The 47,443-nt window shown below is 40.4% G+C and carries 49 protein-coding genes, 11 tRNA genes, 1 rRNA gene and 1 riboswitch; of the genes, 6 read left to right on the top strand and 55 right to left on the bottom strand.

Annotated elements, in window-relative coordinates; translation table 11 throughout:
• The 6 genes from BT147_RS12565 to BT147_RS12590 all read right to left on the bottom strand — a co-directional run.
• Positions 1-237, bottom strand: a 16S ribosomal RNA gene (locus tag BT147_RS12565); the annotation flags it as partial.
• A 241-nt stretch (positions 238-478) separates the two neighbouring features.
• Positions 479-1,630, bottom strand: a complete 1,152-nt coding sequence (locus BT147_RS12570) for a peptidase MA family metallohydrolase (RefSeq protein ID WP_072335964.1) — start codon at positions 1,628-1,630, stop codon at positions 479-481.
• Positions 1,631-1,650: 20 nt separating this feature from the next.
• Positions 1,651-2,232, bottom strand: coding sequence for a GNAT family N-acetyltransferase (locus BT147_RS12575; RefSeq protein WP_072335967.1), 582 nt, complete (start codon positions 2,230-2,232; stop codon positions 1,651-1,653).
• 83 nt (positions 2,233-2,315) lie between these two features.
• Complete coding sequence (locus BT147_RS12580; protein WP_177239831.1) at positions 2,316-3,620, bottom strand: NCS2 family permease; 1,305 nt, start codon at positions 3,618-3,620, stop codon at positions 2,316-2,318.
• A gap of 93 nt (positions 3,621-3,713) precedes the next feature.
• Positions 3,714-5,252, bottom strand: coding sequence for a glutamine-hydrolyzing GMP synthase (gene guaA, locus BT147_RS12585; RefSeq protein ID WP_072335973.1), 1,539 nt, complete (start codon positions 5,250-5,252; stop codon positions 3,714-3,716).
• A 167-nt stretch (positions 5,253-5,419) separates the two neighbouring features.
• Positions 5,420-5,522: riboswitch (purine riboswitch) on the bottom strand.
• A 96-nt stretch (positions 5,523-5,618) separates the two neighbouring features.
• The gene (locus BT147_RS12590; protein ID WP_177239823.1) at positions 5,619-6,521 is read right to left on the bottom strand and encodes a cation diffusion facilitator family transporter; all 903 of its coding nucleotides are present in this window, start codon (positions 6,519-6,521) and stop codon (positions 5,619-5,621) included.
• Between the two features lie 241 nt (positions 6,522-6,762).
• Between BT147_RS12590 and BT147_RS12595 the strand changes: the two genes are divergently transcribed.
• Complete coding sequence (locus tag BT147_RS12595; protein ID WP_072335979.1) at positions 6,763-7,377, top strand: PH domain-containing protein; 615 nt, start codon at positions 6,763-6,765, stop codon at positions 7,375-7,377.
• A gap of 140 nt (positions 7,378-7,517) precedes the next feature.
• On the opposite strand, the gene groL is transcribed toward BT147_RS12595, so the two are convergent.
• The 5 genes from groL to BT147_RS12620 all read right to left on the bottom strand — a co-directional run bounded on the left by groL (position 7,518) and on the right by BT147_RS12620 (position 11,760).
• Positions 7,518-9,170: a chaperonin GroEL gene (groL, locus tag BT147_RS12600; protein WP_072335982.1), complete on the bottom strand. Its 1,653-nt coding sequence runs from the start codon at positions 9,168-9,170 to the stop codon at positions 7,518-7,520.
• 60 nt (positions 9,171-9,230) lie between these two features.
• Positions 9,231-9,515, bottom strand: a complete 285-nt coding sequence (groES, locus tag BT147_RS12605) for a co-chaperone GroES (protein WP_072335985.1) — start codon at positions 9,513-9,515, stop codon at positions 9,231-9,233.
• 143 nt (positions 9,516-9,658) lie between these two features.
• Positions 9,659-10,435 (bottom strand): twin-arginine translocase subunit TatC, encoded by a 777-nt coding sequence (gene tatC, locus BT147_RS12610; protein ID WP_072335988.1) that lies wholly within the window; start codon positions 10,433-10,435, stop codon positions 9,659-9,661.
• Positions 10,436-10,469: 34 nt separating this feature from the next.
• Positions 10,470-11,102, bottom strand: coding sequence for a redox-sensing transcriptional repressor Rex (locus tag BT147_RS12615; protein WP_072335991.1), 633 nt, complete (start codon positions 11,100-11,102; stop codon positions 10,470-10,472).
• A 79-nt stretch (positions 11,103-11,181) separates the two neighbouring features.
• Positions 11,182-11,760: a 5-formyltetrahydrofolate cyclo-ligase gene (locus BT147_RS12620; protein WP_177239825.1), complete on the bottom strand. Its 579-nt coding sequence runs from the start codon at positions 11,758-11,760 to the stop codon at positions 11,182-11,184.
• A gap of 110 nt (positions 11,761-11,870) precedes the next feature.
• Here BT147_RS12620 and abc-f point away from each other — a divergent pair, with 110 nt between their 5' ends.
• Entirely contained in the window at positions 11,871-13,790 is a 1,920-nt protein-coding gene (gene abc-f / locus BT147_RS12625) for a ribosomal protection-like ABC-F family protein (protein ID WP_286119478.1), read from the top strand.
• Between the two features lie 94 nt (positions 13,791-13,884).
• On the opposite strand, the gene tsaD is transcribed toward abc-f, so the two are convergent.
• The 15 genes from tsaD to BT147_RS12700 all read right to left on the bottom strand — a co-directional run bounded on the left by tsaD (position 13,885) and on the right by BT147_RS12700 (position 17,673).
• Complete coding sequence (gene tsaD, locus BT147_RS12630) at positions 13,885-14,904, bottom strand: tRNA (adenosine(37)-N6)-threonylcarbamoyltransferase complex transferase subunit TsaD (RefSeq protein WP_072335997.1); 1,020 nt, start codon at positions 14,902-14,904, stop codon at positions 13,885-13,887.
• Positions 14,901-15,365, bottom strand: a complete 465-nt coding sequence (rimI, locus tag BT147_RS12635; RefSeq protein ID WP_072335999.1) for a ribosomal protein S18-alanine N-acetyltransferase — start codon at positions 15,363-15,365, stop codon at positions 14,901-14,903. The genes tsaD and rimI overlap by 4 nt, the downstream gene beginning before the upstream one ends.
• Before the next feature lie 13 nt (positions 15,366-15,378).
• A complete protein-coding gene (gene tsaB / locus BT147_RS12640; RefSeq protein ID WP_072336003.1) occupies positions 15,379-16,080 on the bottom strand; it encodes a tRNA (adenosine(37)-N6)-threonylcarbamoyltransferase complex dimerization subunit type 1 TsaB in 702 nt (233 codons plus the stop codon).
• Positions 16,077-16,535: a tRNA (adenosine(37)-N6)-threonylcarbamoyltransferase complex ATPase subunit type 1 TsaE gene (gene tsaE, locus BT147_RS12645; RefSeq protein WP_072336007.1), complete on the bottom strand. Its 459-nt coding sequence runs from the start codon at positions 16,533-16,535 to the stop codon at positions 16,077-16,079. Before tsaE ends, tsaB begins: the two co-directional genes overlap by 4 nt.
• 115 nt (positions 16,536-16,650) lie before the next feature.
• Positions 16,651-16,724 (bottom strand) — tRNA-Gly (locus BT147_RS12650).
• Between the two features lie 20 nt (positions 16,725-16,744).
• Positions 16,745-16,830: transfer RNA gene (locus tag BT147_RS12655), tRNA-Leu, on the bottom strand.
• 30 nt (positions 16,831-16,860) lie between these two features.
• Positions 16,861-16,945, bottom strand: a tRNA-Leu gene (locus BT147_RS12660).
• A 14-nt stretch (positions 16,946-16,959) separates the two neighbouring features.
• Positions 16,960-17,035: transfer RNA gene (locus BT147_RS12665), tRNA-Lys, on the bottom strand.
• 22 nt (positions 17,036-17,057) lie between these two features.
• A tRNA-Gln gene (locus tag BT147_RS12670) sits at positions 17,058-17,132 on the bottom strand.
• 10 nt (positions 17,133-17,142) lie between these two features.
• Positions 17,143-17,218: transfer RNA gene (locus BT147_RS12675), tRNA-His, on the bottom strand.
• A gap of 20 nt (positions 17,219-17,238) precedes the next feature.
• Positions 17,239-17,315: transfer RNA gene (locus tag BT147_RS12680), tRNA-Asp, on the bottom strand.
• Between the two features lie 18 nt (positions 17,316-17,333).
• A tRNA-Val gene (locus BT147_RS12685) sits at positions 17,334-17,409 on the bottom strand.
• Between the two features lie 5 nt (positions 17,410-17,414).
• Positions 17,415-17,491: transfer RNA gene (locus tag BT147_RS12690), tRNA-Glu, on the bottom strand.
• Positions 17,492-17,501: 10 nt separating this feature from the next.
• Positions 17,502-17,594, bottom strand: a tRNA-Ser gene (locus BT147_RS12695).
• Positions 17,595-17,598: 4 nt separating this feature from the next.
• Positions 17,599-17,673, bottom strand: a tRNA-Asn gene (locus tag BT147_RS12700).
• Positions 17,674-18,089: 416 nt separating this feature from the next.
• Here BT147_RS12700 and BT147_RS12705 point away from each other — a divergent pair.
• Positions 18,090-18,866, top strand: a complete 777-nt coding sequence (locus BT147_RS12705; RefSeq protein ID WP_072336010.1) for a hypothetical protein — start codon at positions 18,090-18,092, stop codon at positions 18,864-18,866.
• Positions 18,867-18,921: 55 nt separating this feature from the next.
• Here the strand turns inward: BT147_RS12705 and BT147_RS12710 are convergent, their stop codons facing one another.
• The 3 genes from BT147_RS12710 to BT147_RS12720 all read right to left on the bottom strand — a co-directional run bounded on the left by BT147_RS12710 (position 18,922) and on the right by BT147_RS12720 (position 21,182).
• Complete coding sequence (locus BT147_RS12710) at positions 18,922-19,623, bottom strand: Bax inhibitor-1/YccA family protein (RefSeq protein ID WP_072336012.1); 702 nt, start codon at positions 19,621-19,623, stop codon at positions 18,922-18,924.
• Between the two features lie 77 nt (positions 19,624-19,700).
• Complete coding sequence (locus BT147_RS12715; RefSeq protein WP_072336015.1) at positions 19,701-20,600, bottom strand: NAD(P)-dependent oxidoreductase; 900 nt, start codon at positions 20,598-20,600, stop codon at positions 19,701-19,703.
• An 18-nt stretch (positions 20,601-20,618) separates the two neighbouring features.
• Positions 20,619-21,182, bottom strand: a complete 564-nt coding sequence (locus tag BT147_RS12720) for a thioredoxin family protein (protein ID WP_072336018.1) — start codon at positions 21,180-21,182, stop codon at positions 20,619-20,621.
• 133 nt (positions 21,183-21,315) lie between these two features.
• On the opposite strand from BT147_RS12720, the gene cmpA reads away from it, so the two are divergent.
• The gene (cmpA, locus tag BT147_RS15295) at positions 21,316-21,468 is read left to right on the top strand and encodes a cortex morphogenetic protein CmpA (protein WP_143188005.1); all 153 of its coding nucleotides are present in this window, start codon (positions 21,316-21,318) and stop codon (positions 21,466-21,468) included.
• A 30-nt stretch (positions 21,469-21,498) separates the two neighbouring features.
• Here the strand turns inward: cmpA and BT147_RS12725 are convergent, their stop codons facing one another.
• The 10 genes from BT147_RS12725 to acpS form a co-directional block, all read right to left on the bottom strand.
• On the bottom strand, positions 21,499-23,715 hold the full coding sequence (locus BT147_RS12725) for a Tex family protein (RefSeq protein ID WP_502688573.1): 2,217 nt from the start codon (positions 23,713-23,715) through the stop codon (positions 21,499-21,501).
• A gap of 54 nt (positions 23,716-23,769) precedes the next feature.
• The gene (sigB, locus tag BT147_RS12730; protein ID WP_072336021.1) at positions 23,770-24,555 is read right to left on the bottom strand and encodes an RNA polymerase sigma factor SigB; all 786 of its coding nucleotides are present in this window, start codon (positions 24,553-24,555) and stop codon (positions 23,770-23,772) included.
• On the bottom strand, positions 24,521-25,006 hold the full coding sequence (rsbW, locus tag BT147_RS12735; protein WP_072336024.1) for an anti-sigma B factor RsbW: 486 nt from the start codon (positions 25,004-25,006) through the stop codon (positions 24,521-24,523). The genes sigB and rsbW overlap by 35 nt, the downstream gene beginning before the upstream one ends.
• Entirely contained in the window at positions 25,003-25,338 is a 336-nt protein-coding gene (locus BT147_RS12740; protein WP_072336027.1) for an STAS domain-containing protein, read from the bottom strand. The genes rsbW and BT147_RS12740 overlap by 4 nt, the downstream gene beginning before the upstream one ends.
• 30 nt (positions 25,339-25,368) lie before the next feature.
• Entirely contained in the window at positions 25,369-26,385 is a 1,017-nt protein-coding gene (locus BT147_RS12745) for a SpoIIE family protein phosphatase (RefSeq protein WP_072336030.1), read from the bottom strand.
• A 152-nt stretch (positions 26,386-26,537) separates the two neighbouring features.
• Positions 26,538-26,888: a type II toxin-antitoxin system PemK/MazF family toxin gene (locus tag BT147_RS12750; RefSeq protein WP_072336098.1), complete on the bottom strand. Its 351-nt coding sequence runs from the start codon at positions 26,886-26,888 to the stop codon at positions 26,538-26,540.
• A 5-nt stretch (positions 26,889-26,893) separates the two neighbouring features.
• Positions 26,894-27,145: a CopG family ribbon-helix-helix protein gene (locus tag BT147_RS12755; protein WP_072336101.1), complete on the bottom strand. Its 252-nt coding sequence runs from the start codon at positions 27,143-27,145 to the stop codon at positions 26,894-26,896.
• Positions 27,146-27,401: 256 nt separating this feature from the next.
• Positions 27,402-28,592, bottom strand: coding sequence for an alanine racemase (alr, locus tag BT147_RS12760; protein WP_072336033.1), 1,191 nt, complete (start codon positions 28,590-28,592; stop codon positions 27,402-27,404).
• Between the two features lie 82 nt (positions 28,593-28,674).
• On the bottom strand, positions 28,675-29,688 hold the full coding sequence (locus tag BT147_RS12765) for a LolA family protein (protein WP_072336036.1): 1,014 nt from the start codon (positions 29,686-29,688) through the stop codon (positions 28,675-28,677).
• A 157-nt stretch (positions 29,689-29,845) separates the two neighbouring features.
• The gene (gene acpS, locus BT147_RS12770; protein ID WP_072336039.1) at positions 29,846-30,220 is read right to left on the bottom strand and encodes a holo-ACP synthase; all 375 of its coding nucleotides are present in this window, start codon (positions 30,218-30,220) and stop codon (positions 29,846-29,848) included.
• A gap of 490 nt (positions 30,221-30,710) precedes the next feature.
• On the opposite strand from acpS, the gene BT147_RS12775 reads away from it, so the two are divergent.
• Positions 30,711-32,060, top strand: a complete 1,350-nt coding sequence (locus BT147_RS12775; protein WP_083426561.1) for an alkaline phosphatase — start codon at positions 30,711-30,713, stop codon at positions 32,058-32,060.
• A gap of 54 nt (positions 32,061-32,114) precedes the next feature.
• Here BT147_RS12775 and BT147_RS12780 read toward each other — a convergent pair whose 3' ends face one another.
• The 9 genes from BT147_RS12780 to BT147_RS12825 all read right to left on the bottom strand — a co-directional run bounded on the left by BT147_RS12780 (position 32,115) and on the right by BT147_RS12825 (position 41,891).
• Positions 32,115-33,188, bottom strand: coding sequence for an ABC transporter substrate-binding protein (locus tag BT147_RS12780; protein WP_072336042.1), 1,074 nt, complete (start codon positions 33,186-33,188; stop codon positions 32,115-32,117).
• A complete protein-coding gene (locus BT147_RS12785) occupies positions 33,185-33,991 on the bottom strand; it encodes an ABC transporter permease (protein ID WP_072336045.1) in 807 nt (268 codons plus the stop codon). Before BT147_RS12785 ends, BT147_RS12780 begins: the two co-directional genes overlap by 4 nt.
• 10 nt (positions 33,992-34,001) lie before the next feature.
• Complete coding sequence (locus BT147_RS12790; RefSeq protein ID WP_072336048.1) at positions 34,002-34,793, bottom strand: ABC transporter permease; 792 nt, start codon at positions 34,791-34,793, stop codon at positions 34,002-34,004.
• A complete protein-coding gene (locus BT147_RS12795) occupies positions 34,783-35,889 on the bottom strand; it encodes an ABC transporter ATP-binding protein (protein ID WP_072336051.1) in 1,107 nt (368 codons plus the stop codon). The genes BT147_RS12790 and BT147_RS12795 overlap by 11 nt, the downstream gene beginning before the upstream one ends.
• A gap of 26 nt (positions 35,890-35,915) precedes the next feature.
• Positions 35,916-36,458 carry a helix-turn-helix domain-containing protein gene (locus BT147_RS12800; RefSeq protein ID WP_072336053.1) on the bottom strand — a complete coding sequence of 181 codons (543 nt, stop codon included), beginning with the start codon at positions 36,456-36,458 and terminating at the stop codon, positions 35,916-35,918.
• A gap of 662 nt (positions 36,459-37,120) precedes the next feature.
• Entirely contained in the window at positions 37,121-38,398 is a 1,278-nt protein-coding gene (locus tag BT147_RS12810) for an MFS transporter (RefSeq protein ID WP_072336060.1), read from the bottom strand.
• Between the two features lie 6 nt (positions 38,399-38,404).
• On the bottom strand, positions 38,405-39,205 hold the full coding sequence (locus BT147_RS12815) for an MbnB/TglH/ChrH family RiPP precursor modification enzyme (RefSeq protein WP_072336063.1): 801 nt from the start codon (positions 39,203-39,205) through the stop codon (positions 38,405-38,407).
• 15 nt (positions 39,206-39,220) lie between these two features.
• Positions 39,221-40,003: a hypothetical protein gene (locus BT147_RS12820; protein ID WP_143188006.1), complete on the bottom strand. Its 783-nt coding sequence runs from the start codon at positions 40,001-40,003 to the stop codon at positions 39,221-39,223.
• Positions 40,004-40,568: 565 nt separating this feature from the next.
• Positions 40,569-41,891: a helix-turn-helix domain-containing protein gene (locus BT147_RS12825; protein ID WP_072336070.1), complete on the bottom strand. Its 1,323-nt coding sequence runs from the start codon at positions 41,889-41,891 to the stop codon at positions 40,569-40,571.
• Between the two features lie 416 nt (positions 41,892-42,307).
• Here BT147_RS12825 and BT147_RS12830 point away from each other — a divergent pair, with 416 nt between their 5' ends.
• Positions 42,308-43,573: an MFS transporter gene (locus BT147_RS12830; protein WP_072336073.1), complete on the top strand. Its 1,266-nt coding sequence runs from the start codon at positions 42,308-42,310 to the stop codon at positions 43,571-43,573.
• 63 nt (positions 43,574-43,636) lie between these two features.
• Here the strand turns inward: BT147_RS12830 and BT147_RS12835 are convergent, their stop codons facing one another.
• The 7 genes from BT147_RS12835 to BT147_RS12865 all read right to left on the bottom strand — a co-directional run.
• Complete coding sequence (locus BT147_RS12835) at positions 43,637-44,002, bottom strand: hypothetical protein (protein WP_072336075.1); 366 nt, start codon at positions 44,000-44,002, stop codon at positions 43,637-43,639.
• Positions 44,003-44,124: 122 nt separating this feature from the next.
• Positions 44,125-44,862 carry a hypothetical protein gene (locus BT147_RS12840; RefSeq protein ID WP_072336078.1) on the bottom strand — a complete coding sequence of 246 codons (738 nt, stop codon included), beginning with the start codon at positions 44,860-44,862 and terminating at the stop codon, positions 44,125-44,127.
• A 182-nt stretch (positions 44,863-45,044) separates the two neighbouring features.
• The gene (locus tag BT147_RS12845) at positions 45,045-45,296 is read right to left on the bottom strand and encodes a hypothetical protein (RefSeq protein ID WP_072336082.1); all 252 of its coding nucleotides are present in this window, start codon (positions 45,294-45,296) and stop codon (positions 45,045-45,047) included.
• 437 nt (positions 45,297-45,733) lie between these two features.
• Positions 45,734-46,327 carry an N-acetylmuramoyl-L-alanine amidase gene (locus tag BT147_RS12850; RefSeq protein WP_072336085.1) on the bottom strand — a complete coding sequence of 198 codons (594 nt, stop codon included), beginning with the start codon at positions 46,325-46,327 and terminating at the stop codon, positions 45,734-45,736.
• Positions 46,320-46,556 (bottom strand): phage holin, encoded by a 237-nt coding sequence (locus BT147_RS12855; protein ID WP_072336089.1) that lies wholly within the window; start codon positions 46,554-46,556, stop codon positions 46,320-46,322. Before BT147_RS12855 ends, BT147_RS12850 begins: the two co-directional genes overlap by 8 nt.
• Before the next feature lie 18 nt (positions 46,557-46,574).
• Positions 46,575-46,871: a hemolysin XhlA family protein gene (locus tag BT147_RS12860; RefSeq protein ID WP_083426562.1), complete on the bottom strand. Its 297-nt coding sequence runs from the start codon at positions 46,869-46,871 to the stop codon at positions 46,575-46,577.
• A 38-nt stretch (positions 46,872-46,909) separates the two neighbouring features.
• Positions 46,910-47,443, bottom strand: a 534-nt coding sequence (locus tag BT147_RS12865) for a phage tail spike protein (protein ID WP_177239829.1), incomplete at its 5' end; no start/stop codon positions are given.

Genomic DNA, 47,443 nt, shown 5'->3' on the forward strand with positions numbered 1-47,443 from the left:
AAGCTAATGCACCGCGGGCCCATCCGTAAGTGATAAATCTTTTACTTGTCCTTCATGCGAAGATCAAGATTATCCAGTATTAGCTCCGGTTTCCCGAAGTTATCCCAGTCTTACGGGCAGGTTGCCCACGTGTTACTCACCCGTTCGCCGCTAGGAGCTAAAAGCTCCTCGCTCGACTTGCATGTATTAGGCACGCCGCCAGCGTTCGTCCTGAGCCAGGATCAAACTCTCCATTGAAAGTTTGAGCTAAGCTCAATTTAAAGTAATTAAACAGGTCTTGGTTCATTCACTCTTTAGTTTTCAAGGAACACATTTTTTCTTCTAAAACCTTGTCGTTATCGTTCAGCGACAAAATTTATTCTACCATAATCTTAGAATCAGTGTCAACAATTTTTTATTGTTTTTTCAAAGCATCTAAGTCTCATGTTGTCTGTATTTCCGTGCGCTTCATCAGCGACGTTGATTAATATAACACGGTCTAAATAGCTTGGTCAATACCTTTTTTAAAAATAGTAAACACCTTTTGTAATGATCGATTGGTACGCTGATTACACATTTGTATCTTCTGGCTACTATCTACGTCCATACGATCATATTTCCTTATTTCTTCAAAGAAATATCTCATCCCACCCTCTCCAATATCCTTCAACAATTGACGATATTGCTCACGGCATGACACATAGAATCGTACAGCCTCTTTATTAGATAGATTTTCTAAATTCATCCTCTCGAGTTGCCCACGACTCCATATCTCCTCTGACTTCATCTGTATTTGCGATGTAGGAAACAACAGCTCCTCATAGTACATAGCCGCACCCTCTTGAAACCAATAGGCAGCGTTATCATAGGTTAAATCACTGATAACTTGATGGGTTAACTCGTGCACGATGCCTGATTTCTCCCATTCAGAGGATGTATTAGGCGCAGAAACTAGCTTAATGGCCTGATTGGCCTCATTCCACCCTCCAACCCAATTCGGTAGTGAAGGCTTCACTGATTGAGCCAAGTGATCTGCACGTTGAAAGACCTTGATTTCAATCGGCTTTGGCGTCCATCCAAGTTTTTGCTGAAAGTAGGTTCGTCCCTTTTCTACTGCAACCTGATAATCATGTTCCTTGCGAAGTAGATCAAAATGCTCCACTTTCAATGTACCCCATGTCGTTTTCTTTTGATGAAATGGTTGTTCCACCTCCACCCAGTGCCTCTTCCGTGGATCATACTTTACCACGAGCGAATACTGGTTCTCCGTTTGCTTCCCTTGATGAGTATAGCTTTGTTTTATATGGGCAACGGTACCTAAAGATGTGGTTTCCACTTTATCGAGTTGTAACCGATAGCTCTTTCGATCGATATAATGAAATGCGTCATCAAACCATCTCTTCTGTTCTTGAAAATAACTTTGCGAGGAGTCGGCAATCCATTCTGTCCAATCAAACCATGTGCCCTTTTGTAAAGCTTGCTCTCTCTTATGGACTAGTTGGCGAATCCCTGCTACATCACTTGGTGAAGCGGCATCTGCAAGAATCTGTACAACGCGATTCGATTCTTCCTTCCCAAAATCCATTCCCACTCCTACAGAAGCAATCACTATCCAAGTCATTATAACAACTATTCGCCTGCATTGAATCATCCAAATCCCCCCTCTACAAGCTAGAATCTGCTATTCGTCTCATTTCCATACTTGCTCATCTTTTCCTCATATTCTTCTTTTAATAATCCAAACACCAGATGATCTACGTAGTGATCATACAGCCACTCCGTTTGTCGTATTAACCCTTCTTGAACAAAGCCTAGGCTCCTCGGAATCGCTTGACTTCTTTTGTTCCCAGTTGCCACACGAATCTCTATCCGATTCAGATCCATCTCTTGAAATCCATAGCGAACCATCTGTGTACAGGCACGCCTCACGATCCCCTTTCCTTGCATATCTTCACTCAACCAGTATCCAATCTTCCCATAACGATGATTCAGGTTTACCTCATTAAAGCCAATACACCCTACCAGATCGTCTTTATACCAAATGCCTGCATTAATTAATTGAGCACGCTTAAATTGATTTTCACAAAATGTGAGGAAACTACGTGTATCTTCAATCGATTTTGTACCATCCACCCAAGGTACCCAATTACGCAAATGAAATCGATTTTGATCTACTAACCGAAATAAAATCTCCTCCTCATACGTTTCTAACTGCTTAAGCGTTATATCTTCACTCACTTTCCTATGAAACATGTCTCACAATCCCCCTCGAATAGAAATAAAAGATAATGATACAAAAAAGAGCCCTGTAACCATAACAGAACTCCTCTACTTCACTATTCATTCAGATAAATAAAACGTACAACGAATACAATTCCTAATACATACATGATCCAGTGGACTTTTTTTCCTTCGCCCGCAACAAGCTTCGTAATAGGGTATAGAACAAAGCCTAATGCAATTCCTGTGGCGATACTGAAGGTTAAGGGCATCATGATAATCGTAAAAAAGGCAGGAATGGACTCACTCAGTTCATTCCAGTTAATATCTTTTAAGGAAGAAGCCATGAGCACACCTACGATAATAAGTGCCGGAGCCGTAATCGCTGGAACAGATGCTAATGCTTTTACGATTGGAAAGAAAAACAAAGATGCTAGGAAGCAAAAAGCGGTAACGACAGAAGTAAAACCAGTTCGGCCACCTGTTGCAACGCCCGCACTTGATTCAACATAAGAAGTAACAGTGGAAGTCCCTAAAGATGCCCCCGCCATAGCCGCAATCGAATCCGTAGTAAGTGCACGTCCCGCACGAGGAAGCTTATTATCTTTTAATAGTCCAGCTTGATTCGCCACTCCAACTAATGTACCTGCATTATCAAAGAGATCCACAAACAAGAATGCAAAAATAATCGTAAAAATCCCGACATCCATTGCAGCTACAATGTCCATCTTGAATAAAGTAGGCTCGATACTTGGAGGTAATGAGAAAAAGGCAGTTGGTGCTTTTACTTGATTGGTTATGATTCCTACGATAGCCGTAGACATCATTCCAATAAAAATAGCGCCTTTCACATTGCGGATCATCAAGATAATCGTGACAATGAAACCAAACAGGGTTAGCAAGATCATGGGGTCGCTTGCCAACTTAGGACTTAAACCTACAAAGGTGGCTGGATTAGCTACAACGATTCCAGATTCTTTTAAACCAATAAAAGAAACAAACAATCCAATCCCAGCTGATACTGCGAATTTTAAGCTTGGTGGTATGGAGTTAATAATCATCTCACGTACCTTTGTTACGGTTAATAGCAGAAACACAACCCCCGAAACAAACACCGCACCCAAAGCTGTCTGCCAAGGGATCTTCATCCCTAAGCAAATGGTAAACGTAAAATATGCATTTAATCCCATGCCTGGTGCCAGTGCCAAAGGGTAGTTTGCAATAATCCCCATCAAAAGCGTACCCAGTGCAGATGCAACAGCTGTAGCAACGAAGACAGCTCCAAAGTCCATCCCTGTTTTGGATAACATGTCCGGATTTACCAATAAGATATAAGCCATCGCAAAGAAGGTAGTAATCCCTGCCAGAACTTCCGTACGTCCATTCGTTCCATGTTTGTCAAATTGAAAATATTTGGCGATAAAGGACCGTTTGACTTTCGCCGCTTCCATGGTGTCTTCCTCCTGCTCTTGTCGAACCTCTTTTATCCTCTCGTTTTCAACGAAGTCCCTTTGCTATTCCCACTCAATGGTAGACGGCGGCTTTGAAGTAATATCATAAACAACACGGTTCACTCCATCGACTTCATTTACAATGCGAGTGCTGATTTTCTCTAGGATCTCATAGGGAATCCTAGCCCAGTCAGCAGTCATTCCATCAATCGAAGTAACAGCTCGAATCCCAACCGTGTAGGCATAGGTACGAACATCGCCCATAACACCTACGCTACGGAAATCAGGAAGGGCGGTGAAATACTGCCAAATTTCACGATCTAAGCCCGCTTTCGCAATTTCATTTCGTAAAATTTCATCAGATTCTCTAACAATCGTAAGCTTTGCCTCTGTTACTTCTCCAATCACACGAATCCCGAGACCTGGACCTGGAAACGGTTGTCTCCAGACAATCTCAGCTGAGAGCCCTAACTCTTCCCCAACTTTGCGCACTTCATCTTTAAAGAGTGTGTTTAGTGGCTCGATCAATTGCATGGTCATATCCTCCGGAAGACCACCCACGTTATGATGTGACTTAATCGTATGAGCCGTATCCGTACCTGACTCAACAATATCGGTATATAGAGTGCCTTGTCCTAGAAATTCATGTAATCCAATCTTTGCCGATTCTTCCTCAAAGACACGAATGAATTCATTACCGATCATTTTTCGTTTCTCTTCTGGATCTGTTACACCTTTGAGCTTGGATAAGAATCGCTCTCTTGCATCGATTTTCACCAAGTTCATACGGAAATGCTCTCCAAATGTTTTCATTACGCCTTCTGCTTCGCCTTTTCGCAAAAGACCGTGATCGACAAACATACAGGTTAGTTGGTCTCCAATCGCCCGATGAATCAACGCTGCCACTACAGAAGAGTCAACTCCACCGCTGAGCGCGCACAACACCTTCTTATCTCCAACCATCTGGCGAATATCCTGAATCGTATCTTCAATAAATGTTTCCATCGACCAATTCCCTACGCAACCGCAAACTTCAAACAAGAAGTTACGAATCATCTCAGTTCCATGGATAGAATGGCGCACTTCGGGGTGGAACTGAACAGCGTACACTTTTCTCGTAGCATCACTCATAGCCGCAACAGGAGCAGACTCCGTTTTAGCATCGACTACAAATCCTGTTGGTGGTTTCAGTACCACATCACTGTGGCTCATCCATACCGTTTGTTTTGCTTCCAACTCACGGTATAAAGCACTATCTGACACGACTTCTATCTCTGCTTTTCCATACTCACGTTTATGTGCACGACCTACACTTGCTCCAAAGTGGCTACTGATCATCTGCATCCCATAACAAATCCCAAAGATCGGAATTCCTAGATCAAAAATAGCAGGATCACATTTAGGTGCATGATCCTCATATACACTATTTGGACCGCCAGAGAAAACAATTCCTTTAGGAGCCATCTCTTTTAATTCTTCAGCCGTGATTTTGTGTGAAACAAGCTCGCTATACACTCCTAAATCACGAATTCGTCGAGCAATTAATTGGTTATATTGACCTCCAAAATCAAGTACAACTACACGTTCGATGGATTTGTCCATCTTTTCCATCCCTCTCTACTAATAGAAAAATATATGTATAAACAAAAACCAGGGCACCCCTATCGCCTACGCGACATAAGTACCCCGGTCCCCCCGTATTCTTCATAAAATCCCTTGATTAACCATGTGACAATCAAATGATTTTATAAAGAAGTGAAAAAGAGCATCCCGGTGACCTCATAACACGTAGTCCAGCTATTTTATGGTAGCTGGGTAGAGACTATCAGGCCATATTCCTGAAAATATACGTTAAGTCTACCTCGACTTATCTTACCAAGGGTTCAGGTAATGGTCAATAAGGGTAACAAAATCGGAAATTTCCATAATCCTCTTTTGCTTCCATAGATTCTCCTAAATTTTATATCGTCATACATGATAATGTAGCATAGAAATCTCTTTTTCATCTGGACGGGTCTCTATCCATTCGACAGGCTCTACATGTACATGTACATGCTCGATTTGATTATTTTTTAAAAGTTGTTCTTCTACTTTTTCTGTTACTTCATGGCTTTTCAAAACAGATAAATGAGGATCTACTCCAATCGTCACTTCAATATGGTAATGGGATCCATGTGACCTAGCACGGAAATGGATCACCTTTTGCACCTGATCAATGCGGCTCACTTCATCCATCATTCCTTGAAGTGATGATTGATCTACTCCGTCCGTCAAGCAGAGAATAGCTGGTTTAGCTACCTCCCAACCTGTTCGAATAATGAGAAAACCGATCACAACTGCAGAAACCGCATCGAGCCATGGATACCCAATCCACGTTCCTACAATCCCTACCACAGCTCCCATACTTACCCACGCATCAGAGCGATTATCCTTTGCGGCAGCGGCTAACGCCTGACTACCCGTTTTCTTACTTAATCTCGAATTATAAAATGAAACCATTAACATCACGAGAGCGGAGAGGACCGAAATCCACAAAGCAATAGGATGTATCGCTATGGTTTCTGGGTTCCCAATCGTCGTAATAGCACGAATCCATACTTCCAGCCCAACCAATACCATGAAAGATGCTGCAACAAGGGTAGCTACTGTTTCTGCTTTTTTATGGCCATAATGATGGTCCTCATCAGCTGGTTGAAGCGAGACTTTCAATCCAATCAAGATTGCAACCGACAGCAAAATATCCGTCACATTATTCAATCCATCCGCAGCCACAGCTTCAGAATGAGCCCAAAACCCAACCGCCAATTTCGCTATAGCTAGTAATAGATAGGCTCCAATACTTAGCCATGCCCCCTTCTGCGCTTCTTGCATCTCCCTCATCCTCTCCATTAGATCCTTTTTCATCTTAATGAATGAAAACCGTCTTAGTCTAGAGAAACGTTGTTGACCGAAGATAGATTTCATGTGCAGATTCAGCAATGTTGCATAGGTGAAAAACACTAAGATGTAGGTAGTTCGGCCAAATCCAACCTATTATGGGATTTTGTTTACGGTGATCCTAATAAGGGAAGAGAAAATCAGAATAAACAATTCATGGAGAGGTTGAGTAAATATGTTCGGAAAAATAGCAGCTGATATGTTAGGGATTAGTGATGTAGGTACTGTTATCCGGCCAAAAGACTACGATAAAGTGGATGCCGATGACTATGTGATGCATGAAGATGGCGAGAAAATTTATTTTCTAATTAAGTCGAAGTCGGATGAATATTGCTTTACGAATAAGGCACTTATTCACCTTGATGGTACCAGCGCAGTAAGTAAGAAGCGCACCCTTCGTCGATATGACTATTATGCTTTTCAAATTTCCAATGTATCTTTAGAAACAGCTGGAACGGTGGACCTCGACGTAGAGATTAAGTTTACTATGGGGAACACACATTATTCGATCGATGTTCACAAAAAGCATATCGAAGAAGTAAAAGACCTATATAAGGCACTGCTGAAAATCGCGGAAATCTCTTATGACAACGATCTCTCCTTGAATCACGCAAAACAGAGTTTAGAAGTAGCCTCTAACACTGTTAGCACCATTCGCAGCACAGAAAGCGACATAGTCGACCAGTTTAAACAGATTAATCAATGGTCATTTACTTGGCTTCAAGATACAATCAAACAATTCCATCCAAAAGATTTTGGACATGTGTTCGAACGTTATATCAATAACTAACCAATATCAAAAACGAACTCTTACTCACTAGAGTTCGTTTGTTCATTTCCCCATGTAAAATGTAACATAAAGAAAGAATCCCTCTGAACATAGTTCAGAGGGATTCTTTTGTAAAGGTGAGGCTCCTCTGGGGGACCGAATTACATCATTCCACCCATGCCGCCCATACCGCCCATGCCGCCCATACCGGCTGCCGCATCTGGACCTTTGTTTTCTTCTGGTTTATCTACTACCACTGCTTCTGTTGTAAGTACAATAGCTGCTACAGACGCTGCATTTTGTAGCGCAGAGCGAGTTACTTTAGCAGGATCTACTACGCCCGCTTGGATCATATTTACCCATTCGCCAGAAAGTGCATTGAAGCCAATGCCTACTTCTTCACGTTTGAGGCGTTCTACAATTACAGAGCCTTCTAAACCTGCATTGTCAGCGATTTGACGAATTGGTTCTTCAAGAGCACGTTTGATGATGCTTACACCTGTTTTCTCATCGCCCATAACATAAGAAGCTTCAAGCTCTTCAACCGCACGAATCGCGTTTACAAGGGCAGTACCACCACCTGCTACGATCCCTTCTTCTACTGCTGCACGAGTTGCGTTCAATGCATCCTCGATACGAAGCTTTTTCTCTTTAAGCTCGGTTTCGGTTGCTGCACCTACTTTAATTACTGCAACGCCACCTGCTAGTTTCGCGAGGCGCTCTTGAAGTTTTTCTTTGTCAAACTCAGAAGAGGTGTCTTCGATTTGTTGACGAATTTGGCCAACACGTGCTTTGATTTCACCTTGATCACCAGAACCATCTACGATAATGGTGTCTTCTTTGTTAACCCGTACTTGACGTGCACGACCCAGAACTTCAGGTCCCACTGATTTAAGATCTAGACCGATCTCTTCTGTTACGACTTGAGCACCTGTTAATGCCGCAATGTCTTGTAGCATAGCTTTACGACGGTCACCGAAGCCAGGAGCTTTTACAGCTACAGCAGTGAAAGTTCCGCGTAGTTTGTTTACTACGAGCATTGCCAACGCTTCGCCTTCTACATCTTCCGCGATGATGAGTAGTTGACGGCCTTGTTGTGCTACTTTTTCAAGGATTGGTAGGATGTCTTGAACAGAGCTGATTTTCTTATCTGTAATCAAGATAACTGGCTCTTCGAGTACCGCTTCCATCTTATCTGCATCTGTAACCATGTATGGAGAAATATATCCACGATCAAATTGCATACCTTCTACCACTTCAAGCTCAGTGTTAAAGCCTTTGGATTCTTCCACGGTAATAACGCCGTCTTTACCCACGCGCTCCATGGCTTCTGCAATCAATTGACCTACTTCATCATCGTTTGCAGAAATAGCAGCTACTTGTGCAATAGACTCTTTTCCTTCGATTGGTTGAGAAATACGGCCAATTTCTTCTACCGCTTTACGAACTGCTTTATCAATCCCTTTGCGGACGATCATTGGGTTTGCACCAGAGGTAACGTTTTTCAAACCTTCACGAATGATCGCTTGAGCCAGTACGGTTGCAGTCGTTGTACCATCACCTGCTACATCGTTCGTTTTGGTTGCTACTTCTTTTACAAGTTGTGCACCCAAGTTTTCGGTCGGATCTTCTAATTCGATTTCTTTTGCAATGGTTACGCCGTCATTCGTGATAAGCGGGGAACCAAATTTTCTCTCGAGTACTACGTTACGACCTTTTGGTCCAAGGGTTACTTTCACTGCATCAGCCAATGCATCTACACCACGTAGCATTGCACGGCGAGCATCTTCACTAAATTGAATGTTTTTAGCCATTCTTTTTATCCCCTTTCGTTATGTAAATAAAGAATTTAGTAGTCTTACTTTTATAATCTATTAATCAACGATTGCAAGAATATCACTTTCACGAAGGATCAAGTATTCTTTTTCACCGTACTTCACTTCGGTACCAGCGTACTTGGAGAAAATAACCGTATTACCTACTCCTACTTCTAGTGGAAAACGATTTCCTTTTTCGTCAATACGACCAGAACCTACTGCTACGATGTGGCCCTCTTGTGGCTTCTCTTTTGCAGACTCAGGAAGGACAAGACCACTTACTGTTTTTTCCTCACGAGCTACTGCTTCTAACACGACACGATCACCTAATGGCTTAATCATGGGCAAATAACCTCCTTCAAAATAGATCCTTTTCTTAATTAGCACTCACCCTAAGCGAGTGCTAATAACACTTATAATGATAGTAAGTTTGAACCAATTTTGCAAGCATTTTTGATGAAAAAAATAAGAGCAAATTCCTTAAATTAGGAACTGCTCTCACTATGATCCTCCTCTACCTCTTCACCTTCCCAACTTTTCTCTTCGGTTTCTATACGTTTATATTGCCATATTGAAATAAGAACACTAATTTCATACAGAATAATTAATGGGATTGCAATTACCAAATTGGCGATAATGGTTGGCGGAGCAACTAGGGTAGATATCACCACCATAGCAAAATACGCAACACGGCGAATTTTGTGTAGCAGACTCGGAGTAATGAGCTTCAGTCTAGTTAAAAACAACACGACTACAGGTAGTTCAAACAATAATGCGAGTGGAACAATCACATTGACCATAAAGTCAAAGTATTGATAAACCCCATACATCTCCATGACATTCATTTGTTTGGATAAGTTAGCCATGAATTGATATAACATAGGAAAGACCACATAGTATCCAAATGCAAGTCCACCCAAAAACAGAAAAAAGGACGCAGGTATGTAAAGACCTGCATTTTTCTGCTCATGCGAGCGTAACCCTGGCTTTACAAATTGCCATATATGATACAAAATCACGGGCAGAGTAAAGATCATCGAACAGATCATGGCAATCTGTACATATACCATCAAAGGGTCACTAGGACTAAATGCATGTATAGGCACATTGGCACCAATCGCATCATTTTTAATAAATTCAAATAGGTCCGTGGCATAAATAAAACTTACAATAAGCGATACGAGAAAAGTAAGCAGAACCCAGATAATCCGTCGCCGTAGCTCTGTCAAATGTTCGGTAAGTGGTTGTGTCTCTTCGTTCATATATATTCCCTTCTAACTATAATCTCGAAGGCAATTAGCTTCGTTTATTTGCTACCTCTTCCAAGCTTTCTTCCGCATCTTCATCGGCTGGATATTTCTTCAAGAAGTAAATTAATGTCTGCAATTCAGAGGTTAAATCGATGTGGTGTATGCGAACGGGCGGGGGTGCCGTAATGCGTGCAGGGGTAGTCTGAGCCACATTTACAGGAACTGTAAGAATCGCAACTTCCACATGATGTAAGGAGATGATCTCCGATAACCGATCCATTCCAAAGATAGTAATCCCATCGATATCCTTCCCAATTTTCGCAGCATCTTCATCAAATCCAGCGACAATCTTGGTATTATGGCTTCGATAAAAATTATATCTTAATAGGGCAGTTCCTAAATTTCCTACTCCTACTAATACTACATTGGTTACTTCATCTTGTTTTAAAAAATCTCGTAAAAATTGCAATAGATATGTGACATTATATCCATATCCCTTCTTGCCTAATTCCCCTAGATAAGAAAAATCACGACGAATGGTTGCTGGATCAATCTGCAAAGCTTCGCTGAGATCAGCAGAAGAGATCCGTTGTTTTCCGATGGCATGTAGCTTTTCAAGATACCGATAATAGAGCGGTAACCGTTTCGCCGTCACCTGCGGAATTTTTTGATCTGACATAAGACCCCTCCCGGCTCATTTCGTTACTGATCCTGTATATTTATAACATCTTATTTTAACTATACCAAATTCTGATACATCAAAGTGAAAACAGTTTTGTAAAAGTACAGACATAATTCATCTTACAATCATGCGTCTCGGGATATACCGTTTCTAACAAGTTTTCACTATCCCAAATCCCTAATCGGACAATATGAGGAAACTTCGCAAAGAATCGATCGTAATAACCTGCTCCATATCCGAGGCGATATCCCTTCTGATCAAATCCAACACCCGGGACCAAAGCTAGCTGAATCATTCGCGGATCAACCTCACGACCTAGTTCTTCGACAGGTTCCATAATCCCATAAGCGCCCTTTCTTAACTCACTGCTACATCGAACTTCAAAAAATTTTATATTCTTCGTCTCTGGGTATGACTTCGGAAAAACTACTTTCTTCCTGTTCTCCCATGCATTTTCGATAACCTCATCCACATTTACTTCATTACGAAACGAAGCATATACCGCAATGATATCGCTATTTATATATCCATTCCAGTGTACAATCCGTTCACAAATTTGCTGTGCCATCTGCCTAGAATCCTCTTCAGAACGGTACCTTCTCTTTTCTAATAGTTCAGCTCGTAACGTTTGTTTATTGGAATAAGAGTCCGTCAACATATTCCCCCCACTCTCCTTCTCGTACCCACATTGTACATGAAAAATCGTAAATCGGTTTGCCCTTCGTTTTCTCCTCTATTACACTAAGGAAAGATGAGGTGGAGATCATGTTAATACAAGCAAAGAATATATATAAATCATTCGGCGAAAACGAAGTCTTGCAAGACATTCAACTACAGATTAATCCACAAGAAAAAGTAGGATTAATTGGTGCAAATGGAGCTGGCAAATCAACCTTATTAAAAATCATGATCGGCCAACTACTCCCGGACCAAGGTGAAATGATCGTTGGAAGAAAAGCGCAAATTGGCTATCTAGCACAACAGACAGGCCTTCAGTCCGAGCGGTCTATCTGGGATGAAGTATTACAAGTATTCGCCCCTATACTGGCTATCGAACAAAAAATACGCACACTAGAAGCCGAGATAAGCAAAGAAGAAATCTATTCAAATGAAGATCAATATCAACGATATCTCCGTCAATATGGGAGTTATCAAGAAGAATTTGAACAAGTTGGCGGTTACTCATACGAAGCAAAAATGCGTGGTGCCTTACATGGACTGGGCTTAGGTCATTTAGATGTTCATCACACGAAGATTAGTGAGATTAGTGGCGGACAAAAAACACGGGTTTCCTTAGCTAAAATGCTTTTAGAGGAACCTGATCTATTGATTTTAGACGAGCCAACTAACTATCTCGACCTACAAGCTACTGAATGGCTGGAGCAGGCATTAAAAAATTATCCAGGAGCACTTCTTATCGTCTCCCACGATCGCTTTTTCCTAGACCAACTCGTACAAGTAATCTATGAAATCGAACGGAGCAAAGCGACTCGTTACGTTGGCAACTACTCACAATATGTTGTTAAAAAAGAAGAACGAGCCTTAACCTATGAAAAACTGTATGAACAGCAACAAAAAGAGATCAAGAAACTGGAAGAGTTTGTTCAGAAAAATATTGCTCGAGCAACTACGACAAAGCGTGCACAAAGTCGTAGAAAAACATTAGAGAGGATGGAGAGACTGGATATACCCGAATCCGCCCTCAAGCAAGCATCCATCCGATTTGAAACCTCTGTTACCAGCGGGAAAGAAGTCCTCCTAGCAAAAAATCTCTCTGTTGGATACGAACAGCCGCTCATTCAAGATCTCTCTTTTCGTGTAAGCCGAGGAGAACGGATCGCCCTACTTGGGCCAAATGGGACAGGAAAGTCTACCTTGCTGAAAACGATCGCAAGTCAACTGTCTCCTCTAACCGGAGATCTTCAGTTTGGTACCAATGTAGAAGTTGATTACTATGATCAAGAACAAAAACTGCTTACCTATGATAAAAGCGTGCTAGATGAAATATGGGACGATTACCCTACACTGGATCAAACCATCATCCGTTCCCATCTCGGTCAATTTTTGTTTCAAGGAGATGATGTATACAAGCTTGTTAAAGACCTGAGCGGTGGTGAACGCGCTAGACTCTCCCTAGTTAAATTATTGCTTAATCAGGCCAATTTCCTTCTAATGGATGAGCCGACTAACCATCTAGATCTAGCAACTAAGGAGCGACTCGAATCAGCACTCGAAGAGTATCCTGGAACCATTCTCTTTGTCTCTCATGACCGCTATTTCATCAGGCGACTGTCCAATCGAGTATGGGAATTAGCACCTGATGGAATCACTGCTTATGATGGAGACTACGATTGGTACCTAGAGAAAAAAGCACTCGAACAATTTGAAGAAACTCTTTCACCCAAAAACGAAGAACCCCTACCAAAAGGAGACGCCTACCAACATCGCAAACAGAGCAAAGAAGAACAACGGCGTCTAAAACAGCATCAGCGCGAACTACAAGAACTAGAGCAAACCATTACGATACTAGAGTCAAGAATTACAGATATCCAAGCAGAGATGTGCAAGGAAGAAGTTTTTTCGGATCCTCAAAGAAGTAGCTCTCTGCAGAAAGAACTGCAATCCTTAGAGGAACAACTCCTTGTCAAAACCGATGAATGGACTGAATTAGCTGATCAGACTTAGTTATCCACAAAGTTATCCACAGGTTATTCACTTTATCCACATATATAAAAACAGCGTACAAGCTTAGGGTGTACGCTGTTTTTATAAGATAAACTTATTTTATTAATGGTAATCCTGGATTGGCATTAAGAGTTAAATCTGCAAATTTTCCCTCATAATATAAATAAGTACCTGCCGCAGCGATCATAGCCGCGTTATCTGTGCAGAGCTCAAGCGGCGGGATTCGCAACGTAACCCCTTCTTCCTCTGCACGCTTCATAAGCCTGACACGTAGCCCACTATTCGCAGAGACTCCCCCTGCAAGAAGTAATTGCTTGACACCATTCTGTTTTACAGCGCGGAATGCCTTTTCTACCAGCACGTCTAAAACAGCCGCTTGAAAACTAGCTGATAGATCTTCTTGACGGACCTCCTCCCCTTTTCGCTCGGCCTTCTGCATCAATTGCATTACGGATGATTTTAGACCACTAAAGCTAAAGTCTAATGAATCAGGCTCTAACCATGCACGAGGTAAGTCATAAATAGCCTTCCCTTGTGCTGACAAGCGGTCAATTTGCGGCCCTCCTGGATAAGGCAAACCCATAAACCTGGCCACTTTATCAAACGCTTCCCCTGCGGCATCATCTCGTGTTTGTCCCAATCTTACAAAATGAAGGTGATTCTCCATATAGATTAACTCCGTATGCCCACCTGACACTACAAGCGCCACTAATGGAAATTCAAGCGGCGTTACTAGATGATTAGCGTAAATATGTCCCGCTATATGGTGAACCGGTACAAGTGGTAGTTTTAAAGCATACGCCAATGCCTTCGCACTCGCCACACCAATTAATAAGGCCCCCACTAATCCTGGGCCTTGCGTTACAGCAATTGCATCCAATCTCTCCTTGGTTACATTTGCTTCGGCTAACGCCTGTTCAATAATGATCGTAATTCTCTCCACATGGCGCCTGGAAGCAACTTCAGGAACAACCCCTCCAAAGCGACGATGTACATCCATCTGCGAAGAAATGACATTTGATAGGACTTTCGTCCCATTTTTCACTACAGCCACAGACGTTTCATCACAACTTGTCTCAATTCCTAAAATTAGACTATTTTTTTTATAACTCATTTGTATGTCACCCACATTATCAAGGCATCTTCTTTATTATCGGAATAGTAATTAGGTCGTAACCCCGTTACCTCGAAATCTAACTTTTTGTATAGCTGCTGAGCAATCTGATTAGAGGCTCGTACTTCTAACGTCATTTTCTCCGCCCCATATAGCGTAGAAAACTCCATCGCATACCGAAGCAACAACTCTCCAAATCCCTTCCCACGACATCTAGAGTGAACGGCAATATTCGTAATATGTGCCTCATCAATAATCACCCACATCCCGCAATATCCTACCACAGTCCCTTCTATTTCTAACACGAGATACCGTGCAAATGGATTCGTCGTCAACTCATCTCGAAAAGCTTGTCCTGTCCATGGATGCGGGAAAGCATCTCGTTCCACATCCAACACCTGAGGGATATCGTCCACTACCATCGAACGAAATTGAATCTGGATCTCCTGCTCAATTGACATCGGTTCCTGTCCCCTACTTTTGCTTTTTTAACCAATTTGCCTCTGCTTCCGTTACTTGAAGATAATTGAGTGCAAATTGCTGACCAAGTGGTTCTTCTCCACGAAGGATTCGTTGCAAGCTCATTTCACCTAATTCAGAAGCACGAGGTAGATTCTCGGGTGGACTTCCAAAATAAGCATTCTCATTTAGAGTTTCTTCCATGATACTCCGAAATTTGCTCACATCATCACCTAAGAACAAGATCGGCTCATTCAGTCGCTTACATTGTTCTAGTAGGTCTGTTATCTCCAATACTTGTTGTCCTAGTACTTCGCTAACTCCCGAAGCATTCGAACGATAAACGCCTGTATAAACACGATTTCGGCGTGCATCAAGTAACGGAACGATCAACCCCGGAAACCGTTTCCCATTCATCGCTAGCACCGATAAACTAGACTCTGCATATAGCGGGAGATCGTGAGTCCAAGCCAATGTTTTGGCTGTCGTAACACCAATCCGAATCCCCGTATAAGAGCCCGGTCCTGATGTAACACTAATAGCCGTGATCTCTTGGAGTTCAATGGAGAGGTCTTTCAATAATCCAGCTACCGTAGGCATAAGACGCTCCGAATGGGTTTTATATAGATTGTTTGTTACCTCTCCCAATACCTTTCCTTCTTCAACTACTGCGACACCGAGAACTAACGTGGAGGTATCGATTGCTAAGATTTTCAATCCCACGACACATCCTTCGCCAAACGCTTTGCACGTTCACTATTAATTGGAAACGAAATACTCCTCGTTCCATCCTCTTGCACCTCAAATGAGAACGAAATCGTATCATCGGGCAAAATTTCCTGGATTATGGATGCCCACTCAATAACACAAATCCCGTCCCCATAAAAATATTCTTCTAGACCTAGATCACTCTCAATGCCATCTAAACGATACACATCCATATGATATAGAGGCAAACGCCCTTGATACTCTTTTATCACAGTAAATGTAGGACTATCCACATACCTCTCTATTTCTAAGCCCTTCGCTAATCCCTGACAAAAAGTTGTTTTTCCTGCTCCAAGCCCACCTTCTAGAGCAAAAACATCCCCTTCTTGCACATGAGAAGCGAGGCTCCTTGCAAGAAGCCTCGTCTCTTCTCCAGAGGTAGTATGCCATATCTTCTTTTCCAATTCATCTCACCTACTCATCTATCTGAACTCATTATCCTAGACCTACGATCGAAACGCAAACATCATATTCCAGACAAATAAAAAAGCCCGTAGCATAAGCCACGAACTTCTGAGTTGGAGCGGGTGAAGGGAATCGAACCCTCGCAATCAGCTTGGAAGGCTGATGTTCTACCATTGAACTACACCCGCATATTAAGATGGTCTGTAGATGGTGCGGTCGGCGAGACTCGAACTCGCACGTCCATAGGACACTACCCCCTCAAGATAGCGTGTCTGCCAATTCCACCACGACCGCGTACTCACTTCATTTAATTGTAAAAGTATATGGTGCGGGTGGAGGGACTTGAACCCCCACGCCGTGAAGCGCCAGAACCTAAATCTGGTGCGTCTGCCAATTCCGCCACACCCGCATATACGAAAATCATGGTGAGCCATGAAGGGCTCGAACCTTCGACCCTCTGATTAAAAGTCAGATGCTCTACCAACTGAGCTAATGGCTCTCACTAAGATGTCAAACTACAATGGCTGGGAAGGAAGGGATCGAACCTTCGCATGACGGAGTCAAAGTCCGTTGCCTTACCGCTTGGCTACTTCCCATTAAAAAACATGGGGCGACCGGAGGGAATTGAACCCTCGAATGCCGGAATCACAATCCGGTGCGTTAACCACTTCGCCACGACCGCCAAAAAGTAGACTTTAAATATGGCGGAGCTGACGGGATTCGAACCCGCGATCTCCTGCGTGACAGGCAGGCATGTTAGGCCTCTACACCACAGCTCCGCATTAAAAAAGTAATACTGGTGGACGCTGACGGGATCGAACCGCCGACCCCCTGCTTGTAAGGCAGGTGCTCTCCCAGCTGAGCTAAGCGTCCAAAAATGGTGACCCGTAGGGGATTCGAACCCCTGCATGCCAGCGTGAAAGGCTGGTGTGTTGAACCGCTTCACCAACGGGCCAAAAAATGTCTGGCGGAGAGAGAGGGATTCGAACCCTCGCGACGCGTAATTACGTCCTAAAGCATTAGCAATGCTTCCTCTTCGGCCTCTTGAGTATCTCCCCGAATTGGCTCCTCAAGTAGGACTCGAACCTACAACCTACCGATTAACAGTCGGGCGCTCTACCATTGAGCTATTGAGGAATATCGTAATCCTAATCGTTACTCACAGCAACTTTTACTATTTTATCATACAACTCTCGTTCTCGCAACACTTTTTTAAAAAAATACTGATCCAACAAGATGTTTTGTGTGCTTCGTTTTAGCGACCTCTATAATTTAGCACGATCATATATCTGTAGTCAAGCACTTAATTTCAATTTTCTTTTTGTCTTTTTTTAGGTTATAAAATCTTCTCCGAATGGGTCTTCTAGGCCGCATGTAGTCTGTTTTATACAAATGAACACTACCATTTATATACCCAATTTGAATAGGAACTGTAAGAGGACAAGAATTTATGACTTCTCGAATTTTTTATAGCATGGCACTATCTTCTTTTGTTAAGATAGGAACAAAAACCAATTTATAGAGTATCTCTCTTATAAGCAGGAGGAATCTTCATGAAGCCATTGCAGGCAGGAGCGTATCAATTCTCTCTCCCGTACCTTTCTACTCCTTCTTACATAAAAATGCATGCAGCCAACCATCCCGTTTCGACAGTAGATATCGAACTCCATATCGGACACCAGGATGATCTACTGGTTGGAAAGGAAGCGACGATTATTATATTTTCATCGCATGCTGATCCTAACTACATCGCACCTATGTTTTCTATGGTCCGAAATCTATGGCTCACAAAGCTTCATTGGAAGATCCCTACTGATAAAATTCGATTAATCGAAGTCCATACCAAATCACATGATCAAAATGATTGGCATGAGCTAGAGATGAACTGGGACTATACAGCGCATCGCTACTATGATCCCGTATGGAAGTCTATTCAGGAAACGGCATGGTACTATCAACAATATCAAGAAAAGATAAATTCATATGCTTGGGATGCTTATCAATCCTTTCCTGATATAGGAGAACACCGCCCCATTGCGTTATCACAATTATGGGAAAAATGGTTGCATAAATCAAATACTCCCTTTTGGCTGTTAAAAGCCTTGCGATCCGCAGACATCTACATTCGAACTGAAAAAATCCCGCTTCCCGTAACCGAAGTGGCGCTAACCTCTCTTAAACACTTAACAGGTATGTGTGTAAGAGATCATAACCAAAATTATGTACCTGAGGTGACCACCCTTTTAATCACAGAAATTCACAAACTCCCTACTATTATCACACCAGAAGATTACCAACAAGTGAACCCCATCACCTCTATAGCACCATAAAAAATCCCCTCGCAAATACCATTGCGAAGGGGTTTGATTTTAACAGAACGATCCATTAATCATCGCTTCCGAAAATATTAAGCAAATGCCAGAAAATCATGACGAAATCCATATACAGCATTAATGCACCAAAAATCGCAATTTTGGTTGCGCCTTCTTCACCAAACTGTGATGAATAAGCACCCATTTCTTTGATCTTTTGCATATCATATGCAGTGAGACCACAGAAAATCAGAACTGCGACATAAGAGATAATGAGACCCATTGCCCCACTCTTGATAAAGAATGCATTTGCTAAAGTAGCAATAATCACTCCAATCAACAACATGAACAATAGAGACCCTAGTTTTGTCAGGTCTTTTTTCGTTACGGCACCAAAAATGGCAAAGACACCAAACATAGCTGCTGCAATTCCAAATGCCGATGCAATCGTGCCCACTTCAAATCTTGACATGAAAGCCGCGATGGTTAAACCATTTAACGCTGCATAGAGGAAAAAGCAGAAGGAAGCAGCTGTGGCTGACATTTTCCCAAGGCGTTTAGACAAAAAGATAACCGTAATAATCTCAGCCGCAATAACAGCGTAAAAAATAATAGGTGTTCGGAGCATCGTAATGGCTTCACTATTTTGTAGTAATACACCTGCGATAATAGCCGTCATTAATAAACCAGCAAACATCCATCCAAAAACAGCTGGCATCATGCGTTGTGTAAATCGTTGCGAACTTGTTGCATTGTTTGAGAAACCTTGATTCACAGAGTAATCCTCCCTATAATCATTTAAATTTAGTATATTCTTAGATGTTTTCTAGAGCAATAGTTTTGTAACAAAATTTACTTATTTGGTACAATCTCTACATTCCCCAGTTGTTCCATCACTTGAATAAGAGCATGTGAGCCATCTGGATTCCCACCGTGTGCTTGTAACGAACGAAGGAGTTGTTGTACAAGCGCTGTACCCATCAGTGGAAGTTGCATCTGTTCTGCTTCTTGAAGGACAATCCGTAGATCTTTTTGGATAAACTCTACCGAAAAGCCTGGTTCCAAATCCCCTTGGATAATACGAGGAGCGTAATTCGCTAAGGCCCAAGAACCACCTGCTCCTTGCGTCGTAACCTCAATCATTTTCTCGACATCTACCCCTGCTTTTTTGGCATAACTAAGCGCCTCTACCACAGCAAGCAAATTGAGACCACATAAGATTTGGTTACAAGCCTTCACAGTTTGTCCAGCACCAACCTCCCCACAATGAACAATTCGTTGCCCCATCGCTTCAAGAATGGGTCTAACTTTTTCAAGGGCCTTCGCCTCCCCTCCAACCATAATGGAGAGAGTGCCGTTTTGAGCTCCGATGTCTCCACCGCTTACGGGTGCATCTAAATAATCAATCCCTAGGGTTTTAGCCTGAGATGCTAATTCACGTTCTGCTTCAGCAGCAATCGTACTCATATCGATTACTACTACCCCATTTCTTGCGCCTTGAAACACTCCTTGTTCTCCTGTTAATACAGCTTTTACATCAGGTGTATCTCCAACCACTGTGATAACCACATCACTTTGCTCTGCCACTTGCTTAGGGGAATCAGCCAACTTCGCACCCCACGCTGTTGCTTCTTCCATCTTGGAGCGAGTTCGATTCCAAACCGTAACGGGGAAACCAGCTTGAACAATATTACGTGCCATCGCACGTCCCATGATTCCAAGACCTATAAAACCTACTCGCAACTTACTCATATTACGCCCTCCTATCATTTATGCACTTAGTTTAGATAGACATGCTTGTACACTACTTTTAACAGACAACCACAGATCTTGGTCGATTACCAGACGTGTACGAAATTGCCGATACACCTCTGCCTGCTTGATAGCGAATGTAGGATCTTCTTTTTCAGGAAGACTGGAGCGAAGATTCGCTATAATCGTTTGAACCTCGTCCGCTCTCGGGCCCCAGACTGCCTTCTCATTCCCTTCTTGATCAATCCAGATAAAAATCGGAATGGCCCGAGCGGTTCCATTTGTTAGATACTGGTCCATCAGTTCCAAATTCTCGTCTCGATTGAGAAGGCTTAGAGGGGACTGACACGCGCTAGCAATATGCTCTATGATAGGAACGTTAAGCATAGCATCTCCACACCAATCTGCCGTCAAACCAATTATACGTAGCTTTTGGTCCGCCAGCTTCGAAAAAAAGTCCATCTCTTCACTATTTAAAGAAAATCCTTTATACACAGTAAGAAGCCCTTCTTTGTTCGCTTTCATAGATGCCACATATTCCTCGAAAGATATCCCTTTTTCAAACCAAAACTGTAATGACATATAATCTACCTCTTTTTCTTTTTAGCATACAACTATGATGGAAGAATAAACTTATTTTATCAATTCCTGCACACTTAGATCTCTCTTGACATAGGTATAAGCACCAAGATTTTTACCAAGGGAGGATGAACCTGTGCCAAAATGGCTGACGAAACAGCTTATGAATGCGTACCGGCAGCGCGACCGCAAACAAATTCTCTTTTTGAATAAATGCTGGTTTAGCTACATAAAGAAGGAACAAGATAAAAGCCCGTCCTCACGCACACAACTGGGCCGCGATTCATAGAAACGCCTGCCCAGTTGGTTTTCTTCGTATTTAGTCCACCTGTTTAAGTAAGGAAGATTCCACCATCGTAAGGCCTACCCGCTGGCGATCTGGATCAATTTGTAACACCCATACATCTACAATATCTCCTACTGTTACAACATCCATTGGATTCCGTACAAATCGCTCGCTTAGTTTTGACACATGGACAAGCCCATCATTTTTCAAACCAATATCAACGAAAGCTCCGAAGTCCACAACATTCCGAACTGTTCCTTGCAATTTCATACCGATTTGAAGATCTTCTACTTTCAGTACATCAGAGCGAAGAAGGGGTGTAGGCATCTCATCACGAGGATCTCGACCTGGTCGCATAAGAGCTTCTAAGATATCCTGAAGCGTTGGCACTCCGCAGTCTAGTTCTCTTGCCATCATCTCTACATCAACTGCACTCAACCTCTGCTTTACATCTTCTGAGCCAATCTCCACAGGCTCTATCTGTAATTTTGATAACAAGGCTTCGGTAATGTGATAAGACTCCGGATGAATCGGTGTCTTATCTAGAGGGTTTTGCCCATCTGTCACGCGTAAAAAACCAATACATTGTTCGTATGTTTTCGCACCTAATCGTGGAACGGACTGTAAATCTCGTCTAGAAGAAAAGCGCCCTAATTCTTCACGCTTTTTGACAATATTCTTCGCTACTGCCCCACTCACACCCGATACATATTGAAGGAGGGAAGCGGAAGCAGTATTCACGTTTACGCCCACATAGTTTACAGCTGATTCAACTACATGAGTCAAGCTCTCCGTAAGCTGTTTTTGGGATACATCATGCTGATATTGGCCCACTCCTACCGATTTAGGATCAATTTTCACCAATTCAGCCAGTGGATCTTGAACTCGACGGGCAATGGAAACAGCTGAACGACGAGCAGCATCAAGATCTGGGAATTCATCTTTCGCAATTTTGGACGCTGAATAAACACTAGCACCCGCCTCATTTACAATTAAGTAGTACAATTTCTGTTTTACTTCTTTCAGCACATCTACAATAAACTGTTCCGTCTCTCGCGAAGCTGTACCATTTCCAATCGCAACCATATTAATATGGTATTTCTTTATTAAAGCTAAGACTACTTTCTTCGCTCCCTCTAGATCATGATGAGGAGCAGTTGGATAGATCACATCTATATGTAGCACTTTCCCTGTCTCATCAATAACGGCTAGCTTACAACCCGTTCGAAAAGCTGGATCCACTCCCAGTACGATCTTCCCTGCAATCGGCGGTTGAAGCAACAAATGACGCAAGTTCTCAGAAAAAATGTGTATGGCTTGTTCTTCTGCTTGTTCGGTCATTCTAGCATGAGCTTCGCGTTCAATTGAAGGAGCAATCAAACGCTTGTAGGAATCTTGAACGACTGCCTCTAGATAGGAATGAATAGGGATAGAAAACCAGTTTCGTAGATGAGCAAAAATCTGCTCCTCTTCTACTGAAATTTTTACTTTTAAAAATTCTTCCCTCTCACCCCGATTCACAGCCAAAATACGATGAGAAGGCATACTACGTACTGGCTCTGTATAGTCATAATACATCTCATAAACCGAACGAGTTTCTGGATCCTTCCCTTTAGAGGTTAGCACTCCGTGGTTCCAGGTGTACTCCCGAACCCACTTCCGAATCTCAGCATCCTCAGAAAGCTCTTCTGCCAAGATATCCATCGCCCCTTGAATCGCTTCCTCAGCCGATTCAACACCCTGCCCTAAGTTTACGAATGTCACTGCTTCTTGCTCTATTTTATGTAAGTCCCTAGTCGATGCCAAAATCCGTGTTAGTGGCTCTAAACCACGCTCTCTCGCCACTGATGCACGCGTTTTACGTTTCGGCCGATAAGGTAGATATAGATCCTCTAACTCTTGCAACTTAGTAACTGCTTCGATCTTAGTTTGTAATTCTTCGGTTAACTTTCCTTGTTCTTCAATCGTCCGTAAAATCTCTTCACGTCGTTGATTCATTTGGGTTAGATAGCGAAAACGTTCCTCTACAGCACGAATTAACTCTTCATCTAAGCTACCTGTCATCTCTTTACGATAACGTGCAATAAAAGGAACTGTGTTCCCCTCTTCTAGCAACCCTACCGTTACCTTTACTTGGTGAGACTCGATCTCTAACTCTGTCGCAATCTGCTTCCACATTTGAATCTGCTCCAAACCACACACCACACTTTCTTCTGCTATCAAAAAATAGGAATATAGATATTTTACCATAAGAAAAACACACAGAATATTCCATGCGAAATAGAATACTGTGTGCTTTAAGTTCTACATTACTTCAGAAGGCTCCATACGAATGGCTTGACGTAATTTCGTGAGCGCCCGGCGTTGCAATCGAGAAACATGCATTTGAGAAATTCCTAGCTTGTCCCCAACCTGTTTCTGACTCAAGTTTTCAAAGAAAGTTAGTTGCAAAATTTCCTTTTCACGCTCGTTTAGAACGTGGAATGCTTTTTGTAACAACATCTTCTGGTCAACATGGTCATAACCCTGGTCCTCGTTTCCGACTAAATCCAGTAATGTAACTTGGCTGCCGTCCGAATTCGCTTCAATCGGACTGTCGACAGAAACCGCCTGGTAACTCCGTCCCATCTCCATCGTTTCGAGTACTTCTTCTGGAGTAACATCCAAATAATCCGCAATCTCCGACACTTGTGGAGAGCGCTGGAATTTTGTCGTCAGCTCTTCGACAGCTCGCTTGATTCGTGGACCTAATTCCTTGATTCGACGCGGGACATGAACACTCCAAGTCTTATCACGAATATGCCTCTTAATTTCTCCCACGATGGTAGGAACTGCAAATCCTTCAAAACTACGCCCAAATTCAGGATCAAACCGTTTTAAGGCAGCAAGCAGGCCAATCATCCCTACCTGTGCTAAATCCTCAAATGGCTCCATCCCTCTGGAAAATTTATATGCCAATGTGTCAACTAAACTTTTATAGTGCCCTACTAAACGTTCCTGTGCTTCAGAATCCCCATTCTGCTGGTACTGCTCGATTAAATATTTTATCGTTTCGTCATCGAGTGGGGTAGGACGCGGGCGACTCGACATGAGAACCCACCTCATTTTTTCGAATGTATTTGGTCATACGTACGATTACGCCATCATCACCATCAATGTCAACATGATCCATCAGACTACGCATTAGGTATAGTCCAAGTCCGCGTTCACGCACTAAACTCATTGATACCTCAAATTGAATAGGACCTGTCCGAGATTCAACTTCACTAGCATCAAAACTATGACCTTGGTCTACTACTTCTATTTCTAATCGATTTTCAAAAATGTTACAGGATAATCCAATCTCACCGTTTTCACCAGAGTAGGCATGTTCGACAGAGTTGGTGCAAGCCTCCGATACAGCGAGTTTTAGATCTTCAATATCGTCATAAGAAAAACCCATCCGATTCGCTATTCCTGAAACAGCCAATCGAGCAATTGCCACGTAATCTGGCTTCGCTGGAATCGTCAAGTTTACCAAATCTAACGGCTGCTCCCTCATGATTTCCCATCCTCCTGGTTATCTGGTCCAAATTCCATAATTTCTTGAAGTCCAGTAATACGAAATAGGCGCGCGAGCCTTGAATTCATCCCAGAGATGATTAGTTTCCCACCTGTAGATTTTTGCGCCTTATATGCGCCGATTAGTACGCCTAAACCCGTACTGTCAATATAATCGACTCCAGCAAGATCAAGATGAATACTACTACCGCCTTGGCATAGAGTCAGTAGTTTTTCACGTAATTGAGGAGCTGTGTATACATCTACCTCTCCTAATACCGTTAAAGCAATTGCATGTTCTCGTTCACTATGCTCACGGATTGTTATATTCAATAGACTCAACCTCCAAACCATGCTCTGAATTTACAATTTGTTTTTGCCAACTCGTTTGATGACGATAATCGTCTGGTCATCTAACATTTGATAACCTGAAAGCTCATAAATGCGTTTATATACTTTCTCCGCAATCTCTTGGGCAGGCAGGTGAAGATATTTTCTAGCTAGCTCACAGAAATCAGAGCGCTCAATAAATTCCCCGTCAAAGCGAGTTTCTGTAACTCCGTCAGTTAACAGGATAATGACATCACGTTCAGCCAAATGTAACTGAAACTCAGGATACTCCACATGTGAAGTAACTCCTAGGACCAGCCCTTGGGTGTCCATATCCTCAAATTGATCTGTATCTGCCCGATAGATGAAGCCTGGTTCATGGCCTGCGGTAGCGTATCGGAATGAATGATTTAAGGAATCATATACCCCGTATACCATCGTGATAAACATATTAGGCAAAATATTTCTTTCTACTACTGTGTTTAGTTCTTGTAAAATCTCAGATGGTTCTGGCTGGTGATGGTCCATATCATCCATTGAGTACTTAATCATCGACATACAAAGTGCCGCAGGAATTCCTTTACCAATGATATCCGCAATCGCGATCCCCAGTATTCCATCACCATACTGAACAAAGTTATAGTAATCCCCGCTCATTGTTTTAGATGCATAACTAGCAACTCCTAGATCAACACCTTTAAGAGGTGGTGGGGACTCAGGTAATAGTGTTCTTTGGAGATGTACAGCTACTTCAATTTCATCTTCTAATTCTTGGTGACGAGTAGCAATATTCTTATCGACGCGATATTGCACTCCATAACCAACCATCACTTCTAACAACAAGTCGAAAGATGTCTTTACATCTGAATGCAAGTCTGGGATTAACTTCTTCAACGTCTCTATATAGTGGTTGAGCACCTCATCAGGCGGGATCTTTTGATCCATGATCCACTTATTTAGTTGTTGAACTCCATAAAGATTTTCTTCTTTAGGGTCATGTAAATACGAAGCAAGGAGCCGTTCAAAATCTGTTTGTAATTTTTCTCTCATAAATTTATCCCCTTGGATCTGATCTCCTCATCGAAAATGTATCGTTTATAGTATCATACACCAGAAATAGGCATAAAAAAAAGAGAACGTGCAAGATCCATGCCGTTCTCATGCCATCATCCCAAAGGAAAATCAGCCTAATCTATCAGTAATTAGAAATCAATAACTCCTAAACTAATTTGTAGGGCTTCATTTACTCGATACATCATCTCATCATCTAAATGAGTAATCTTATCAGTAAGTCGCTGTTTATCAATCGTCCGTATCTGCTCAAGCAAAATAACGGAATCCCGATCAAATCCGTACACCTTTGCATCAATTTCTACATGGGTAGGCAGTTTGGCCTTTTGGATTTGTGCAGTAATCGCGGCGACAATCACAGTGGGGCTAAATCGGTTACCGATATCGTTTTGTATGACCAAAACAGGACGAACCCCTCCCTGTTCAGATCCGACCACAGGGGAAAGATCAGCAAAGTAGACATCGCCACGTTTTACTATCAAACCCACTACACCCCACTAACTAATCGATCCAAAGTATCCTCAGCTTCTTCTTCTGCTTCAAAGGCTTCATGCGAGATGTTTAAATTAATCCGCGCCATCTCCATGTATCCCCTTTGCATCATCTCCCGAATAAGTCGCTTTTTCCGCTCTTGAAGATACAACTTCATCGCTTGCCGAATAAACTCACTGCGATTGGAGTTATCTCGTTCAACCATTCCATCTACTTCTTGTAGAAGATTTTTGGGTAGGCTGATCATAATTCTCTTGGTACTAGACAACTTGCGCACCCCCAACCAATCATCACCGTTAGCGATCTCCCTATCAATACTATCATTATGTTGATTCTATTGCAAAATTATACTTTCTCTAAATACGCATGTAAATCGTATACGAAAGTACTCCCTGACACACAGAGTAATTTATTCGCTTCATCCAAGAAAATTCCTGCCGCTTATAGAAGGTTTATGCTTAAAAAAGTACCACAAACACCTCTTTTTTAAAACATACTGGTAATTATTGCATAAGGCCGTTCACTACCTCAATCACTTTTCCATGGTACGTATAGATCCGCGGGATTCTCTTCTGGAGCATGCAAGTCACTTCATAGTTGATTGTACCTAACCATTTCGCTACTTCATCCACAAGGATTTCACCCGCACCCTGTGCCCCGTATACCACAGCTTCATCCCCAACTTGTACTGGCATTGCCTCATCGACACGTACGACCAACTGGTCCATACAAACGGTTCCCACTACGGGTACACGAACTCCATTTAACAATACAAATCCTTTGTTCGAAAGAGAACGTGAGTAGCCATCTGCATAACCAATCGGCAATGTAGCTAGCCACTCATCTCCTTGTGTTGTATAGGTTTTTCCATAGCTGACACCATGATTGGCTGGAACTTTCTTTAGATGGGCTACTTTGGTGACAAGGCGTAGAGCAGGGATTAACTCTAACTCAGAATGACTTACTTCGTCAGATGGATACATTCCATATAATCCTACGCCCACACGAACCATTTGATGATGCTGAGTTTTTTCTACCATCGTTGCTGCACTGTTAGAAGAATGATAGATCGGAATCTCAAAACCAGCTTCTTTCACAGCTTCTCTAATTTGCTCAAAGCCTTTAATCTGCTTTTCGAAGTAGCTACGTTCTTCCTCGTCGGCTGTTGAAAAATGTGTATAGAGTCCTTCCATATAAATAGCTGAATACTGCGCCGCTTGATGAAGAAAGGGAATAACCTCCGATGGCTGAATCCCTAATCTACCCATCCCTGTATCTATCTTAATATGAATCGTTGCTTTTTTGTTCTGTCTCTTTGCTTCTTCTTGTACTTGTTCGAGAAGATAACTCGAGTAGATCGTAATGGCTAAATCATGTTGAACGGCAGCTTGGATAGCATGAGGTGGCGTATACCCCAAAACCAAAATGGGTATCGTAATTCCAGCCTTCCGCAACTGGATTCCTTCATCTACAAAAGCAACCCCGAGTCGGTCCACACCTGCCTCCGCTGCTGCTTTCGCAATCGGCACCATTCCATGACCGTATGCATTCGCTTTTACTGTTACTAATAGATTTACCTGATCCCCAATCCAGCGCCGATACTCTCGAATATTATGATGTATCGCATCTAGATTAACTTCAATATAAGTGTCACGATAAAAAGGCTGTATTGATTTAGTTTGTATGTTGTTCATGAAGTTTCACTTCCAAGTGATTTGTTATGTTGCCATTATACCAAATCACACGAAAGCTGTCCGATCACTCATATGGGAGAAATTATTTCTGACTCTGCCCGGTGAGAGAGGTAGCTATTTGGATCATTTCTGGCGTATCCATACTTGATACCATCTCATATTCGACTTGCTTCTCAGAATCTACCCAGACAAGGCTTTTTTGATTTGAGAATTCCAGTAGCATACCTAAAAACCCCTGCACTTGTACAGGCTTTCCATAAGATGCTTTCTCAAGTTGGTCTGGCATGGCTTTTCGTTGCGAGAGCGTAAAAGGCTTTGATCCATGGAACCGTTGCACCACTATAGACCCATTTGCACCTTGAATGGTTTGCTCATCTGTTAATTTCGTTCCTTGCGGAATCGTTCCCGGTGTGATGGCACTCAATTCAGAATGTATACGACCCAAAGTCTCCTTCGATGGTACAGGCGCATGAGTTAAGTTCCTCTCCGAATCAAAAACACCTTTATCAAACTTTGTATCGTATTCAAATCGATCGAACACCATCTTTACAATAGGCTGATCTTTATCATCATAAACCTCTACTTTTTCTGGTTTATAATCCGAAGTAAGCCAAATCTTCTGTTTCACCCACGTTTTGTTCATATACTTGGTTGTGGCCACTTCGAATTGATATCCCTTCTTATCAGTCTCCACCTTCCTCGACTGATCCTCCACTATACTAGATAAGATGGTTTGATAAAGATATACCTGTCCACTTGTAGTAGGCCAATCACTTTGAAAGCGATAACTCTTCTTTAAATGAGGTGTTAAGACGTATACACCTTTTTCGTTTTTGAGCAAGACCTGTGTAACATCGCTTGTCTCATTTTTTAATTGAACTCGGTAGAGATTAGGCCGTTTGTACCAAACCTCCACATCCACATCTTGACTCTTTTTCCCCGCTTGTAGAGTTAATTTCCCGTGACCCGTATAGGAATCAATCTCTTCAGGCTGCTTACGAAGATCCGAGACGACATCCTCAGTAGACTTTTCACAAGCCGACAAAAAAATGGACAGAATTAGAACGAACACGAGAAACCATGATTTTTGACGCATATCCCATTCCCCCCTCCGATTTCCCGGGAAATATGTCGGTTAGTCTGGTACTATTTCCTGACAGAATCCGCAAGCTCTGCAAAGGCATATATAGCCTGTCATCTTTGTCCTAACCGCACTATCATTATATGAGCCACTCTACATGGTTATTCATCGTTCAATCCACTTCAATGACGGCCGTTGCCACTGCGTAGTGCTTACTATGAGAAATAGAAAGGTGAATACTAACACTTTGGTCCCCAAAAAAAGATTTTATTACTTGTTCGGTTAGCTGTACCTTAGGAGCACCCCGTTTATCCTTTACGATCGAGATGTCATGAAAGCTTAGTCGTGATCCAATCCCCGTTCCTAACGCTTTCGAGATCGCTTCCTTCGCTGCAAAGCGACCTGCTAAGTATTCAATCGTTCGCTTTGAAACGGAGGCCAGGTGACTTTGTTCTTCTTCATTTAAGATGCGATTCGTAAAACGCTCTAGATTAATCAAGGCAATTCTTTCAATCTCTACAATGTCTGTTCCGATTCCAAAAACCATATTGATCTCCCCTTTTTGGCTATTATCTACTAGGTTGCATGTGTTTATCAATGTTGCTATACAGGTTCAATCATATGGCCTATGTCAAAGAAAAACACGAACTTACATTCCTTTTTTGACTGAAAATAAGATAATCGCTTATTTTCTCGATTTAAGTATTGCATTTATTCGAAAATCGTAGTACATTCTTCTCGTTCGATTTTTTTGTCCATTTTACCTTTTACTTTCTTAATAATCCCAACCATACGGTCTATGTTTTTCCAGTTTTCGAAGGCCTAACTAGTGTTTCAGCGTCACTGGTACGCTTTGAAAACATTCCAGAGTCGGAGAGGATATTTAATCCCCTCTGACTCTTTGTATATGTAAAGATAATCACCATTTTTAGAGAAAGATTAAACAAGATATTACGTTCTCTTCACATATTTCTTTACTATCGTCAACAGTATTTTTTTACGATATTTAGGAAGTTCATTAATGAGGAGGATCTCACTTGAAAACAATAAAAGGTTTCGCCATTGCTTCCGTTCTAGCAATCGCAACAACAACCTATGTCGGATTAACCCCTCGTGCTGAGGCAAAGAAACAAGAAGAGATTCGAAATGTAATCGTTTTAATCGGGGATGGTATGGGACCTTCCTATATGACCGCCTATCGTTATTTCAAAGATGATCCTAAAACAAAGGCGAAAGAGTCAACTGCATTTGACCCATACTTGGTCGGAATGCAAACCACTTATCCAGAAGATGATCATGAAAATATTACCGATTCTGCATCCGCTGCGACTGCCATGTCAGCGGGAGTGAAGACATACAACAATGCAGTAGCCGTAGATAACGATCATTCGGAAGTGAAAACGGTATTAGAAGAAGCAAAAGCGAAAGGAAAATCGACTGGGCTCGTAGCCACTTCAGAGATTACACACGCAACGCCGGCTGCGTTTGGGGCTCATGATATCAGTCGTAAAAATATGGATGCGATCGCAGATGATTACTACAACGAGCTTATTCAAGGAAAACATAAAGTAGATGTATTGCTAGGCGGAGGCCTTACAAACTTTGTACGTAAAGATCAAAACCTAGTAGAAAAGTTTAAAAAAGATGGATACGGATATGTCACCAACCGAGACGAACTGAAGAGAAATCAAAGTAAACAAGTACTTGGCTTATTTGCTTCCGGAGGAATGGATAAAATGATTGACCGAAACGCGAATACTCCATCCCTCCAAGAGATGACAAAGTCTGCTATTGATCGTCTCAATCAAAACAAAAAGGGCTTTTTCCTTATGGTAGAAGGGAGTCAAATTGACTGGGCCGGCCATGATAACGATATCGTAGGTGCGATGAGTGAAATGCAAGATTTCGAAAAAGCATTTCAAACAGCGATTGATTTTGCAAAAGCAGACAAGCACACCTTAGTCGTTACAACAGCAGACCATTCTACTGGTGGACTTTCTGTAGGAGCTAACGGTGAATATAACTTCCATCCTGAAGCCCTCCGTGCAGCAAAGAAAACACCTGACTATATGGCTGCCCAAATCGCATCGGGTAAGTCGGTAGAAAAAATACTGGACACTTATATCGACCTTGATCTAACATCCTCTGAAATCCAATCTGTCAAAAAGGCTTCTATAAATAAAAAAGGAGAGGATATCGATGAGGCTATTGAAAAAATCTTTAATACTCGCTCCTACACAGGTTGGACAACAGATGGACATACTGGAGAAGAAGTTCCCGTATACGCTTTCGGACCTGGAAAGGAACGGTTTGAGGGTTTAATCGATAATACAAAGCTGGCAGATGAGATTTTTTTCATTCTAGGTGGCCAAAAAGGGAAGAAATAATATAAGAAAACGAAAACAATCCCCGTCATAATGCTGATAGGGATTGTTTTCTTACTACTTTCGATGCATCTTAAACTCTAGGAACAACTCATTATAGTGGGATAACATCTTTTTCCCAAGATTTTTGTACACCTCTAGCTTCTTCGTCAATTCTGGCGGAGGATAAAAGCGCACATCCTGTGAAATCTCTTCAGGAAGGAGCTTTAAAGCTTCTGCATTCGGGGTCGAATAACCGACATATTCGGCATTCTTCGCCGCATTTTCTGGATCGAGCATAAAATTAATAAACTTGTGAGCACCCTCTACATTTTTAGCTGTTTTGGGAATCACCATATTATCAAACCAGAGATTAGAGCCTTCTTCCGGTACCACATAGTCAAGATTCTCATTCTCCCCCATGATCTCCGAAGCATCTCCTGACCAAACAACCCCAAGTGACGCTTCTTCATTCACAAGCAGCATCTTAATCTCATCCCCCACAATAGCTTTAATGTTAGGAGTAAGTCGATCTAACTTCGCCTTCGCTTCTTGAAGATGTGTTTCATCTGTATCATTTAATGAATGGTGAAGGCTGTTTAACGAAAAGCCCATCACTTCCCTTGCCCCGTCAGCGAGTAGAATTTGATTCTTAAAATCTGGATTCCATAGGTCATTCCAACTCTTAATTTCTCTTCCTTTTAACTTCTCCTTATTATAGACAATACCAACCGTTCCCCAGAAGTAAGGAATCGAGTATTGATTTTGAGGGTCAAATGGAAGATTCATAAAACGTGATTCGATATGCTTCAAATTAGGGATTTTTTTATGATCTATCGGCAACAACAACTTTTCATCTTTCATCTTAGACATCGCGTACTCAGAGGGTACCGCTACATCAAATGTAGTACCACCTTGCTCGATCTTTGTCATCATCGCTTCGTTTGAGTCAAATGTTTGATAGATCACTTTCAATCCTGTTTCTTCTTCAAACTTTTCAAGAAGCTCTTCGTCAATATAATCGCCCCAGTTGTAAACCGTTAGCGTATTCTTCCCACCATAACCCTCTGCTTGATTGAGATAGTAGGTTACATACATAAGACCGAAAGATATCAAGAAAATGACAGAAAAAGCCCGTGTTAATCTCTTCACTTTCCAACCCCCATTCCTGCACCACGTTGGTTACGTTTCGCAATGAAATAATACCCAATCACCATCATCATGGTCGCAAAGAAAATAAGGGTAGATAATGCATTAATGGAGAGTGAAATTCCTTGTCTAGCCCTAGAATAGATCTCAACAGACAAGGTTGAGAAACCATTTCCTGTGACAAAGAACGTAACCGCAAAATCATCTAACGAATAGGTTAACGCCATGAAAAACCCAGCAAAAATCCCCGGAGTAATAAACGGCAATATCACTTTACTCAATATATCCCAACGACTCGCCCCTAAATCCCGGGCTGCATCAATCAACGTGGGGCTCATTTCGTTTAACTTTGGTAACACCATGAGCACAACGATCGGAACACTAAATGCAATATGAGAAAGCAAAACCGATACAAAGCCTAATTTCACTCCCACAATGGTAAAAAGAAGTAAGAATGACGCTCCAATTACCACATCCGAACTAACAATTAATACATTATTTAGGGTAAGGAGTGAATTTTGCGTCCGTAACTTCCGCACATAATAAATCGCTAAAGCACCACATACTCCGAGTATCGTCGAAAGAGCAGCTGATAACAATGCAATTACTAGCGTATTCAGAACAATGATTAAAAGCCTTGTGTCTTGCAATACTTCCTTATAATGATTCAAAGTAAAACCTTCAAAGTTGTACATCTTATCTCCACTACTAAAGGAGTACACCATTAGATAGAAAATCGGAGCATAGAGAATGACAAACACGATTGCTAGGTATATTTTAGGGCCCAAGCCATTCTTTTTCTTCATATTTGCCACCTCACTTCCGTTTTCTCGTCAACATCATAATGAAGGCCATCGCAATAATCAGGAACACCGCAATCGTCGCTCCCATTCCCCAATCTTGAGTGACAAGGAAATGTTGCTCAATGGCTGTTCCCAGCGTAATAACCCGGTTTCCAGCGACCAATCGAGTAATCATAAACAACGAGAGAGCAGGAATAAATACAGCTTGGCACCCTGACTTCACCCCGTCCAGCGTTAGCGGGAAAATAACACGACGAAAAGTAGTCCACTGAGAAGCCCCTAAATCATTTGCCGCATCTAGGAGACTATGATTCATCTCTTCCAAAGCATTGTAAATTGGCAAAATCATGAACGGAATAAAAATATAAACCGAAACAAATAAAAAGCTAAAATCCGTAAATAAGATCTGTTGTGTACCAATCCCTAAGCTTTCTAGCAATTTATTAGTAGGGCCATATGTCCCGAAAATCCCTAAAAAAGCGTATGCCTTCAACAATAAATTGATCCACGAAGGTAAAATAATGAGAAGGAGCCACAATTGTTTATGTTTGGTCTTCGTTAGCCAATAAGCAGTAGGATAAGCAATCAATAATGAAATAATCGTAATGAGAAATGCATACCAAAAGGAACTTAACGTCATCTTCAAATAAACAGGCGTAAAAAATTTTTGATAATTCCCAAGTGTAAACTGACCATCTACATTAAAGAATGAGTAATATACAATCAGTAAAATAGGCGCAACCACAAACAATAGAATCCATGTGAGGTAGGGAATAAGATATAGGTTTCTAGTTCTAATCTGCATGAGTTGCCTCACTATACGCTTCGAGACGCTTATCAAACTCTTCTTCTGTCTCACCCAGTCGCATCACATGAATCGCTTCTGGATCAAAGTACAAACCGATTTCTTCCCCCACATTCGCCTTTTTCGTGCTATGAACCAACCACTCATTCCCATCTTGGTCATAACCACAAATTTCATAATGAACTCCGCGAAACAATTGTGAATCCACCTTCATTCGAAGCTTCCCTTGATCCGGTAAAGTAATTTCTAGATCTTCCGGGCGAATCACAATCTCCACTTGCTCATTTCGATTAAATCCACCATCCACACAATCAAAGTTCTTCCCCGCGCATTGGACCAGATAATCCTCTTTCATCACGCCCGGCACAATATTGGATTCACCTATAAAATCAGCAACAAAGCGGTTAATCGGCTCATCATAAATATCTGTAGGTGTTCCACTTTGCTCTATATTTCCTTCGTTTAACACGAAAATCTCATCTGACATCGCAAGTGCCTCTTCTTGATCATGAGTTACAAAGACAAATGTAATCCCGAGGCGCCGTTGTAACTCCCGAAGTTCATATTGCATCTCGGTACGTAATTTCAAATCCAACGCGGAAAGTGGTTCATCCAGCAAAATCACCTCTGGCTCATTTACAATGGCACGTGCAATCGCCACACGTTGTCTCTGTCCACCAGACATCTCTTTAATTTCACGATTTTCATATCCAACCAAGTTCACAAATCGCAGAGCTTCCAGCACTTTGCGTTTGATCTCATCATTTTTACAACCCTTAATACGCAAACCAAATGCTACATTTTCAAATACATTTAGATGAGGAAACAGCGCATAGTCTTGAAATACCGTATTCACTTGTCTTTTATTTGCAGGTACATCATTCATCACTTTTTCATGAAAATAAATCTTACCTTTTGTCGGTTCTGTAAACCCTGCAATCAAACGTAAAATGGTAGTTTTTCCGCAGCCAGAAGGCCCTAGAAGAGTGTAAAATCTCCCCCGTTCTATGGAAAAACTGACATCATTTAATACAGCAGGATCTTGATCATATTGCTTTGTCACATTTTCAAAACGAATAATAGTCTGATCAGCCATTGTGACCTCCCCAAATATGTTGCTGTTTACAAGTAAGACTCTGTAGCAACCAAAATAACTTCCGATTCACCTTTATAATGATTGATAATCTGATGTTTGTCTGAGGCAGTATAGTAAATCGCCTCTCCCTCTTTGGCAATATACTGCCGCTTGCCAACTTGGATCATAATCTGCCCGCGAATCACAAAGGCAAACGTCTCTGCTAAGGAAGGCTCAAACTCTTTAAACTCTCCTATCTCTGCTAGAAGGAGTAGAATTGGCTCCATTTCCTTCTCATTCGACTCTGGAACCAGCCACTGAATTTGGTAACCCCGATCCTCATCAATAAAGCTCGTCCAATCATCTGATGTATAAACGACCTTCTGTTCTTGTCCATCCTCATCAAAAAACTCTTTCGGTGTACAGCCTAAAACCTCCAAGATCGCAAAAAGAGTTTCGATCGAAGGTGAGCTCAAATCACGTTCTAACTGAGAGATATAACCCTTAGACAAATCCGTCCGCTCTCCCAACTCCTCCTGAGTCAGCCCCTTTTTTAATCTTAGATTTTTGATTTTCTTACCGATTTTCATGGTATAACCTTCAATCACGTTTATTATAAGTAAACAAGAAGTACAACAAGTTCACCATTACGTAACACAAAGTTTAGTCTAACAGTTACAAGTAGTATTATCTAGTATGAATAAGTTTGTTTTAGTTTGGTAAATCAAGGGGTTATCGTACCTGCTGTTCGATCTAGTTCTATCTATTTATAAGTAGTATGTGGTCAAAATGTGGTCAAATAAGGGTAAAACGTGTGGTCAAGTGGACATGTTGGCTAAAAAATGTGGTCAAACCATAAAACATCCCACAAATGCGGTCATAAAATAGCGTTTACCCCTTATATATCAAGCATTTAAGCGGATTTTCATAAAATGTGGTCAAATTGGTCAGACCACTACACCTTTATTACTGTGTGGAAAAAGTAAAACAGGGGTGCTATTTTCTACAGCACCCCTCCGACCGTGTATATTAATTTTTGTTATAGACAGCATGAAATGAAACGGCTGCCCCTATTCATTTCTCTTCCTTCCAAAATATCGCATCATAAGAACAATTGTCAGCAAACCTACAAAAGAAGCAAGCCTCTTGATCCAAGGTTCTGGAAAAACGATTATCTCCCACTCAATTAATACTGAATATGCCATACTGAGTAAAACCGTAATTAAAAGGTAGTATCTACGTTTCAAAAAAATCATCCTTTCTTAGGTTGAAGTGTTTGCTTCCTTCCACCAAAAGCCAGAAAGAACAATCCCATTCCCAACAAAGCATTTAGTATAAAGATGATAGACATACCCAAAGAGGAAAGATAACTTCCTAACGTAATATAAAGAGCACCTATCATTTTAGAAACTTGAAAGACAATATTATTAACTGCCATATAAGACCCTTTAGATTCTTCATCTACCAAGTCCGCTAGTACAGACTGCCTTGTTGGAGTAAATATGATACTTCCGATACTATAGATCATCGCACCCAAAATAAGAAAAAAAGCGTTCGTTGTAACTCCTAGCAAACAAATACCAATAAGAGTAAAGATAATACCTATATTCAAAGAAGAAAATTCTGATACCCTTTTTAAAAATCGGCTTATGAAAAAAGTGCCCAATACCACAATAATCATATTTTCAACTCGAATAAGACTAAAAAGCTCGTATGCATTTAAATCAATACTCCAGCCCAATATTGAGAAAGAAGTATGAGCAAAGTCATTTTGAAATCGGATTGAAACGTAATTCTGCATTTGTAACCCTAAAACAAAAATAGACAAACTACCTAGACAAAAAAAGAAAAACCGATAGTCCTTCAACCACACCATAGATACTTTTTTCATGTGTGCGCCTAGAGTTGTCTTTTGAGAAGACTCTCTTTTGCTCACCGTTTCGTGTATCAAAAGTATCGTCATCATAAGGCAAATCAAAGTGATCACGATTAAGACGATTAACAGACTAATACGACTTTCTCCAAAGAAAATACCCCCTATTGTAAATCCCAAAGCAACGGCAATGCTTTGAAGCCAATAGTTTAAACGAAAAATGAACTTCCTTACCTCTTTCTCTGGAGCTATATCAAGTAACATCACATCAGAGGCAGTGATAAACAAACCAATTCCGATACTCGTGCATATTACCATATAAAAAGTAAGCCAAGCAGAATCAATCAAACATCCATATAATAATCCTATATAGGCAAATAAATTAATCGACTGGGCGAGAATTATCACTCTTTTTCTCCCCCACTGTTCAGTCAACACGCCACTTATATAGATTGCTAAAATGGAAAAGGCAACCGAAATAAATAACAATAAGCCAGTCAAGGATTGTCCTAATTTTTCACTCAAATACATCCCGACGAACGGAAAGAAGCAAAAATTACACAGTTTCGTTAAGAAGTCATTGTATATCCTTACCTTAATGTTTCGCTGAAGTTTCTGGAATGTCACAGCCACAACCCGCTTTCCTTTTAATCTCATTACGGGCTATCTTCTATACTTATTGTATAATTCCTTACACAGATTGATATCGGAGATCAAATCATCGAATAGGTTGATCTCATTATCCCTTTCTATTACGACAGCATCACATGACGTGTGTTGTAATACCCATTCTGCATACTGCAGAACCTCTTGATGAATTCCACCTACATGAGTATCATATAAAACTCCTTCCATCTCGCTATGTCCGGCGATATGAAGTTGTAATACTCTGTCTTTCGGCATGTTTTCCAAAAACTCGTATGGATCATATCCATGCACCCTCGAGTTTATATGTAAGTTTGTAACATCTAACAAAAGTCCACAGTTCGCCTTTTCCGATATATTTTTAATGAACTCAGCCTCCGTATATGTGTTTTCTGACCATGTGAAGGAGTGAGTTACATTTTCTAATGCTACCTTTACACCTAGATAGGATTGCAGATCAGAGATGTTTCTACATGCAATCTCAATCGCCTCATCTGTATATGGGAGTGCGATAAAATTATTAATCTCGATATCATTATTTCTACTAAATGATAGATGTTCGCTAACCCATGATGGTCTTAAAAAATCAGTTGCACCTTTCAGAAAGTCAACACGATTTCTAGGAGGTGGTTCGACCGAACCTAGAGATAGATTTACGCTATGGATAACACAAGGGATTTTGCCCAAAAAATCTCCAAACTCTTCTTTGTAGTCAACACCACTCCCAAAATTTATCTCTAAAAAATCAACATTCTGGATGATCTTATCTCTCTCATGACTAAACTGACTTCTTAGACCCACTCCAACTCCTTTTACCATTACAATCGCCTCCTTTTATACAATTATCTCTAAATCTCGCAATTGGTCCCACAAGTTCACGGCTGTGTACTCAGCCATAAGTTCAGCTATCTTATTATCTGCAACCTTAAGGAATTCTTCTTTGTGAAAAACAGGATTCAAGTCATTAATAATCATATAGGTGCATCTATCTATTTCAAAGAGTTCTATATCATTCCCTTGCTTTTTACCAAGGATAAAACTTGTGTTACCAATTGAACTTTCAATTGCAATAATATCCTTGTCTCGAAGAATATCATTTTTCAAAATGGGTTCAGCAATGAATGGCATCTCACATAGATCGATACCTATAGAGAGAGATGATTGATTATCTGTTGCATTCTTTTCTGTATCTATATTTCTCTGTGACAAGTAGAAAAACCACTCTTCAAATCTAGCAATTTCCGCTATCACCGTATCATCTGAGCACTCTTGGATATAACCTAAAAACTGTGGTACTTTGGAGAGCCAGTCATTTTGTAACATTACATGTTCACTTATGAACCGTTCAATCATTCTCTCCTCCGCTCCTTTGAGTCCTAGAATATCCATTGTCCTCCATATATGTTGATTTGCTGGTGAAGTCCTAATTCTTTTTAATGCTACTCTGATACAAAATTTATGGAGAGTATCAAAATCCAATTTCATAATAGAATCATACTCATCCTGACTCAAGTCAAACCTTCTCTTTATAACCTCGCTACTTTTCATATCTGCAATCAATTTAGGATCGACAGCTATATTTAACAATACATTTTGAATTTTTTTCAGCGATAACAACATTCAACACTCCCTATCTTATGGGATAGAAACCGTAGCAAAAATGGTAGTAGGATGACTTTTTTGAAGTCATCCTACCTCCTACATAAATACCTATAGAGAGGACGCGAGGTCCAATTAACGAAGTGGACTTGGACCTTCCCAACACGGTATGGCAGCATTTGTATTAATTGTAACAACCTTAACTTTTTTAATCACAATATGACCTCCTTATCTATATCAGATAACTGCATCACTAATTATATCAGATTTCCATTCATTTGAATATATAAAATTATATACTTTATATATATTTAATATAATTTTAGTTAAAATTGAAAATTAAACACTTTCCATCACTCGTACACTATTTATATATGAAATTCAATTAAATTAACCAATAAATTAATCGATAATTTATTGGGTTCACCTTGCTACATAAAAAAACAAGGATGCTATCAAACAGCACCCTTGTTTTCCTTCACCTCTAGGTACATAATTCTCTCAACAAAAAATTTTAACACTTTATCCACCTACAGGATGAGTGATAGACCACACACCAATAAAAAATGGTGATGATAGAAGGCTAATGATATATTTCTCCATTTACAGCTTCCTCCTTATTCTTTAAATTAACCAGCGTATCAATTAATTCTAGAACCCGCTCATCATTCCCTTGCTTTCTCAAACAATTCATTAGAGGAACAATTACCTTCTCGATTAGGTTGTCCATTTTTAATTGAAGAGCTGTGTCCAATGCGTATTCAAAATTGGTTATAGCTTTTGTTTGATTGTGCCCATCCATCAAACATCCAATTGCAAAATATGCGTCAAACACTCGTATCATATCATTACATTTTTTGCTGATTTTTAAACCTTCAAAAAATAATTCCTCTGCCTCTTCTCTATCCCCTTCATGCATCTCGATTATCCCCAACTCAATGTATGCATCCACAATCAATGCCTTTACATATAGTCGATCCTTCAATTCCAAAGCTAACTGACAATAATTTTTTGCAAGTGGTATATTCCCTAGCGACTTATATGCCCTTGCTAATTGAATAGAGAGATCCACATTTCGCTCAGGACTTCCATTTTTCATTGATAGATCCAATCCCTCTAACAACACATCAATGGCTGTGTCAGGCATGCTTTCAAGTAAGATACGGCCATAGACCTCAAACAAATTTAGTCTTGGTTCCATATCCATTTTCTCTTTTTGTTCAAATAATGCAGCAATCATTGGCAATGCCTTTGTAAGTAACCCCATCTTCTCCAAGTATATAATCTCATCTACTTGAAGGTTATAAATTAGATAACTTCTCTCCCCATTGCTTACAAATGATTCCATTCCTTGACGAACAGTAGATATTGCCTTTTTTATATCATTATTTAAATAATGACACATAGCTAGGTCCCCATACGCAGTAGATCTTACATTTAGGAAATCTTTCTCCGGACAAAGCTGAATACACTTATTCAAATAATATATTGATTTAGAGATCACACCTTTTTTTCTATACCCTTTCCCCTTTAAAAGCAAAAGATATGGATAGTAACGACTATCTTCCTTTAAATTTAACATATTCAAAATCTTAAATACAATAGTATGGTTTGACACTTGTTGATTTAGTAGAACCTCACATCGTTTCAATTGATGAAAGACTAAATCAAGCCTCTTGCTCTTTGAATCAGCGGCTTCGATCTCGGTCATTCTATCTAGATCGAAGCCTATTTTATTTGCTAAGTATTGAACCTTTGGTGTTATTCTCATCAACTTTCCATTTTCAATATTACTAATCATTCCTGCTGAAATAAAATCATCAGCAATCTCTTGTTGCGTTAAATTTAGATTTTTCCGCTTTTCACCAAGGGCCTCACCTATGCGACTCATATCCATTCTCTTCATGCAATCTCACCTCATATTTATAACTCGTCATATAGATATGATATTTAATTTTCATCAAACAAAAGCATTTGTTCCGGCACTACTTTGATAAAAACACCTGACTTATGTAGCAATGACATAAGAAGACTTGGCTAATTACTTAATACAACAATACTTCATGATCTAACTTTTTACAAATTAAAGACAAATATTAAATATTTAATTTACACATTCAATTTTAGCCTAATAATTCCCCATAACTAAATATTTAAGTGAATTTGACTACAAAGATTTGAAATTTCAATCCCTATGTTTAAGAGGAATAGAAAAAATTTTTTTAGAATAAAACCAATTATCGTATAAATACACAAAAGGATTGTTGAGATTATCATTTAAGGCTTGTATAATCAACAAATAAAGAAGGTGGTTATATAATTATGGATAATTTACTGAAATTACACATCAATGTGAAAATACGTCTGATAGATCAATTTCTAAGATCACTTGCATTTAACATTCTTACGCCTTTTATGATTATCTACTTCTCTGGATACTTGGGAGCGTTCAACACTGGGGTTATATTAATGTGCAATTTAGTCCTTTCATTTATTGCAGGACTCTATGGTGGGCATTTCGCAGACAATTGGGGAAGGAAAAAGCTACTGCTCTGGGCAGGTTCTATACGCTTAATCACTACTTCTATTATGGCAATTGCGGTTTCGATAAACTTACCCATGCTTGTTTTAGGAATGGTCACTCTTAATAGCCTGTGTATTGGAGCTTCACGTCCTGCTGGTTCTGCAATGATTGCCGATTCAAGTCAACCAGAGGAACGAAAATTTATTTATACCGTCGATTACTGGTTATTCAATTTTTCTATGGTTATAGGTGCGACACTTGGAGGTTTTCTCTTCGAACGCTATTTGTTCGAACTAATATTAGGAATCGCAACCTCTGCACTCACTTCACTTCTATTAATTATATTTTTTATACAAGATACCTATACACCAAGCCCTATCCAAAATCAAGTGAAGAAAAGTATCTTGAAAGATATGATTTTGAACTATAGGAGCGTGTTAAAAGACAATGTATTTCGTGTGTTTATCTTCGCCAACTTGCTTAATATCTCAGTTCAAACTCAAACCATGGATTATATAGCCATTCGTCTTAAAAATGAAATGGAGCATCAAACTCTCTTTACCATTGGGGATTTTTCATTTGCGGTAAATGGGATTAATATGTTCGGTTTGCTATACTCGATTAACAGCTTTTTGATCATTATTCTTGGTCTTTTTACTACACGTCTATTTAAGAAACTAAGCACATCATTCTTGCTTAAAATTGGAATCATATTGTACTCTGTTGGGTTTACTGTACTCGCAATTAGTAACAATCCATACCTTTTAATCTTCTCTGAGTTTCTCATTGTCGCAGGTGAATTGATGTACATTCCAATCCTGCAATCTCTAATGGTTGATATTATCCCTCCAGAAAGTAGAGGAGCTTACATGGCTACCAATGAATTTGGAAATTTGGGAGCCCTAATGTTGGGATCTTTAGCTGTTTCACTAGGTGCCATCTTTCCGACTTGGACAATGGGGGGTATCATTCTCTTCTGTGGTATCATAAGCCTATTTTTATTAAATACAATACCTGTTACTAAAAAAACGAGCAAGACTCCAGTAGAGATATCATCAAATTAGATATTCAAAACCAACCCCCTTTTTCAAATTAACTGAATAGGGAGTTGGTTTTGTTATTTTTATTCATCCCTTATGTTCAATGATTTTAACAGGGACGAGGGAAAGAAGGGCAATTGCAAATGGTAAAAGGTACGCCACAATAGAAAGTGAAGAGAAATGAGTTTCAAAGAATAGTACGACAAAATAAAAGGTAGTTAAAACAGCAACCGATATACTAATATCTCGGAAGTATTTTTTGTCGTCACGATGTTTATGTAGAAATTGGATACTCCAGATACCAAAGACAATAATGCCAATCCAGTGGACAATCGCATAGGGATTAAAAAAGTCATTTTTAACAATACTTTCAATTATGAATGGATCAATAATGCATCCCCAAAGTAACATAAGTGGCACAAAACGATATACCTCTTTCCAATTAATAGGCATATAAACCCTCCAATTTTTATGTTGTCTCCATATCCATTTTATACCCAAAGTTATATTATGAAAACCATGGTAAGTACTATGCTAAGTACCTACCATGGTAGAATGCAAAAGTCAACGACTAATTAACGTTGACAAATGCCCTTACCCCAAGCATAATCACACGCAACTTTACAGAGTACCATTACAGGTGGCATTTCCCAAAAAACTGCACAAGCTCCAAAACAGGCAACCTGACCAGCGGCTTTACAAACAAATTGCGTTAAGAACCACTTCCAAGTATATTTTTTGGGCATTCCATTAGGCACCATTTCACTAGCACTTTTCGCAAGCTTTTCACTGTTTTCTGCCTTGATTGTTTCGATGTCCTTTTCTGAATATGTGGTGACCTGCCCGTCTTGAGTCTTGACTGTTATTTCCCTTTTTTCAAAATTGGTAGTTGAAATTGCCATTTTACTAATTGTGTTATTGCTGTGGTTAAATAGACCAGAAATAATACTCATGCCATCTGTACCTTGCAAAGTAAAAGATGTGTAGTACATATTTTGTTTCTTCACTTTGACACCATATGTTTTCTCAAGATCAAAATTTAATGACTTTTTTTCTTTATCAAGATATTTTTTCAAATCAGGATGCTTTATCATCTCTTCACCAAACTGCTTTTTTGATGATGCATTATCCAAGAACACCATTTCATCCACACCAGCTTGCTTTAAAATGGCTTGGTTTTTAATTTGATTGACTTGTGAGTCTGTAAGCTCCGTTGCTCTGACAGTAGATAAGCTCGGACTTAGACCTAAACTCAACATACAAATTGCAAGTATAGCTAAAACTGCAAATTTAAGATTTTTTCTCTTGAACATTCTTGTTCTCTCCTCATTTGTATATTTATTTGTGACCAACCGACTAAAGGAAAAACTAATTTTTGTAGTATATCTAATTTGTACATTTCAGCATCTCTCATTGGGCTTGTAGATATCTACTAAAATTAGTCTCATCCGTGATATTTATCACATGACGAATCACCTCCTTAAATAAATGTCTTTCAACGAAGATCGAAACTCCAACCGCGAATTACTTTGAGAGAACCATTTGGCTGTTTAATCATCTCAATTTTTTTCATAGCCGGTAGTATTATTTCTCCTTCTTCAGTCATTAAGGTAACTTGTATCGGATCGTCTTCTGTAGTTAAAGTAACTTGTATCAGTTCACGGTAATTGTATCCTCCATCATCTATTAGAGGATTCTTAGATAGGCTTTGATTCCTTTTTTTAACTATGATTGACCAAGCTCTCATTTCAGCCACCCCATCAATATAATGATTTCTGCTACTTCTTTTAAAAAAAACGAGCAATTATGCCTATCAAGATGAATATCCAATTTCCATTATCAAAATAATAATATAAATTAATATTTTTTACAAATTTATAATTTTGTTTAAAATATTAATTTATATAACTAACTTTGTGTTTTTGATAGCCATTTACTCCTTTATTTAGGTTATATAGGATAAAAAAAATTAAATATTCATCTCTTATGTTTACAAATAATAAAAAAAATTTTTTGGCTATAAAACTAATTTTAATTAGTAGAATATATTTTTGATATAGCTAGAATTAAACGGCCTTTTGTCTTGTGTAATCAAGAAACTAGAGCTTTTTTTACTGCGTTGGAAAAAATAAAAAAAAGAGTATCGCTCACAGGCTTAAAGTGAGCAATACTCCCTCTATACATCTATCTCTTATCCAACCCTAAAGCTGAAGCAACACCTAGTGTAATTGCCTTAGCCAACCCATCAAGAAATTGGCCATCCTTCAATAGTTTGTTCTCTGTAGGATTATCTATAAACAAATTCTCCAGCAATACTGCAGACATCTTCGTATCCCTAACCACAGCAATTCTACCTCTCGCCGCTTGGATATCAACTTTCTCTGGATTCCCATGCGCCTTAACTCCGTAGCCCTTTAAGAAGTCCAGCACACTATCGTTAATTATCTTTTGTATTCTCTTTGTCCGAGTGGGTGCAGGTTGAGCTACGTAAGACTCAAATCCAGATCCTCGTCCTGCGTTACAATGTAGCGATAAGTAAAAATCAGCCCCTTTGTTGTTTGCGTAGGCAATCCGTTTACGTAGCCCAGCACTACCAGATGGATAGCTTGCCGATGTATTCTTGTTACGAGTCAGAGTGGTCACACAAGCATAGCTACCTAGATAGTGATTCACCAACTCTACTAATTTTAAAGCTACGTCTGCTTCTCGAAGCCCATAGCCTATAGCTCCTGAATCTTTACCGCCATGACCAGCGTCCAGACAGATTAATTTAGTCATGATTAATAGCCTCCTTGTTATCTTTATCGTCTAGGAATCCCTGATTCTCCGTAGTGGGGTTATTCAATATCCCTAACACAACAAGTAGACTTACGATTGAATCTGCAACTGTGGTAATGGCTCCTTGCTTTACTGGAGTAATGTCTACCCCGATAGTCTGTAAAAATAAAAAGACCAACCCCGTTAGGCTGATCCACATTCCACTGTTTTTCCAACGTTTATTTTTCATATTTAAATTTATCCTCCACTAGATTGATTTTTTTACAAACGATAGCAGTAGCGTAATCGCCCCCGTGACCAACGAGCCTGTCACAATCCTCCAGAGCCACACCTGCTGGCTTTCTATTTTGGAAGCTATGTCATATGCCTCTTCTGATTTTTTAATCGCTTCACGACTTCTCTCTTCCGTTTGTCCAAAGTCCTCCAACTTAGTCTCCATCACGCTTATGCGAGTTAGGATTTGTTGAGACGTACTTCCAATAGCCTGTATAGATTCATACATTTCTTTTCCAGATATATAGATGCCTTGCTTTTCTTCATCCAATCGGATCACCTCCTCTCCGATTCAATCTGCTCACGGGATTAAACGTCCCCTAAGATCACTTGATTCTGTTGTGGATCAACACTCGTTCTACTACTCTTCTTCTCGGTGACCCTACCTCGGATCGCAAGCTCTGGAGTAAAACTGTGATCCTTCACGAGTATTTCATCCCCCAGTCTGCATTGTTGCCCGATGAGTCTTTCTAGTAGGAGAACACTCATCTGATAGGTTACTTTCGGTCTACTCCTTTTATCGAGTTCCTTTACTGTGTTCTGATAGAGTTCAGCAGGATTCGTAGCCGATTCATCTTTGTAGACTCCAAATATATGCTTGCCATTTCGCCTCCAACGCTGTAGAGATTCGATACTCCCAACCCAGTCTTCATTCTTTTCATACTTGAAATTACCTGGAGGAGTATAGTCTTGAAATGTGAGGATACTCCCATCACCCTCATCCTTCCCGATACCAATTAGGGCCGTTACCAAATCCTTCGTATCCCTCGTCCTCTTAACCTCTACTAGATCCCGTCCATAAGAGAATATCTTCCCTGTGACCTGTCCTCTTTTCCGATAGAC

Origin of the sequence: Thermoactinomyces sp. DSM 45891, assembly GCF_900119485.1 — a bacterium.
Taxonomy (GTDB): domain Bacteria; phylum Bacillota; class Bacilli; order Thermoactinomycetales; family Thermoactinomycetaceae; genus Baia.

Coding starts and splice junctions, on each gene's coding strand:
- BT147_RS12570 (WP_072335964.1), bottom strand. CDS start 1,630: ATGATTCAATGCAGGCGAATAGTTGTTATAATGACTTGGATAGTGATT.
- BT147_RS12575 (WP_072335967.1), bottom strand. CDS start 2,232: ATGTTTCATAGGAAAGTGAGTGAAGATATAACGCTTAAGCAGTTAGAA.
- guaA (WP_072335973.1), bottom strand. CDS start 5,252: ATGGACAAATCCATCGAACGTGTAGTTGTACTTGATTTTGGAGGTCAA.
- BT147_RS12590 (WP_177239823.1), bottom strand. CDS start 6,521: ATGCAAGAAGCGCAGAAGGGGGCATGGCTAAGTATTGGAGCCTATCTA.
- BT147_RS12595 (WP_072335979.1), top strand. CDS start 6,763: ATGTTCGGAAAAATAGCAGCTGATATGTTAGGGATTAGTGATGTAGGT.
- groL (WP_072335982.1), bottom strand. CDS start 9,170: ATGGCTAAAAACATTCAATTTAGTGAAGATGCTCGCCGTGCAATGCTA.
- groES (WP_072335985.1), bottom strand. CDS start 9,515: ATGATTAAGCCATTAGGTGATCGTGTCGTGTTAGAAGCAGTAGCTCGT.
- tatC (WP_072335988.1), bottom strand. CDS start 10,435: ATGAACGAAGAGACACAACCACTTACCGAACATTTGACAGAGCTACGG.
- BT147_RS12615 (WP_072335991.1), bottom strand. CDS start 11,102: ATGTCAGATCAAAAAATTCCGCAGGTGACGGCGAAACGGTTACCGCTC.
- abc-f (WP_286119478.1), top strand. CDS start 11,871: ATGTTAATACAAGCAAAGAATATATATAAATCATTCGGCGAAAACGAA.
- tsaD (WP_072335997.1), bottom strand. CDS start 14,904: ATGAGTTATAAAAAAAATAGTCTAATTTTAGGAATTGAGACAAGTTGT.
- rimI (WP_072335999.1), bottom strand. CDS start 15,365: ATGTCAATTGAGCAGGAGATCCAGATTCAATTTCGTTCGATGGTAGTG.
- BT147_RS12705 (WP_072336010.1), top strand. CDS start 18,090: ATGAAGCCATTGCAGGCAGGAGCGTATCAATTCTCTCTCCCGTACCTT.
- BT147_RS12715 (WP_072336015.1), bottom strand. CDS start 20,600: ATGAGTAAGTTGCGAGTAGGTTTTATAGGTCTTGGAATCATGGGACGT.
- BT147_RS12720 (WP_072336018.1), bottom strand. CDS start 21,182: ATGTCATTACAGTTTTGGTTTGAAAAAGGGATATCTTTCGAGGAATAT.
- BT147_RS12725 (WP_502688573.1), bottom strand. CDS start 23,715: ATGGTAAAATATCTATATTCCTATTTTTTGATAGCAGAAGAAAGTGTG.
- sigB (WP_072336021.1), bottom strand. CDS start 24,555: ATGTCGAGTCGCCCGCGTCCTACCCCACTCGATGACGAAACGATAAAA.
- rsbW (WP_072336024.1), bottom strand. CDS start 25,006: ATGAGGGAGCAGCCGTTAGATTTGGTAAACTTGACGATTCCAGCGAAG.
- BT147_RS12745 (WP_072336030.1), bottom strand. CDS start 26,385: ATGAGAGAAAAATTACAAACAGATTTTGAACGGCTCCTTGCTTCGTAT.
- BT147_RS12755 (WP_072336101.1), bottom strand. CDS start 27,145: ATGATCAGCCTACCCAAAAATCTTCTACAAGAAGTAGATGGAATGGTT.
- alr (WP_072336033.1), bottom strand. CDS start 28,592: ATGAACAACATACAAACTAAATCAATACAGCCTTTTTATCGTGACACT.
- BT147_RS12765 (WP_072336036.1), bottom strand. CDS start 29,688: ATGCGTCAAAAATCATGGTTTCTCGTGTTCGTTCTAATTCTGTCCATT.
- acpS (WP_072336039.1), bottom strand. CDS start 30,220: ATGGTTTTTGGAATCGGAACAGACATTGTAGAGATTGAAAGAATTGCC.
- BT147_RS12785 (WP_072336045.1), bottom strand. CDS start 33,991: ATGAAGAAAAAGAATGGCTTGGGCCCTAAAATATACCTAGCAATCGTG.
- BT147_RS12790 (WP_072336048.1), bottom strand. CDS start 34,793: ATGCAGATTAGAACTAGAAACCTATATCTTATTCCCTACCTCACATGG.
- BT147_RS12795 (WP_072336051.1), bottom strand. CDS start 35,889: ATGGCTGATCAGACTATTATTCGTTTTGAAAATGTGACAAAGCAATAT.
- BT147_RS12800 (WP_072336053.1), bottom strand. CDS start 36,458: ATGAAAATCGGTAAGAAAATCAAAAATCTAAGATTAAAAAAGGGGCTG.
- BT147_RS12810 (WP_072336060.1), bottom strand. CDS start 38,398: ATGAGATTAAAAGGAAAGCGGGTTGTGGCTGTGACATTCCAGAAACTT.
- BT147_RS12815 (WP_072336063.1), bottom strand. CDS start 39,205: ATGGTAAAAGGAGTTGGAGTGGGTCTAAGAAGTCAGTTTAGTCATGAG.
- BT147_RS12825 (WP_072336070.1), bottom strand. CDS start 41,891: ATGAAGAGAATGGATATGAGTCGCATAGGTGAGGCCCTTGGTGAAAAG.
- BT147_RS12830 (WP_072336073.1), top strand. CDS start 42,308: ATGGATAATTTACTGAAATTACACATCAATGTGAAAATACGTCTGATA.
- BT147_RS12835 (WP_072336075.1), bottom strand. CDS start 44,002: ATGCCTATTAATTGGAAAGAGGTATATCGTTTTGTGCCACTTATGTTA.
- BT147_RS12840 (WP_072336078.1), bottom strand. CDS start 44,862: ATGTTCAAGAGAAAAAATCTTAAATTTGCAGTTTTAGCTATACTTGCA.
- BT147_RS12845 (WP_072336082.1), bottom strand. CDS start 45,296: ATGAGAGCTTGGTCAATCATAGTTAAAAAAAGGAATCAAAGCCTATCT.
- BT147_RS12850 (WP_072336085.1), bottom strand. CDS start 46,327: ATGACTAAATTAATCTGTCTGGACGCTGGTCATGGCGGTAAAGATTCA.
- BT147_RS12855 (WP_072336089.1), bottom strand. CDS start 46,556: ATGAAAAATAAACGTTGGAAAAACAGTGGAATGTGGATCAGCCTAACG.